The organism is Vibrio sp. H11 (genome assembly GCF_004804295.1).
GTDB classification, from domain to species: Bacteria; Pseudomonadota; Gammaproteobacteria; order Enterobacterales; family Vibrionaceae; genus Vibrio; species Vibrio ostreae.
Genome location: NZ_SSHN01000009.1, coordinates 57,672 through 115,342 on the forward strand (window position 1 = coordinate 57,672; position 57,671 = coordinate 115,342).

General features: G+C 47.9%; 48 protein-coding genes (2 of these 48 cut by a window edge). 15 read left to right on the forward strand and 33 right to left on the reverse strand.

All coding sequences use genetic code 11. The annotated features are described in order from the left end of the window. Window positions 1–26, forward strand: partial view of a Sir2 family NAD+-dependent deacetylase gene (gene cobB, locus E6C74_RS14455; RefSeq protein WP_136486432.1) — the end only. Its footprint begins 712 nt before the window's first position; 26 of the gene's 738 nt are visible here — the last part of the coding sequence; the start codon falls outside the window, past its left edge; its stop codon occupies window positions 24–26. Window positions 27–125: 99 nt separating this feature from the next. Here the strand turns inward: cobB and E6C74_RS14460 are convergent, their stop codons facing one another. The 5 genes from E6C74_RS14460 to potA form a co-directional block, all read right to left on the reverse strand. Continuing rightward, window positions 126–1,163 carry an extracellular solute-binding protein gene (locus E6C74_RS14460; protein WP_136486434.1) on the reverse strand — a complete coding sequence of 346 codons (1,038 nt, stop codon included), beginning with the start codon at window positions 1,161–1,163 and terminating at the stop codon, window positions 126–128. Window positions 1,164–1,287: 124 nt separating this feature from the next. After that, window positions 1,288–2,319 (reverse strand): extracellular solute-binding protein, encoded by a 1,032-nt coding sequence (locus E6C74_RS14465; RefSeq protein ID WP_136486436.1) that lies wholly within the window; start codon window positions 2,317–2,319, stop codon window positions 1,288–1,290. A gap of 88 nt (window positions 2,320–2,407) precedes the next feature. Beyond that, window positions 2,408–3,178 carry a spermidine/putrescine ABC transporter permease PotC gene (gene potC / locus E6C74_RS14470; protein WP_136486438.1) on the reverse strand — a complete coding sequence of 257 codons (771 nt, stop codon included), beginning with the start codon at window positions 3,176–3,178 and terminating at the stop codon, window positions 2,408–2,410. Continuing rightward, window positions 3,178–4,035: a spermidine/putrescine ABC transporter permease PotB gene (gene potB / locus E6C74_RS14475; protein ID WP_206208419.1), complete on the reverse strand. Its 858-nt coding sequence runs from the start codon at window positions 4,033–4,035 to the stop codon at window positions 3,178–3,180. Before potB ends, potC begins: the two co-directional genes overlap by 1 nt. Next, window positions 4,019–5,134, reverse strand: a complete 1,116-nt coding sequence (gene potA / locus E6C74_RS14480; RefSeq protein WP_136486442.1) for a spermidine/putrescine ABC transporter ATP-binding protein PotA — start codon at window positions 5,132–5,134, stop codon at window positions 4,019–4,021. The genes potB and potA overlap by 17 nt, the downstream gene beginning before the upstream one ends. 352 nt (window positions 5,135–5,486) lie before the next feature. On the opposite strand from potA, the gene E6C74_RS14485 reads away from it, so the two are divergent. The 3 genes from E6C74_RS14485 to E6C74_RS14495 are packed head-to-tail and all read left to right on the forward strand — an operon-like array spanning window position 5,487 to window position 7,733. Next, complete coding sequence (locus E6C74_RS14485) at window positions 5,487–6,284, forward strand: hypothetical protein (protein ID WP_136486444.1); 798 nt, start codon at window positions 5,487–5,489, stop codon at window positions 6,282–6,284. Beyond that, complete coding sequence (locus tag E6C74_RS14490; RefSeq protein WP_136486446.1) at window positions 6,277–7,071, forward strand: glucosaminidase domain-containing protein; 795 nt, start codon at window positions 6,277–6,279, stop codon at window positions 7,069–7,071. The genes E6C74_RS14485 and E6C74_RS14490 overlap by 8 nt, the downstream gene beginning before the upstream one ends. Next, the gene (locus E6C74_RS14495) at window positions 7,068–7,733 is read left to right on the forward strand and encodes a DUF2987 domain-containing protein (protein WP_136486448.1); all 666 of its coding nucleotides are present in this window, start codon (window positions 7,068–7,070) and stop codon (window positions 7,731–7,733) included. Before E6C74_RS14490 ends, E6C74_RS14495 begins: the two co-directional genes overlap by 4 nt. A gap of 170 nt (window positions 7,734–7,903) precedes the next feature. On the opposite strand, the gene ttcA is transcribed toward E6C74_RS14495, so the two are convergent. The 11 genes from ttcA to ccoN all read right to left on the reverse strand — a co-directional run bounded on the left by ttcA (window position 7,904) and on the right by ccoN (window position 17,973). Further along, complete coding sequence (gene ttcA / locus E6C74_RS14500; protein ID WP_136486450.1) at window positions 7,904–8,836, reverse strand: tRNA 2-thiocytidine(32) synthetase TtcA; 933 nt, start codon at window positions 8,834–8,836, stop codon at window positions 7,904–7,906. Between the two features lie 140 nt (window positions 8,837–8,976). Then, on the reverse strand, window positions 8,977–9,924 hold the full coding sequence (gene uspE / locus E6C74_RS14505) for a universal stress protein UspE (protein WP_136486452.1): 948 nt from the start codon (window positions 9,922–9,924) through the stop codon (window positions 8,977–8,979). A 135-nt stretch (window positions 9,925–10,059) separates the two neighbouring features. Then, entirely contained in the window at window positions 10,060–10,812 is a 753-nt protein-coding gene (locus tag E6C74_RS14510; RefSeq protein WP_136486454.1) for an FNR family transcription factor, read from the reverse strand. Window positions 10,813–10,902: 90 nt separating this feature from the next. Further along, window positions 10,903–11,577, reverse strand: a complete 675-nt coding sequence (locus E6C74_RS14515; protein ID WP_136486456.1) for a sulfite exporter TauE/SafE family protein — start codon at window positions 11,575–11,577, stop codon at window positions 10,903–10,905. Next, entirely contained in the window at window positions 11,574–11,813 is a 240-nt protein-coding gene (gene ccoS / locus E6C74_RS14520; protein ID WP_136486459.1) for a cbb3-type cytochrome oxidase assembly protein CcoS, read from the reverse strand. Before ccoS ends, E6C74_RS14515 begins: the two co-directional genes overlap by 4 nt. Further along, complete coding sequence (locus tag E6C74_RS14525) at window positions 11,814–14,186, reverse strand: heavy metal translocating P-type ATPase (RefSeq protein ID WP_136486461.1); 2,373 nt, start codon at window positions 14,184–14,186, stop codon at window positions 11,814–11,816. A 4-nt stretch (window positions 14,187–14,190) separates the two neighbouring features. Then, a complete protein-coding gene (locus E6C74_RS14530; protein WP_136486463.1) occupies window positions 14,191–14,670 on the reverse strand; it encodes a FixH family protein in 480 nt (159 codons plus the stop codon). 83 nt (window positions 14,671–14,753) lie between these two features. Further along, window positions 14,754–15,731, reverse strand: a complete 978-nt coding sequence (gene ccoP, locus E6C74_RS14535; protein ID WP_136486465.1) for a cytochrome-c oxidase, cbb3-type subunit III — start codon at window positions 15,729–15,731, stop codon at window positions 14,754–14,756. 7 nt (window positions 15,732–15,738) lie between these two features. Continuing rightward, window positions 15,739–15,903, reverse strand: a complete 165-nt coding sequence (locus tag E6C74_RS14540; RefSeq protein ID WP_136486467.1) for a cbb3-type cytochrome oxidase subunit 3 — start codon at window positions 15,901–15,903, stop codon at window positions 15,739–15,741. A 9-nt stretch (window positions 15,904–15,912) separates the two neighbouring features. Then, complete coding sequence (gene ccoO, locus E6C74_RS14545) at window positions 15,913–16,533, reverse strand: cytochrome-c oxidase, cbb3-type subunit II (RefSeq protein WP_136486469.1); 621 nt, start codon at window positions 16,531–16,533, stop codon at window positions 15,913–15,915. A 12-nt stretch (window positions 16,534–16,545) separates the two neighbouring features. Further along, a complete protein-coding gene (gene ccoN / locus E6C74_RS14550; RefSeq protein WP_136486471.1) occupies window positions 16,546–17,973 on the reverse strand; it encodes a cytochrome-c oxidase, cbb3-type subunit I in 1,428 nt (475 codons plus the stop codon). 259 nt (window positions 17,974–18,232) lie between these two features. Between ccoN and E6C74_RS14555 the strand changes: the two genes are divergently transcribed. From E6C74_RS14555 to E6C74_RS14570, 4 genes are all read left to right on the forward strand, one after another. After that, window positions 18,233–18,589: a hypothetical protein gene (locus E6C74_RS14555; RefSeq protein ID WP_136486473.1), complete on the forward strand. Its 357-nt coding sequence runs from the start codon at window positions 18,233–18,235 to the stop codon at window positions 18,587–18,589. Between the two features lie 104 nt (window positions 18,590–18,693). Beyond that, on the forward strand, window positions 18,694–19,884 hold the full coding sequence (locus E6C74_RS14560) for an FIST N-terminal domain-containing protein (RefSeq protein ID WP_136486475.1): 1,191 nt from the start codon (window positions 18,694–18,696) through the stop codon (window positions 19,882–19,884). 6 nt (window positions 19,885–19,890) lie between these two features. After that, complete coding sequence (locus E6C74_RS14565) at window positions 19,891–21,642, forward strand: ATP-binding protein (protein WP_136486476.1); 1,752 nt, start codon at window positions 19,891–19,893, stop codon at window positions 21,640–21,642. 1,479 nt (window positions 21,643–23,121) lie between these two features. Continuing rightward, window positions 23,122–23,361, forward strand: a complete 240-nt coding sequence (locus E6C74_RS14570) for a hypothetical protein (RefSeq protein WP_136486478.1) — start codon at window positions 23,122–23,124, stop codon at window positions 23,359–23,361. Window positions 23,362–23,445: 84 nt separating this feature from the next. Here E6C74_RS14570 and E6C74_RS14575 read toward each other — a convergent pair whose 3' ends face one another. Together E6C74_RS14575 and matP are read right to left on the reverse strand one after the other, a co-directional pair. Then, window positions 23,446–23,763, reverse strand: a complete 318-nt coding sequence (locus E6C74_RS14575; RefSeq protein ID WP_136486480.1) for a DUF3634 family protein — start codon at window positions 23,761–23,763, stop codon at window positions 23,446–23,448. 11 nt (window positions 23,764–23,774) lie between these two features. Further along, window positions 23,775–24,224: a macrodomain Ter protein MatP gene (gene matP, locus E6C74_RS14580; protein ID WP_136486482.1), complete on the reverse strand. Its 450-nt coding sequence runs from the start codon at window positions 24,222–24,224 to the stop codon at window positions 23,775–23,777. A 265-nt stretch (window positions 24,225–24,489) separates the two neighbouring features. Here matP and E6C74_RS14585 point away from each other — a divergent pair, with 265 nt between their 5' ends. Both E6C74_RS14585 and fabA read left to right on the forward strand, forming a co-directional pair. Further along, window positions 24,490–26,139 carry a Lon protease family protein gene (locus tag E6C74_RS14585; protein WP_136486484.1) on the forward strand — a complete coding sequence of 550 codons (1,650 nt, stop codon included), beginning with the start codon at window positions 24,490–24,492 and terminating at the stop codon, window positions 26,137–26,139. Between the two features lie 65 nt (window positions 26,140–26,204). Next, entirely contained in the window at window positions 26,205–26,723 is a 519-nt protein-coding gene (fabA, locus tag E6C74_RS14590) for a bifunctional 3-hydroxydecanoyl-ACP dehydratase/trans-2-decenoyl-ACP isomerase (protein ID WP_136486486.1), read from the forward strand. Between the two features lie 159 nt (window positions 26,724–26,882). On the opposite strand, the gene rmf is transcribed toward fabA, so the two are convergent. From rmf to E6C74_RS14660, 14 genes are all read right to left on the reverse strand, one after another. After that, window positions 26,883–27,056 carry a ribosome modulation factor gene (rmf, locus tag E6C74_RS14595; RefSeq protein WP_136486488.1) on the reverse strand — a complete coding sequence of 58 codons (174 nt, stop codon included), beginning with the start codon at window positions 27,054–27,056 and terminating at the stop codon, window positions 26,883–26,885. A 165-nt stretch (window positions 27,057–27,221) separates the two neighbouring features. Further along, a complete protein-coding gene (locus E6C74_RS14600) occupies window positions 27,222–28,940 on the reverse strand; it encodes a DUF3466 family protein (RefSeq protein WP_136486490.1) in 1,719 nt (572 codons plus the stop codon). Beyond that, window positions 28,940–30,856 carry an ABC transporter ATP-binding protein gene (locus E6C74_RS14605; protein ID WP_136486492.1) on the reverse strand — a complete coding sequence of 639 codons (1,917 nt, stop codon included), beginning with the start codon at window positions 30,854–30,856 and terminating at the stop codon, window positions 28,940–28,942. The genes E6C74_RS14600 and E6C74_RS14605 overlap by 1 nt, the downstream gene beginning before the upstream one ends. Then, window positions 30,834–31,076 (reverse strand): glutaredoxin family protein, encoded by a 243-nt coding sequence (locus E6C74_RS14610; RefSeq protein ID WP_206208420.1) that lies wholly within the window; start codon window positions 31,074–31,076, stop codon window positions 30,834–30,836. Before E6C74_RS14610 ends, E6C74_RS14605 begins: the two co-directional genes overlap by 23 nt. A 26-nt stretch (window positions 31,077–31,102) precedes the next feature. Beyond that, complete coding sequence (gene rlmKL / locus E6C74_RS14615; RefSeq protein WP_136486496.1) at window positions 31,103–33,226, reverse strand: bifunctional 23S rRNA (guanine(2069)-N(7))-methyltransferase RlmK/23S rRNA (guanine(2445)-N(2))-methyltransferase RlmL; 2,124 nt, start codon at window positions 33,224–33,226, stop codon at window positions 31,103–31,105. 529 nt (window positions 33,227–33,755) lie between these two features. After that, complete coding sequence (locus E6C74_RS14620) at window positions 33,756–34,301, reverse strand: cell division protein ZapC (RefSeq protein ID WP_136486498.1); 546 nt, start codon at window positions 34,299–34,301, stop codon at window positions 33,756–33,758. A gap of 209 nt (window positions 34,302–34,510) precedes the next feature. Further along, on the reverse strand, window positions 34,511–35,521 hold the full coding sequence (gene pyrD, locus E6C74_RS14625) for a quinone-dependent dihydroorotate dehydrogenase (RefSeq protein WP_136486500.1): 1,011 nt from the start codon (window positions 35,519–35,521) through the stop codon (window positions 34,511–34,513). Between the two features lie 73 nt (window positions 35,522–35,594). After that, a complete protein-coding gene (locus E6C74_RS14630) occupies window positions 35,595–40,436 on the reverse strand; it encodes an NAD-glutamate dehydrogenase (RefSeq protein WP_136486503.1) in 4,842 nt (1,613 codons plus the stop codon). Window positions 40,437–40,621: 185 nt separating this feature from the next. Next, a complete protein-coding gene (locus E6C74_RS14635; protein ID WP_136486505.1) occupies window positions 40,622–40,843 on the reverse strand; it encodes a DUF2835 domain-containing protein in 222 nt (73 codons plus the stop codon). Window positions 40,844–40,953: 110 nt separating this feature from the next. Further along, window positions 40,954–43,560: an aminopeptidase N gene (gene pepN / locus E6C74_RS14640; RefSeq protein WP_136486507.1), complete on the reverse strand. Its 2,607-nt coding sequence runs from the start codon at window positions 43,558–43,560 to the stop codon at window positions 40,954–40,956. Window positions 43,561–43,865: 305 nt separating this feature from the next. Further along, complete coding sequence (locus E6C74_RS14645; protein WP_136486666.1) at window positions 43,866–44,540, reverse strand: hypothetical protein; 675 nt, start codon at window positions 44,538–44,540, stop codon at window positions 43,866–43,868. 308 nt (window positions 44,541–44,848) lie between these two features. Further along, on the reverse strand, window positions 44,849–46,849 hold the full coding sequence (gene prc, locus E6C74_RS14650) for a carboxy terminal-processing peptidase (RefSeq protein WP_136486510.1): 2,001 nt from the start codon (window positions 46,847–46,849) through the stop codon (window positions 44,849–44,851). Between the two features lie 17 nt (window positions 46,850–46,866). After that, entirely contained in the window at window positions 46,867–47,490 is a 624-nt protein-coding gene (gene proQ, locus E6C74_RS14655; RefSeq protein WP_136486512.1) for an RNA chaperone ProQ, read from the reverse strand. A gap of 99 nt (window positions 47,491–47,589) precedes the next feature. Continuing rightward, window positions 47,590–48,063 carry a GAF domain-containing protein gene (locus tag E6C74_RS14660; RefSeq protein ID WP_136486514.1) on the reverse strand — a complete coding sequence of 158 codons (474 nt, stop codon included), beginning with the start codon at window positions 48,061–48,063 and terminating at the stop codon, window positions 47,590–47,592. A gap of 87 nt (window positions 48,064–48,150) precedes the next feature. Between E6C74_RS14660 and E6C74_RS14665 the strand changes: the two genes are divergently transcribed. From E6C74_RS14665 to rsmF, 4 genes are all read left to right on the forward strand, one after another. Then, window positions 48,151–49,947, forward strand: a complete 1,797-nt coding sequence (locus E6C74_RS14665) for an ABC transporter ATP-binding protein (protein ID WP_136486516.1) — start codon at window positions 48,151–48,153, stop codon at window positions 49,945–49,947. A 111-nt stretch (window positions 49,948–50,058) separates the two neighbouring features. Continuing rightward, entirely contained in the window at window positions 50,059–51,315 is a 1,257-nt protein-coding gene (locus E6C74_RS14670; RefSeq protein ID WP_136486518.1) for a paraquat-inducible protein A, read from the forward strand. Beyond that, window positions 51,308–53,944 (forward strand): MlaD family protein, encoded by a 2,637-nt coding sequence (locus E6C74_RS14675; protein WP_136486520.1) that lies wholly within the window; start codon window positions 51,308–51,310, stop codon window positions 53,942–53,944. Before E6C74_RS14670 ends, E6C74_RS14675 begins: the two co-directional genes overlap by 8 nt. 148 nt (window positions 53,945–54,092) lie before the next feature. Further along, on the forward strand, window positions 54,093–55,517 hold the full coding sequence (gene rsmF / locus E6C74_RS14680; RefSeq protein WP_136486522.1) for a 16S rRNA (cytosine(1407)-C(5))-methyltransferase RsmF: 1,425 nt from the start codon (window positions 54,093–54,095) through the stop codon (window positions 55,515–55,517). A 335-nt stretch (window positions 55,518–55,852) separates the two neighbouring features. Here the strand turns inward: rsmF and E6C74_RS14685 are convergent, their stop codons facing one another. Then, the gene (locus tag E6C74_RS14685) at window positions 55,853–56,689 is read right to left on the reverse strand and encodes a S1-like domain-containing RNA-binding protein (RefSeq protein ID WP_136486524.1); all 837 of its coding nucleotides are present in this window, start codon (window positions 56,687–56,689) and stop codon (window positions 55,853–55,855) included. A 102-nt stretch (window positions 56,690–56,791) separates the two neighbouring features. On the opposite strand from E6C74_RS14685, the gene E6C74_RS14690 reads away from it, so the two are divergent. Beyond that, window positions 56,792–57,671: the 5' portion of a hypothetical protein gene (locus tag E6C74_RS14690; protein ID WP_136486526.1), read on the forward strand. The gene runs 470 nt beyond the window's last position; only the first 880 of its 1,350 coding nucleotides appear in the window; it begins with the start codon at window positions 56,792–56,794; the stop codon falls past the right edge of the window.

The following is a 57,671-nucleotide window of genomic DNA, read 5'->3' on the forward strand; positions in this document are numbered from 1 at the left end:
AGGCGCCCGATTGCAAGCACGCCTGATAAGAGCATCGGGTGACAGATGTAAAAAAGCGGCTCAATCGAGCCGCTTTTGTTTGATAAGCATGAGCTGTCTGACGTGGCCAGACACATCGAAAAGGATCAGTTATTTACTTTTAGCTTCTGGAAGTACTCTTCGTACAGCGCAGCCGCTTCACCAACTTCGTCTTGCCATTCCCCACTTTCCATGACCGATTGTGGCGGGAAGATGTTCGGGTCGTTAGCAAACTCTTTTGGCAGCAGTGGGTAAGCCGCTTTTACCGGCGTCGGATAACCAATTTCCATTGCAATTTTCGCGGCATTATCAGGGCGAAGCAGGAAGTCGATCATCTTATGAGCGGCCTCAAGGTTTTTAGCACCGGATGGGATAGCCAGGCTGTCCATCCAGAAAATTGCCCCTTTTTCCGGCCAAATGATTTCAATCGGTGCGCCTTCTTCGCGAGCCATGTACGCAGAACCATTCCACAGCATACCCAGCGACACTTCGCCCGCCAGATAAGGGTTAGCCGGGAAATCTGAGTTAAATACCAATACGTTCGGCATCAGCTTCTGCAATTCGTGGAACGCCGCTTCAATCTCTTTTGGATTGGTGGTATTCGGTGAATAGCCCAACTTACTCAATGCGATGTGGAAAACTTCACGTGAATCGTCCATCATCATCAACTGGCCTTCCCACTTGCTATCCCACAGATCGCCCCAGTTTTTCACTGAAGATTTATCGAGCATATCGGTGTTAATACCGATACCGGTCGCGCCCCAGATATACGGAATAGAGTAGTGGTTATCCGGATCGAAAGATTTGTTCAGATAGTTAGGATCCAGGTCTGCAAAATGACTCAGTTTGGAGTGGTCGATCTCCTGCAGCATCCCTTCTTTACGCATTTTTGAAACAAAATAGGTCGAAGGTACTACCAGATCGTAACCCTCGCCCTGAGTTTTCAACTTAGCGTACATGCTTTCGTTGGACTCGTAGGTCGAGTAGATTACTTTAATACCGGTTTCCTTAGTGAAGTCTTCCAGAACTTCATTAGGAATATATTCAGACCAGTTGTAGAAATACAGTTCTTGGTCTTCAGCCATCACGTTACTTGTGAATAGAGTCGCAGCACATAAAGCGCCAGCATACAGTTTACTTTTCATGAGATTTCCATGTTTGCTGTAAGAGCCTAGCCAGGCAAGAGCATGTTTATGCATAAGCGACGATTATAACAGCTCAAACAAAAATAGGCAGCTTAAGCTGCCTATTTCATTCATTTTATTGGGATTATTGACCCGCTTTAAGCTTCATGAAGTAATCTTCATAACGTACAGTTTTGTCGCCAACAGCAGCTTGCCATTCAACACGGTCCAGATCTTCCTGAGACGGGAACAGGGGTGCGATGTCTTTAAACTTGTCGTTTGATGCTTTCACGCCAGTCAGGTAACCAGTGTCGCGAGAAATCTGCTCCGCGATTTCCGGACGCAGCAGGAAGTCGATCATCTTATGCGCGGCGTCGACGTTTTTCGCACCTGATGCGATAGCAAAGTTATCTACCCAACCAATACCGCCTTCTTTAGGGAATACCAGTTTAAGTGGCAGACCTTCTTTTTGCGCTGCCGCTGCAGAACCGTTCCACAGCATACCCAGACCTACTTCACCAGACAGGTAAGGTGCTGCCGGGTTGTCTGAGTTGAATACCAATACGTTTGGCATCAGCTTCTGTAGCTCAGCGTATGCTTCATCAATCTGCTTGTCGTCAGTGGTGTTACCAGAGTAACCCAGTTTACGCAGCGCGATGTGGAACACCTCACGGGTGTCATCCATCAGCATCAGTTGGCCAGCCAATTCAGGCTTCCACAGATCGCCCCAGCTTTGGAAATCATTCGGATCGTACATATCTGTATTGACAGCAAGGCCCGTAATTGCCACTACGTGCGGAATCGAGTAATCGTTGTTTGGATCATAAGGTTTGTTCAGATAGTTTGGATCCAGGTTACCCAGATTCGACAGTTTGGACTTGTCGATTTTCTGCAGCATGCCTTCATCACGCATTTTAGATACGAAATAAGTTGATGGAACAACCAGGTCGTAACCTTCATTGTGTGTTTTCAGCTTGGCGTACAAAGTTTCATTTGACTCATACGTTGAGTAGATCACTTTGATGCCGGTTTCTTTTGTAAATTGTTCCAGAATACCGCTGTTGATGTACGGTCCCCAGTTCATAAATACCAGTTCATTGTCTTCTGCCGCGACATTTGTTGAGATCAGCGACAGCGCACACATACTACCTGCCAAAAGAGTAGTCCATTTTTTCATTGACGTTAGCTCCAAACCAGACGTTGCCCAATTAAGGCGTTAGATGAAGATGAAGCAGGAGGAAAGCGCTCTTCCTGCTTCGGTGCTTTTACTTGACTTTTTCCCGGGTCAGAACCTGGGAAAGAATTACCAACGCAAGAGACACAATCAGCATGACCGTTGCAAGTGCGTTGACTTCTGGTGAGATACCGACTTTGACCATTGAATAGATCTTAAGTGGCAGGATCTCATAAGTTGGGCCGGTGACAAATGAACTGATAATCACGTCATCCAGTGACAGCGTGAAGCTCAGCAGCCAGCCAGCCGCAACGGCAGGTTTGGCCAAAGGCAGGATAATCTTTTTCAGAATTACCCATTCGCTGGCGCCCAGATCCTTGGCCGCTTCCAGCATCTTGACATCAAACCCGTTGAGGCGACTGTAAACAGTCACCACAACAAACGGTAAACAGAACGTAATGTGTGCAATCAGCAGGGTAAAGAACCCCAGATTCGCACCCAGTACCAAAAACAGCGCTAACAGCGCAATTGCCATCACGATATCCGGAGACATCATGACGACAAACAACATGCCGTTGACCATCCCTTTACCCTTGAACTGGTAACGGAATAGGGCGACTGCCGTCAAGCTGCCAATCAGCGTTGCTGCAGTGGCGGAAAACACGGCCACATTCAGCGAGTGCCAGGCGGCTTGCATCAAACTGTCGTTAGCGACTAATGCATGGTACCACTTGGTGGTAAAGCCTCCCCATTTAATGCCGAATTTATTGTCATTAAAAGAGTTAGCAATCAATACGATAATTGGTAAATACAGGAACAAGTACACCAAGCTCATAAAGCTAAATCTAACTGTCTTACCCATTAGTCTAGCTCCACTTTCTTATTCAACAATTTACCGGCACGGTAGTAAGCGTACAGCATGACCGCCATTGCCAGTGTCAGGGCGATACTGGTCGCCGCACCAAATGGCCAGTCACGAGCATTGAGCACCTGGCTCTTAATCACGTTACCAATCAGCAGGTTCTTCGCACCACCCAGCAGGTCGGCGATGTAAAACATACCCAGCGCAGGCAGCAGAACCAGCAGACAACCACCGATGATGCCAGGCATGGTCAGCGGCAGAATGACCTTGGTCAGGGTCTGCAGTTTATTTGCTCCCAGATCTCGCGCTGCTTCAATGTATGTGCCGTCGAGTTTCTCGATAGCGGAGTAAAGCGGCAAAATCATAAACGGCAGCAAAATGTAAACCAGGCCAATCATCACTGCGGTTTCGGTATACATAAGACGTAACGGAGCATCGATCAAACCAATGCCAATCAGCGCTTTGTTTAAAATGCCCTGGGTCCCAAGCACAATTTTCAGACCATAAGTACGAATTAACGAGTTGGTCCAGAATGGCACGATGACCAGAAACAACATAATTGGGCGCCAGTTCGGCGGCATCTTCGCAACAATGTACGCAAACGGGTAACCGATGATCAGACAAAGAATCGTTGCCACAATCGCCATATAAAACGAATGCAGCATCACTTTGCCATACAGGGGATCCAGCAAGCGGGCATAGTTATCTAACGTGAAAGTCATATCGATTAGATTGGCTTCATCACGAGTCAGAAAACTGGTACCGATAATCATCAGGTTAGGGATGAGTACAAACAGCACTAACCAGCCGACGATTAAGGTGATAATCGCGTTCTGAAGATTAAACTTTTTGCTCATCATTGAGTACCACCTCCCAGCTTTCAACCCAAGTGATCGCGACTTTCTGACCGATGGAGTGGTCCACGTCCGGATCGTCTTCGTTAAAGAATTCGCTTACCAGCACTCGCATGCCGGATTCGAGTTCGACCATGGATTCCAGCGTCATACCTTTGTAGGTACGATCGGTGATATGACCAACAATGCCGTTTGACTCCGATTCTTTGATTTCTTCGATACGCAAATCTTCCGGACGCAGCAGAACCTGTAGCTTAGTACCGTTATTGACCGGTTGATCGAAATAAACCACAGAGTCAACGCCTTCAATCTCAACGCGTACACGTTTGTCATCCAGGCGTTCCCGCATCACAGTGTTAAACACGTTAATTTCGCCGATAAAGCGAGCCACAAACAAGTTCTTCGGTTCTTCATAAATTTCACGCGGCGAGCCGTCTTGTTCGATGACACCATCACGCATCACGATGATACGATCAGACATCGACAGGGCTTCTTCCTGGTCGTGGGTCACGAAAATGAAGGTGATGCCCAGCTGACGTTGCAGTTGCTTCAGCTCGGTTTGCATCTGTTTGCGAAGTTTGTAGTCCAGTGCCGACAGTGATTCATCAAGCAGCAGAACTTTAGGCTTGTTCACCACAGCTCGGGCAATCGCGATACGTTGCTGCTGACCACCAGAAAGCTGATGAGGTTTACGCTGCGCCATTTCTGCCAGACGAACCATCTTCAGCGCTTCCATTACGCGCGGTTCAATGTCTGCAGAAGGCACTTTTTGCATGCGCAGACCAAAGGCGACGTTTTCAAATACCGTCATATGCGGGAACAGAGCGTAGCTCTGGAACACAGTGTTTACGTGTCTTTGCTCTGCAGGAACCGACGTGACATCTTGATTATCCAGTAGAATTTGCCCAGCATCTGCTGTTTCAAAACCTGCGATTATCCGAAGTACGGTTGTTTTACCACATCCTGACGGGCCCAGAATCGTCAGGAATTCACCGTGATTCACATCAAGATTGAACTCACTGATGATCTCTTTGCCATCAAAACTCTTGCTTATACCAGATAGACGGATAACTGGTGTATCTACTGAATGTCGTTCGTTCAACGTCTGTTTTTCTCCCTATTAAAACCAAGGATTGCTCATTGAGAAATGCTCTATATGCATAGGCTCATAATCGCCGAATCATAATCATCAAAACTACGAAATCAAAGTGTTTTCTTATTCTGAAACAGAAAAAATTTTGCACCTAAAAGTAAAGATTAATTACCATAGGCTTTGCGTTAACTTCGAATGCTTTCAAACGGTTAATTATCAACCATAATGTACAGAAAGCAACACACATTTGTTACTCAGAGTTTAGACTCTGTAGCATTTCAGTATAATGACCAAAAAATGTATCTGACTTGCTGATTTATTATGTTGACTCGTGTTTCAGCAAGCCAATCTAGGGCCAATTATGAACAATGATATCGAAAGAGATTTCAATTTAGGGGGAACGGTTGAGCAAGCTCTGTCGGGCCAGTATCAACTGAAAATCGGTGATGTACTCAAGGAAGCCTGGAGCCACACCATCAAGCATTTTCTTTCTTTTTCACCTGCGATTGTCATGCTGATTGTGGCTCAACTTGCCATATTTTTCATCGCACTTAAGCTACAAATTGGTGATCTTTCGATTATTAGCGATGTTTTCACCGGGCAAGCCGAGTTCCCGGAAGGGCTGGGGCAGGCTATTTTTATCGCGAATTTCAGTTACGAAGTTGTCAGCGCGCCGATCTATGCAGGGGTGTCACTGATGGCGATGAGTCATGCTGCTGGTTTGGCGACGAAAACACGTCATATCAGTAAAGGGCTGCAGTTTACTGTACCTGTTATTATTGCCACGCTGTGTGGATTGATGCTGCAGGGTATTGCCAGTGCGTTGTTTCCAATCCTGTCTATGTATATTTCTCTTGCTTTTAGCAACTCCGTGCTGCTGATTTGTGAGAAGCACATATCTCCGCTTCAATCGCTGTGGTTGTCACTGCGTGCGGTAAACAAAAAGCTGTTACAACTGGCGGTGATTTATGCGCTGATGATGATGATGTTTATCGCTGCCGTGTTGTTCTACGGTATTGGCCTTGTCTTTGTGTTACCATTTTTCTTCCATGTTAAAGGTATTATTTACCGTAACATGTTTGGTATCCGTTTAAAGATCGTTGCCTCTAATCATAGCGACGATGACCAGAACCAGAATCCACAGGTGTTTGATGCGTAAGATTCTTGCTTTATTGACCGTTGTTCTCATCGCCAGTTGCAGCGTTTATTACGTCAAGCAACATGAGAGCGACACCGTCGAGATGTCGGTAAATTCGGGACAGGCCGTCAGTGATGCGCCGGATTTTAGTGCAATCAGTAATGTGACAGAGAAAAAGCAGTCGTTTTTCTCTTATCTTAAACCGGGTATTGAACTGGAAAATGCCCGAATAGTGAAAGAACGAAAAACTCTGAAACGTATCCAGACCCACTTCGATCAGAATAATGTCACCACCAAAGATAAGCAGGATGCGAAGCACTTGGCATCACTATATAAAGTGGACATGAATGACAACAAAGTCACTGCGAAGTGGCTGAGTGTCATGCAACGCCGGGTGGATGTGTTACCACCTGCGTTGGTGCTGACCCAGGCGGCGAATGAATCTGCCTGGGGGACATCACGCTTTGCAGTGGAAGGTAATAACTATTTTGGTCAATGGTGTTACTCTAAAGGCTGCGGATTAGTGCCTTTGGCTCGTCAGGAAGGCATGACCCACGAAGTCGCTAAGTTCAGATCGGTGCAGGAATCGATTCACCGCTACTTTATGAACGTCAACCGCAACGCGGCATATTATGAGCTGCGTAAAATTCGTCAGCAGCTGCGTCAGCAAGAGCAGGATTTGCTCAGCACAGATACCGCTGAGGCTTTAACCCAAGGCTTGCTGAAGTACTCTGAACGCGGAGCGGATTATGTGACCGATTTGCAGACCATGATTCGCCACAATGAGACTTACTGGCAAAGCGAATGATCAAAAAATCCATATCTACTATTCTCCTGGCCGGGATCTGCAGCAGTATCCCGGTTACGAGCTGGGCTCAGGAATATATGTTCACTTATTCCAAGCTCTTTTCACAAATGAAAAATAACGTCGAAGATGATCACAAAGATGTCAAAGTGGGATTTTTCTTCGTCAATGCGGATAACAAAACGCTCTGTCGCATAGACAAGGCCTGGATGGAGAAAGAAGCGCACTATGAAGAACTTCATCCTTCCGCGATTAATGAATTGATTGTTCCGTTGGATAACAACTTACGCCAGGCGAATCCTTTGGTGTTTGTCGACACACCCAATGACCAACGTTGTGATTTTTCGATGGTTGTCATGACCAAACAGCCGCTCCAGGGCCGTGTCAATTACAGTGAAATTGAATCTTTGCTGCCGCAAATGCAGAGCATGTTGGAAGACTTAGGTGGTATGTTTGCCAGTTGGTTTACGCCAGATGTTAGCGGATTAACGCTCGAGTTTGCCAATCACCTCGACAGTGAAATCCAACTGAGTAATGGTGGCGTGGTGCCGATTGTTAACGGTAAAGCGCAGGTCGGACTTGAGCAGATTGGGGAAGAAGGGTGGATGGAATTGCCGCAAATGACCCAGCGGGTATTACCGTACTTACCTAAAGCTCAAAAGTGAAGCCACAAAGTGGTTACTGTTGAGGTCAGTCTGAATGAGTACATGTCAGGTCAAGTGAACTGAACTCGGCTTATCATCAGGTTGATTTATAAAATTTTTCGACAAAAAAGGCTGCATTCGCAGCCTTTTCCATTCATCAGAATGCTAAATCTGATGTTCCGTTTACGGAATCAGATATTAGTGACATCCAGCTTCAGGCTTGGATCAAATTCCATCACTAAATCTTCATCTTCAACCTGTTGTACCGGCATGTCTTCTTTATCAAAGCCGATATCTCCGCCATTGATAACGCCAGATTCACTGTTGATCGATTTGAAGTCAAACAGATCGAAGTCCGCCAGGTGGCTAGGCACTACGTTTTGCATTGCGCGGAACATGGTTTCAATACGACCCGGGAACTGTTTGTCCCAGCCGTTTAACATTTGCTTAATGTTCTGACGCTGCATGTTTGGCTGAGAGCCGCACAGGTTACATGGGATAATCGGGTAGCCACGTAGTTCAGAATATTTAATGATGTCTTTTTCACGGCAATAGGCCAGTGGACGAATGACAACGTGCTCGCCGTTGTCAGACACCAGTTTTGGTGGCATGCCTTTCATCTTGCCGCCGTAAAACATATTCAGAAACAGGGTTTCGAGGATATCATCGCGGTGGTGGCCCAAAGCGATTTTGGTTGCACCCAGCTCTTTTGCGGTGCGGTATAAAATACCGCGGCGCAGACGTGAGCACAGAGCACAAGTCGTTTTCCCTTCCGGTACTTTGTCTTGAACAATCGAGTAGGTGTCTTCTTCAACAATCTTGTACTCAACACCCAGTTCCTGCAGATATTCCGGCAGAATATGCTCAGGGAAGCCTGGTTGTTTTTGGTCGAGGTTAACAGCAATCAGCTCGAAAGAGACCGGCGCACTTTTTTGTAAGCTCATCAGAATATCCAGCATGGTAAAACTGTCTTTACCTCCGGATAAACACACCATGATGCGGTCACCATCTTCAATCATGTTGAAGTCAGCAATCGCCTGACCTGTATTGCGACGAATGCGCTTTTGCAATTTGTTGAAATTGTATTGTTGAGCTTTGGTCAACTCTTGGGTTTGCTCTGTCATCAGCTTGCGGTCTTAATCTTCAAAACAAAATGAAGTGCGTATGATACGGATAAATTTGTCAGATGCTAGTGCTATCGGAACCTGAAAGCAAAAATCCTCAGGTTTCCCTGAGGATTTCGGATTATGCAGCGAGATGTAGATTAACTGGCGTGGGTAGGATCCAACGGGCTGATATAACCGCGCGGTTTCAAGGCCAGAACGTCACAGTTAATTTTGTCGATCACTTGTTCCGCCGTGTTGCCGATAAATACCGCTGATAAGCCGGTGCGACCGGTCGTACCCAGAATCACCATCGCGGCATGCAGTTCTTCTGCTGCCTTGGGAATGACATCTTCCGGTAAGCCTTGTTCGACAATCGTGTGCTCTTCATCAATACCATGTTTCTGGCGCAGAGCCTTCATCGACGTGAGATGATGGCCGCGTACGGCATCGGTATATGTCGTCGGGTCAAACTCCGGCAGTTCAATGGTGATGTTTGCTGGCGTAAGCGGATAAGCATTCACCAGATAAGGCGTCGCACCAAGCCGTGAGGTCAGGTTCAGCAACTGCTCAACCATGATATCGTTCAAATCGAGATGAGCCTCGACTTCTGAACCAACATGTACCGATGCGATGATATTAGCATCCAGAGGCCACTCAGCATTTTTCACCAACAACACGGGAGTCGGGCACTTGCGCAGCAGATGCCAGTCGGTGGGCGTGAAGATAACTGACTCCAACGCATCGTGTTTACGGGTACCTTTGATCAGAATATCGTGTTCGCCAGCAAAGACTTCGCCAATAATCGCTTCATAAGGGCGGTTATGCCACACCACTTTGACTTCAAAGATTACCGAATCGTTAACATAAGGTTGAGCGACTTTGTGCATCCACTGTTCGCGCTGATGAATCACACCTCTGCGCATAGCATCCCGTTCATCTATTGAAAGCATCGACGTCATGTCATAGGAAAAGTCATAGATAGACAGGAAGAAGGTAACACGGCTTTGCGACTTACTTTTTGCGGCGAGTTGCATAGCGCGGGCAAGAGCAGGCTGTTCATCGTGATTGATGTCAGCGACAACTAAGATCTTGTTATAGATACTCATAACAAAACTCCTTATTGAGTGAGGAGACTTCTTAGATTTACTTTAGCGCACTTGAACAGAGAGGTTGAAGAAATTTAGACAGGAAAGTTGGAGAAGTATGATGTAGCTCATTAAAGAGCTACATCATTGATTTTATTACTTAGAATCTGAAGATACGCCGGCCAGTTCTTTCAGGGCATCATGATTCAGAATAGTGATGTATTTACCTTTCACACTCAGGATCTCTGATTTCTGGAAGCGACCCAGCAGGCGACTGATCGTTTCGACCGTCAGGCCAAGGTAGTTACCAATATCACCACGTGTCATCGTCAGACGAAACTCACGCGGGCTGAAGCCACGTTGCGAGAAACGAGTCGACAGGTTGTATAGGAAGGCTGCCAGACGCTCTTCAGCGTTTTTCTTCGATAGCAGCAGGATCATCTCCTGGTCACCTTTGATTTCATTACTCATCAGGCGCATGATTTGTTGACGCAGTTTCGGCATTTTACCTGACAGGTCATCAAGAATCTCGTAAGGGATCTCACACACCATGGATGTTTCCAGCGCCTGAGCGAAGCTAGGGTGAGAATCTTCAGTAATCGCGTCAAAACCGACTAAATCACCAGCCAGGTGGAATGCAGTGATCTGCTCATCACCTTGCTCTGTAATGGTGTAGCTTTTGATTGTACCTGAACGAATCGCGTACAAAGAACGCAAATCGTCGCCAGCCTTAAACAGTTCCTGACCTTTTTGAATGGGCTTCTTACGCTCGATGATCTGGTCAAGCTGATCCAACTCTGCTTCATTCAGAGTAAATGGGATGCAAAGCTGACTAATACTGCAGTCTTGACAGTGAATGGCACAACCACCGGATTGAACGCGTTTTGCAGCATGCTTTTCAGAAATCATAACAACCTTCACTATTTGATATACATCAATATTTTAGCATCCCTCAATCGCAAAGGATAGATAAAATAAACGTATAGCTAAATCAATCACCTAAATTAAGGTAATCAGCATATTTATGGCACCGTAGCCGGTATAAAAACCATAAGTGATAATAAATACTGCCGCTATATGACGAAATATTTTAGACTGTTGCAACTGTTTTATTTTTGTTGCACCAAATCCGACCAATAACATCGCGGGCAAAGTACCTAATCCAAAGGCCCCCATGATTAATGCGCCCTGCAAAAATCCACCAGAAACCGCGGCCCAGGTCAAAATGGAATAAACTAAACCACACGGCAGCCAACCCCAGATAAAACCGAAGGGTAGAGCGTACCAGCTTTTTTTGAGTGGTAACAGCGCTGTGCCGGCCGGAGAAATGTGTTTCCATACAGATTGTCCAAGCCGTTCCAGTTTCAGAATACCAAACCACCAACGCCCGACATACAGACCAAGACCGATCATAAGCAGTGCCGCCAACAGGCGAAGCCATACCAAAACATGATTCAGAGCTGCCAGGGTAGATAAGGATGCGACGAGACCGCCGATGATGGCACCAAACAGCATATAACTCAGGATTCGGCCTGCATTATATAACAGTAACGGAGTGGCCTGTCTGCCGGCCTGATTGAGAGTCAGTAGGGAAGCGATGCCACCACACATCCCCATACAGTGACCGGCACCGAGTAACCCGATCACAAATGCACCGATAAAGTCCGGCGTCATTTTTTATCCTCATCTTGTCCCTGTTTTGCGCAGGCGGATGTCTTTTTCTGGTGAGAAAGTGGTGGCGAGGCATTAACTGTAGAAGAATGTGTTTCTTGTTCATCTTCAAATAAAATATTGTGTCCCTGGCGTTCTAAATCTTCAAATTGTTCACTTTTAACCGCCCAAAGAAATATTGCCACTGCCACACAAACCAGCACAATGGCGATAGGAATTAATATATACAAACTTTCCATTTACTTACCTGAATCTTTTAATAAGCGCAGCGAATTGGATACTACTATAATCGAACTGGCAGACATACCCACAACCGCGATATAAGGTGCGACCAACCCCGCAACCGCTAAGGGCAGAATTAACAGATTGTAACCTAACGACCAGGCCAGGTTTTCGCGAATGACACGCCGGGTCTGTATGGCCAGTTTGCGCGCTTCAAGTAACTTATCCAGTTTGTCGCCCAGTAACACCATGTCTGCAGACGCTTTGGCGACATCAGTCCCTCCTCCCATCGCTACAGAGATGTGCGCGCCGGCCAGAGTCGGCGCATCGTTGATGCCATCTCCGACCATCATGGTGATATCATGCAGATTTATCTGATTCAGGCTGGCCAGTTTATCTTCAGGTTTCGCCCCCGATATCACCTGATCAATCCCTAGTTGATCGGCAACAAGTGCCGCATTAGCCTGAGAATCACCGGTTAACAGAGTGATTTTGATGCCTGCCTGATGGAGTTGCTCGATAAACGGACCGGCCTCTTTACGAATCGGATCCTGGTAATAGAAGGTAGCGGCATGTTCACCGTTAATCGCCAGATAAACCGCATTTACGTCCTGGTGATTGTCAGTGCCGAGGACAAAACGGGCGTTACCAATGGCGACTGGCTGGCCATCAAACAGACCTTGCAGTCCTGAGCCAATGACATTACCGACGCCAGTGACAGTAACGTTCTCATCGCGGTAAGGATGGAATGCTGTGGCCAGCGGATGATTCGCGTGTTGCTCTAGCGCGGCCGCAATCGCCAGGCATTGCTGTTGTGACCAGTCCGAATACACGCGGGTATCACGCAGCTCAATTTTACCCCGAGTCAGGGTGCCGGTTTTATCGACGACCAGATGATTGACCTTACACAGGGTTTCAAATACATGGCTTTTACGCAGTAAAAGACCAAAGCCTCCCATGCGGGAAGTCGCGCAGGTCAAGGCGGTGGGTGTCGCCAGTGACAGGGCACACGGACAGGTCGCTACCAGAACCGATAACATGATCCAAAACGCATCCTCGGGATGAGTCTGATGCCAGAATAACCAGGTTGCCGCCGCAATCAGTAAAATAATCGCAACGAAATAGCGCGCGACGATGTCGGCGAGCTCCGCAATTCTGGGTTTCGATGACTGCGCGGCGTCCTGCAAGCGCACAATATTCGAGATCACGGAATCATTTTTTGTCGCGGTCACTTCCAGTTCAAACGCCTCTTCACCATTGAGCGTGCCGGCAAAGACCGAATCACCAGGCTGTTTTACCACCGGGAGTGATTCACCGGTCAACATGGACTCGTCAACGTGGATGCGGCTGGTGAGGATTTTTCCGTCAGCCGGGATATGCTCACCGGGTAAAACCCGAATTTGCTCGCCGGGTTGCAGCGTTTTTACCGGAACCTGTTCCCCATCAAGCCGATTGGCGATAGCCGGTATCAGTTTAAGCAGATTCCCGCTCGCGGCCGCGGCTTTACGCCGCGCACGCATTTCCAGAAAGCGGCCAACCAACAGAAAGAAGGTAAACATGGAGATGGACTCAAAGAATACTTCTCCTTGCCGGGTGACCGTAGCGATGAGACTGGCCACATAAGCAAATATCAACGCGATCGAGACAGGGACATCCATGCCCAGAGTACGGCCACGAAGACTGCGCCAGGCATTGAGATAAAATGGCAAGGCAGAGTAAAGCAGCACAGGAGTGGCAAAAATCAGACTGACCCAACGAAAGTAGTTTTTGAATTCCGGGTCGAGATCGCCAAACGCTTCAAGATAAAGCGCAACAGCCAGCATCATGACCTGCATGGTTGCCAGTCCGGCAATACCAAGACGATAAAGATACTGTTTCATCGTGGCGTGATAAAACGCCTCCTGTTGATCGGCCTCAAACGGGGCGGCTTTATAACCCAACTGGTGAATCCGGTTCAGAATACGGCTGAGCTTAGTTTTTGAGTCATCCCAGCACAGCAGAGCCCGATTAGTGGTGGTATTGACCCGAATCGTCGTCACACCGGTTTCGCTGTTAAGTTGCTTTTCAATCAACCAGGCGCAGGCAGCGCAAGAGACACCATCTAGTGACAATGTCACTTCTTTATGATCGCCATCATCACGTACGAATTCTGCCTGAACATCGCTGTTGTCGTAATGGATCAGTGCCTGCAATTGCTCCGGTACCAAATCCACTTTTTCGGCCGGCGCGGTGCGGAACTGGTAATACGAAACCAGGCCGCTGGTAACAATCGTTTCGGCCACGGTCTGACATCCGGGGCAACACATGTCACGTTGCTCACCAAGAATCTCGACTTTAAAGTCCGTGCCCGCCGGGACATCTTCACCGCAGTGATAACACGAATGACTCATAGCATTAATTCATTAACTGGGTAGGAGATGCGGAAGGGAACGTCACTCGTCCCTGGACCAGCCACTCGCTGTTATGCGGTGTTAATTCAATAAACCACGGTCCCTGTAGTTCACTGTCACGTTTAATACGATAGCGACCCTTCGCATCTGAAGTCAGCAGTATTGAAAAATCACGGTCTGGCAGGGTTCGGTGGGCAAACATCGCTTGCAATGCCGGGAAATGTTCCAGCTGACCTTTATTCAGCTCGATGATAATATCGTTGCCGTCGGAGTATACCGACGCATTAAGACCCAGTTGTTTGGCAACCTGAATCTTGCTGAGATCGACATTAATGCCTTTGCCTTTTTTATAGTAATCCTCAGTGACCAGGGATACGGAGTTATTGGAAAAAATGATAATAGTAATGACAGTCCAGATAACAACCGTAAGAGGAAGGATAATCAGAAACCACGGCCAGAATTGTTTATACCAAGGCTTTACCATAAAAAAGTTCTCTACAACGTAAGGGAAAGTAATAACTTAAGAGAAAGACAGCCCCTTGAAAAGGGGCTGTGATGTGTTGTTACTTATTGGTCGGAATTACTCAGGCTCCAGACATAAGCAGCAACTAACTGCACCTTATCTTCACCTAAGATATCCAACCAGGCTGGCATAACACCAGAACGACCATTCATGACCGTTTCTGTCACTGCTGCACGCGAGTCTCCAAATAACCAATCCTGGTCAGTTAGGTCCGGAGCGCCGACAGCCGGGTTACCTTTACCGTCTGTACCATGACAAGCTGCACAGACCACGAAGCGTGCTTTACCAGCTTCAGCTTCACGAGCATTCACAGAACGACCAGAAAGGCTCAGAGCATAGCTCACCACTTCCTGTACACCTTGTTCGCCCAATGCATCTTTCCAAGCTGGCATCTGACCGATACGGCCATGACGAATCGTAGTCACGATCGCAGCAGGCTCACCGCCATACAACCACGCATTGTCAGTCAGGTTAGGGAAGCCGGTTTGACCGCGCGCGTCGGAAGCATGACACTGGGAGCAGTTCTGTAGGAACAGACGCTGGCCAACTTTGAGCGCATCCGGATCAGCGGCAATATCTGGAATCGGACGTAATTCAGAGCCGCCTTCCTGATAAGCCAAACGTTTAAACGCTTCACCAAAGTACGCATCGGCGTCATCGAGCTCTTTTGCATACTGCACCAGCGTTTTGCTTTCCTGGGCCGCCGCAATCGACGCTTTAGACTCTTCAAGAGTGCGAACGCGCTGATCTGAACTCTGCCAGCCCAAAACACCTTTGAAGCTACCCAAACCCGGATAGAGAGTCAGGTATATCGCCGCAAATATGAATGTGCTGATAAACAGATAAGTCCACCATTTTGGTAGTGGGTTGTTGATTTCGCGAATACCGTCGTACTCGTGCCCCATATCAACGCCTTCTTCCACGCCCATTTTGTCTTTAAGACACCAAAAGAGCAGGAAAGCACAGCCAAACAGGGTTCCGAGTGTGATGACAGTAATCCAAAGACTCCAGAATGTAGTCATTACTTAGTCACTCCTTGTTTTTTTGCAGGGGCTGCTGTTCATCAGCAAAAATCAGATTGGCTGCTTCATCAAAGCGAGCCTTACGTTTTTTTCCGTAAGCCCACCAAACAACGCCGATAAAGCAGACAAATAGCACTATGGTCCAAATACTGTGAATAGTACCGATATCCATAATTACCCCTTATTTCATTGCGTGACCAAGAGACTGAAGGTAAGCGATGATGGCATCCATCTCCGATTTACCCTCGACATCTTTTGCCGCATTCGCGATTTGTTCGTCTGTGTATGGCACACCAAACTGATTACGGAAGACTTCCATTTTCTTCTGGGTGTATTGTCCATCCAGTAGGTTGTCTGCCAACCACGGGAAGCCCGGCATGTTAGACTGAGATACCAGTTCACGCGGATCCATCAGGTGCACGCGGTGCCACTCATCCGAGTAACGACCGCCCACACGCGCCAAATCCGGACCAGTACGCTTAGAGCCCCATAAGAACGGATGCTCCCACACACTTTCACCCGCCACCGAGTAGTGACCATAACGCTCTGTCTCAGAGCGGAAAGGACGAATCATCTGACTATGACAAACGTTACAACCTTCGCGAATATAGATATCGCGACCTTCAAGCTGCAGGGCAGTATATGGCTTGAGATTTTCTACCGGCTCAGTGGTTTGCTTTTGGAAGATCAACGGTGTGATCTCAACTAAGGCGCCCCAACTAATAGCGAATACGATGAAAATAGCCAGCAAGCCCACATTGCGCTCAATAATTTCATGGCGATTATTAGAATTAGAACTCATTCTTCAATCTCCTTAAGCCGGTTGCTGGATAGCTTTCAAGCTATGTTTCGGTGCAGAAATCGTCTTATACGCGTTGTACGCCATCAGGAACATGCCTGACAGGAAGATAAAGCCACCAATAAAGCGTATGGTATAGAACGGGTAAGAGGCCTGAACTGACTCGACAAAGCTGTAAGTCAGTGTACCGTCGGAGTTAACGGCACGCCACATCAGGCCTTGCATTACACCAGAGATCCACATCGCGACGATGTACAACACGGTACCGATCGTTGCCAGCCAGAAGTGAGCATTGACCAGACCCATAGAGTACATACGTTCCTGGCCGAACAGGCGAGGAATCAGGTGATAAACCGAACCGATCGAAACCATCGCAACCCAGCCCAACGCGCCAGAGTGAACGTGACCAATCGTCCAGTCAGTGTAGTGAGACAGAGCATTGACCGTCTTAATTGACATCATCGGGCCTTCGAAGGTCGACATGCCGTAGAAAGACAGTGATACAATCAGGAATCGCAGAATAGGGTCATAACGTAACTTATGCCATGCTCCGGACAGCGTCATGATACCGTTGATCATGCCGCCCCATGAAGGTGCGAACAGAACAAGCGACATCACCATACCCAGAGACTGAGTCCAATCTGGCAGTGCCGTGTAGTGTAGATGGTGAGGGCCTGCCCAGATGTACAGCGAGATCAGGGCCCAGAAGTGAACGATTGACAAACGGTAAGAGTAAACGGGACGCTCAGCTTGTTTCGGAACGAAGTAATACATCATTCCAAGGAAACCCGCTGTAAGAAGGAATCCTACCGCATTGTGGCCGTACCACCACTGAACCATTGCATCGACAGCACCGGAATAAATCGAGTACGATTTACCCATGGACACCGGAATAGCCATACTATTCACGATATGCAGAACGGCAACAGTAATAATAAACGCACCGAAGAACCAGTTTGCTACGTAAATATGAGAGGTCTTACGCTTGACCAGTGTGCCAAAGAACACCACCGCGTAAGAGACCCATACGAGCGCAATCGCGATATCGATAGGCCATTCAAGTTCCGCATATTCTTTACCTGAGGTATAACCCAAAGGCAGAGTAATTGCGGCAGACACAATGATTGCTTGCCATCCCCAAAACGTAAACGGGACAAGCGCGCCACCAAAAAGACGAGTTTGACAGGTGCGCTGAACAACATAATAAGATGTTGCGAACAGTGCACTGGTACCAAACGCGAAAATAACCGCATTAGTATGCAGAGGACGTAAGCGACTGTACGTCAACCACGGCGTATCAAAGTTTAGCTGTGGCCATACTAATTGAGCGGCGATCAAAACACCCACACCCATGCCGACAATGCCCCAAAGAATGGTAACCAGGGTAAACTGACGGACGACTGTATAGTTGTAGTTTTGCTCAAGCTGCTGTTCTTGGCTCATTTTGCATGCTTCCAATGTCTAATTAACTACACTTTACTTCCAACACGACATATGTCGTAATGCGCCCCAAGTTAACAATAAAAATTAAAGCATTTTCATGACCTTAATCACTATTGTTGGCTTTAAAAAAAGGTGCATTTTCAAGCAATAACTATACTGCAATTAACAATTCAATGACAGCGCAGTAACCTTACTATCCGTCTGGATTTGGCCTTTTATTTCAAAACTTTGAAGTTTGTTGCACGAGGAACTCACGAATATGGCAGCTGAAAAGCTCACTAAGCTCAGACTGACTCAAATCGTCATCACATTAGCTATTTTGACCGTGGCTTTTTTTTGGCGAACGATCACATTTCAGGATGTATCTACCCAAAAATGCATTGCGACGCCACAATGTTCACTTTTTGTTGATGGAAGACAAATAACTGTTACAAAAAGTGAAACGGAGCAGGGTGTGTATATTATTCAATCGATCCCGTCCGATTGGAGTGTGACATCGGATCAAAAAATCATCCGCGAGGGCGAAAATATTGAGTTAAAATTTTATGACAACAATTCCAATACAACTGGTGTAATTAATATTAATGATTCTGTAACGATAGAAATCAGCGATTAATTAGTTATAGGATAGAAAAGATATTTCTTTCCATTAGGGTATTTAATTTAATATCATCGCAAGTTGATGTATAAAGAATAAATAACCCTATAACGTATTCGTTCATGCGATTAAAAACAGCATTTACTCATATTTCTAACCCTGCCTTAGCAGTTCAGTACCTGAAAGAGGCATTATTCAGCCCAGAACTTTCAAGTTTAGTCTGTTATTATACTGACGAATATCCGGCTGACATCCTGACGACAGAGTTTGGCAAAGCATTTGCAGATGTTCCTCTTGTTGGTTGCTCATCTTGTAAGGGAGTGATGACAGAGCACGGTTTCCATGCCGGACCGGTGATCGCTTTGATGGCTATTTACGACGGTCCCAACAGCGCATACGGAAGTGCGCTGTTGTCGCTGGACAACGCGTTAACCGATTACAAAACCGTCACGGCAGAGGCCATCAATCAGGCGCTGAAGTCGGCAAACCGGATAGGTGAAATCCCCAGTTTAGTGATTTTACATGCTACTCCCGGCAATGAAGAACTTTGTATTCAGGCAATTGATGAAACATTTGGTACACCTGTTCCAATCATCGGTGGCAGCCCGGCAGACAGTTATATTCAGCGGCAGTGGTCAGCGATAACTGAACGCGGCACAGTAAAAAATGGCTTATCGCTTCAACTGATGTTTCCTTCCAAGCCCAATACCACCGGATTCAGTGCTGGCTATTCACCGACGGAATTTACCGGTACCGTCACTCGCGCTACCGGCCGCTATATTCACGAAATAGACGGAGAACCCGCAGAGCAGATTTATAAAGAATGGGTCAGTGATCATTCAAGCGTGCAAATATCCGAGCACTACTTGTTTAAACATGTCACACGTTTTCCACTTGGACGAATAGCCGGTTACGTACATAATCGTCCTTACTATAAATTATCCCACCCGGTGCGTATGACGCCCGATGGTGCGATGGAGATGTTCGCGACCATCTCACAGGGAGAGGAAGTGACACTCATGACCGGCTCCAGAGAACAGTTAATTCAGCGCGCATCGCGTGTCGTTGATCAAGCGAACACACAAAACTACCAATCGTCTCAATTACTAGGTTCAATCATTATTTACTGTGCTGGCTCCATGTTGCGTTTAGGCGACGACATTGTGGGTGTACAGGAAAAAATCAAAGCTCAGATGAACGGACAACCCTTCATCTGTCCGTTTACTTACGGAGAACAAGGTCGCTTTACCGGTGGTGAGACAGCTCATGGTAATCTGATGATTTCATCCGTCATTTTTTACGAGTCCGAGTAATCGAACATGGAACAAGAGATCATCGAACAGTTTAATGAAGCATTACTAGAACTGAAACGAAGTAAAGAACGAGAGCAACGCTTAGCGGAAGAAAACCGGGTTATTCTCGCGGCACTGTCAGCGTTCAGTCATGCCGACAACAAGTATCAGATTTTCGAGGAATTGAAAAAGGTACTCAGTCGTTATATTGAGTTCGATGATTTCATTGTGATTTCGAAGCCCAAACATCGTCAGGTATACCTGACGTTTCTTGCGTCTAATCTTGCCTTCCAGGGCAAGGAATGGCTCAATGGCGACAAGTTTCAGCGTGTCCTTGATGGTGAAAGCATTATTTTGTTTGAACCGGGCAAACTTGATGAATTCCAAAATCTGAACGCCTTCCTTAAGGACCAGATTCAGTCGGCATTGATCGCCGGAATCCGGGCACAAACCAGTGACTCTGTTTTGCTGCTACTGGGGAATAGGAAAGGGCAGTTCAGCCTCGAAACCCGCTCAACTTTACTGCGTTTCCGGCCGCTTCTCGAACGAGCCATCAACGATATTGAGCATAAAGAAGAGCTGCAAAAGCTGGTTGATTTAAGAACCCAAGAACTGCAAATTGCTCAACAACAAGCGGAACAGGCTAACCAGTCCAAATCAAAATTCCTGGCCATGATGAGCCATGAACTGCGAACACCACTTAACGCCGTGTTAGGCCTTATCGATATTTTACGAGAAAATTCAGAGATCTACCAATTGGAAATGCTAGAGCAGATGGAAAATTCTGCCGAGCTTTTGCTGGTGATCATTAACGATATTCTTGATTTTAGTCGCATCGAGTCCGGTCACTTCTCGTTACACTGTCACTGGATTAACCTACGTAAGAAATTGCACCAGGCTCTGGAACATCATCATCAGGTCGCAACTGCAAAAGGCATTCAGTTCAACCTCCAGGCAACCATCCATGATGGCTACGAATACTGGGTGGATGAAGTTCGTTTAACGCAAATATTGTTTAACGTTGTGGGTAACGCGATCAAGTTCACCCAACACGGCAGTGTTGATGTACGTTTGGTCACGACTCGGGATGGGCTCGAGATTAATATCGAGGATACTGGTATCGGCATCGACAGCCAGCGTATTGATAATCTGTTCTCGCCATTTATTCAGGCCGACGATTCTATTACACGTAACTTCGGTGGCACCGGGCTTGGATTAGCGATTACCAAACATCTGGTCGAGTTGATGCAGGGAAAAATCAAAGTCGAGAGCGAGCTTGGTCAAGGCTCTAAGTTTTCTATCATTCTGCCATTAAAATCACGCTCAAGTGATCAGGTTACAACAGTGCTAGTGCCAGACAATGAGCTATCAACCAAAGCTGTTGTAGCAAACGTCGGACAACATATCTTGGTCGTTGAAGATACCAAAACCAACCAGATGGTCATCAAACTGTTGCTAAATCGCATGGGTTACAACGTCACGATTGCGGAAAATGGCCAGCAAGCGATAGATATCGTCACAAGGGAACCGGCGTTTGATCTGATCTTCATGGACATTTCTATGCCAGTGATGGATGGAATTGAGGCGACTCGTATGTTGCGGGCTAAGCAGATATCAGCACCAATCATCGCTTTAACTGCACATTCGATGCATAGTGACCATGAGGTTTGCCTTAGCGCTGGCATGAATGACATCATTATCAAACCAATTCGCAGTAAAGAATTACAGCGAATCACAGATCGATATCTGCAGTCACGTAATGTCATCAATCCAGTTTAACTCAATGAGAATGAGTCGATCACAGATTTAATTAATTACCGTATTGCTAAAAGTTAGAGACTTTTATCAATATGGTAATTATATACTTTATGGTAAATTGGTTATGTTCAATAGAAATCATGCAGATAAGAGGAAAGGGAAGCTACATCAGTGCCGTACCTATATCCACACATACTTAATTTAACATAATACATATAATGCGCACTATGATTGTAAGGGCAACGTTGCTAGTTCTTGCTTGATCTTCGGTAAATTTTAGCCAAATTACCGCTAGTTCGCGGTGAACTACGCACCTGATATTACTTAATCAATTAATGCTGCTAACGATTCAAAATCAGGGTTACATCCGTATTCATTACTCTGAATACTACGATGAGATGCGCCGCTGTGCTTTCTGTGTTTTTAACTCGTGACTCTTTGTTCAAATTCATAACGACAACCCGTGGCTCGTTGTCTAGCGACCAGGACTTTTGTCTGATCGTTTGTCATGATCACTCATGATGTCCTCGACGTTGAATCTTCTACTTTTGACTTAATGGGTATCTGCCAATCCGACATCAACTCGGTCGCTAAGTTTACGATTTGCGCTAATCTTCCATTCAATTCTTAATTCGTTCCATCGTGTACAACAGTCTTCAAAACATTGGCCCAGAGTGACCGGTTGCTGCGTTGCTCTAATAACCAACAACGGGTTGTTTTGAATAGATTGAAGTCTTATCTTTTTGTTGGTCTTAGTCATTCTGCTACATAAAGCCTGAACTATTGTGGTTGGCTGATTTTTTCTGTCGGTATCGCTGATAGATCCTAGCGTCATATGCCTGGACGGATTCTTGTTTGTGTCAGATTAGCCTGGCTTGTTATTTGGCGTGAGAGACCGCTGTGAATATCACATCTGATTTTAAATGCCGAAGTGTTGGCATTCATCTTTCTTAACTTCAGATCTACTCTGATAGCGGAGAAGCAGCAGCCTTAGCTACCAAACAACACCGAAATTAACAATATATATAAAAGTTACAGTGTCATGATTACAGATAAAGCCATCTTCTTTATCCGGATCTTAAACTGGCAACTTCCCTACTTTATTCGCTTGGTTATGGCCAAGTCAGTGACGTTGAGACCGTGTCTCGTACCAATGAAGTTCGGACGGTTTGGCTTGTGGATTCACGGATTGAAACACCTCCTAAACTAAGCAATTTACAACGATGATATTGGGCAGTTGTGTGAGGCGTATTGAGACTAGATGTGTTGTTGTTTTAGATTCGACCTTAAAAATAGTTATAGTGCATCAGATATGGCTATTTAGGTCATATTCATGCTTTTCCAGATAAACCTCTGATAAGCGATTTCATACCATTTGCTATCAATTTGGACAAATCAAAAGTATTCACCCTAAGAGCCTTGCAATCATAGTTGGTTATACTTTTGATATATAATGAATTTTGCTATCATAGCCAGCCACATAGATGATATGAAATTACCATGGCAATAACTATCCGCGATATAGATAACCACCAACTGATGTTATCGCAACTCAAAGAGCTGACTGAGCTCCCTACTATGTCAAAAAGCCTGATTCAGGGCGGCTACCTGGCTTTGCAGTATCACCAACTTTACCAACAGCAACAAGAAGAGAATCAACAGCTGCGCGCAGAGCTAGAAACCTTACGTGCCAAAGTCGATGGTTTTGTCGATGCATTTGAAGCCTTGAAACGACGTTAGGCTAAGCTTTCGTCACCCAAAGAAAAACGGCTGAACACAGAAGTGCTCAGCCGTTTAGCATAAATATGTGACCTGGTAACTTAATCAGCGCCCTTTCTTGGTATTGCCGTTACTGCTCTTAAAGCCTTGATGCGGAAAGACATTACGAATGCGCTGCTGAATTTTTTTCGGAACCTGATTCGAGAAGACCAGTTTCATTCCCGTGCGTTGTTGGTAGACTTTCAATTCCCCATCAAAGGGGGTCACCTCACCGATTTCACTGACATTATGTTTAAATGCCGGCGGAAAATGGCCTTTCACATTTTGAATGGCACCATCTTTAAATTTCACTTTAAGTACCGGTCGGTCAACCGCAACCAGCCAGAAAATCACAATCGCAGCTACTAAAATCACATACAGCATATTGCTTACTCCTAGTCAGACAGCAACTTACTCAGGTCTTCTTTCAAGTTAGATACAGTGCGGCTGGCCTTTTCGCTGCGCGATGCTTCACTCAGCAGATATTCAATCGCGTCCGATAAAGTACAGCCTAAGTCATTAGCGCGAACCGACAATTTTTCCCACACACGGTAGTCCAGATCGATCGACTTTTTGCGCGTGTGTAGCTGCTCAGCATTGAAATGGCGTTTACGCTTGGCACGAATAGCCTGCTTGAGTTTATTCTCAAGCTCGGGAGCCATATGCTGTTCAATCCACTCGAGCACCAGAGTTGGCTCATGTTCGATGGACTTCAAGTTCTGAACGGCGGCATCCGCTTCACTGCGATCGATATGGCATGTGATTGCTTCGCCATCTTTCCACTTTTTAATGAGATACTGCCACTTCCAACCACATTCAAGGTTTTCAAGTTGTTGATATTTCATGCCAGGCAATTCCGGTTAACGTTAGGGTGACAGCGTAACCCAGAAGTGACTTAACTTTCAATTCAATCCGCAAAAAACACGACTGGGATCATTAAACTTTCAGTCAGTTACCTTAGATTAAAACGGTGCTGTATGCTGAAGAGTATAGCGTGAGTTCGCTGGCTATTGAGACAAATCGAAAATATCCACTCTGTGTTCATCTTAGCTATTCGTGCATCCGGTTTTTCTATATAATTTGGCTCTTTTTCATCATTTCGACGATTCAATGACACAAGATATCTGGCGTCTGGCGACGCCTCAGTATGACCAGTTCAGCGCTGACTTTTCTCAATACCCGAGCCTGCCATCTGTTTCTCTGTTTGAAACCCAGAGCAGACTTTCTCTCGCACTTGAACGATTCATACATATCAAGGGTTTTAGTCGCATTCTGCTGGTGAACGGGCCTGACAACTCGATTTACCGGACATTAATCAAAGAGCAGCTAGAGCATGCTAATCCGGCCCTGCCGATCATCACTACCGAAACGCTCGACATCAGTGCCATATTCGGTCAGGTGAAAGCGCAACGTGGCGAAATCATCAGTCAAATTCCGGGGTTACTGGATAAAGCCAATCATGGCTATCTGATTGTTTCAGCGAATTTATTGCTGGCAAACCCTCTGGCGTGGCCAATGCTTAAGTCTGCCGTTCTTGGCGACCCGATCTCTCCGATCAACTGCGATCCTAAGTCACCATTGCACACCACGATCAGTAAAAATTACAACATCAAACTAATCGTACTTGGCGATCGCACCCAACTCGGTGACATCGATTATCTTGATGCTGATATTCACTCAGGCCTGTGTCTGTTTAGTGAACTAGAGATGGACATTAAAATCGATACTGATTCAATTCAGAATTACCTCGGCTATCTGCGTTGGATTACTAAGCGTTACACACTGCCTGAGCTGGACAGCGGCGCCATTATCGCGCTGATGACGGCCGGCGCACGTTATACCGAAGATCAGCACTATGCCCCGCTATGCGTGATGTGGCATCGTTCACTGCTGGAAGAAGCGGCCCTGCTGAGCCAGGGACAATTGATTAACAAAGCGCACATTGAACAAGCGCTTGACCAACGCTACTACCGTGAATCTTATCTGCCGCAGCGCGCACTGGATGATATTCTCGATGGCCAGGTCATTATCGAAACTCAGGGCGAACAGATTGGCCAGGTGAACGGCCTGACCGTGATTGAAGTGGCCGGCCACCCAGTTTCGTACGGTGAACCGGCGCGCATCTCCTGTGTTATCCACTTTGGTGATGGCGATATTTCTGACGTGGAACGTAAAGTGGAGCTTGGTGGTAACCTGCACGCCAAAGGCATGATGATTATGCAGGCGTTCGTCAGCAGCGCGCTGGATCTGGATATGCCATTGCCATTCTCCGCTTCGGTCGTATTCGAGCAGTCTTACAGTGAAGTCGATGGCGACAGCGCATCTCTGGCAGAACTATGTTCACTGGTCAGTGCCCTTTCTGAATACCCGATTGACCAACAGATTGCGGTAACTGGCGCAGTCGACCAATTTGGCCGTGTGCAGGCCGTTGGCGGCCTTAACGAAAAAATTGAAGGCTTCTATCGAGTATGCAAGCATAATGGCTTTACAGGTAAACAAGGTGTCATTCTGCCCAAAAGTAATCTAAAACATCTTGCACTTCATCAATCTGTCGTCGAAAGTATTAAGAATGGCGAGTTCAACATCTGGCCAGTATCCAATGTGGATGAAGCGATACCTGTCCTGATGAAGAAGCCGTTCCGTGGTGATGATGAAGAAAGTGTCATCAGCCGAATAGCGGAACGAATTGATAACTTTGAAAAACACGTTCAGCCACAAGGATTTGTGGAACGCGTCAAAAACTGGTTTGTTTCGAACTGATCGGAGTTGTTTGGCGTACACGTGTTCACTAACATGCACCCTATCAAAAATTGGAGTAATTGATAATGCAGAACAAACGTGACTCTTATAATCGTGATGACCTTCTAGCCTCTAGCCGTGGCGAGCTGTTCGGTCCTGGATACCCTCAACTTCCTGCGCCTAACATGCTGATGATGGATCGCGTGACTAAGATGTCTGAAACAGAAGGCGATTTTGGTAAAGGCCTTATCTTAGCTGAGCTGGACATCACTCCTGATCTTTGGTTCTTTGACTGTCACTTCCCAGGCGATCCGGTCATGCCTGGCTGTCTTGGCCTGGATGCGATGTGGCAACTTGTTGGTTTCTTCCTTGGCTGGGTTGGCGGCAAAGGTAAAGGTCGTGCACTGGGTGTTGGCGAAGTGAAATTCACTGGTCAAATCCTGCCTACAGCGAAGAAAGTGACTTATGAAATCCATATGAAGCGTGTTGTTAACCGCAAACTGGTTATGGGCCTGGCTGATGGTCGTGTTCTGGTTGACGGCAAAGAAATTTATGTGGCTAAAGACCTGAAAGTTGGCCTGTTTACAGACACTTCAGCGTTTTAAGCACCTGATTTTATCAAAACCGCTCAAATGAGCGGTTTTTTTATAGCCAGCACACTTAGTTATAGTGCATTAGATTATACGTATTGAAGTCAAACCCACTCGTTGTGCAGACAAATAAAAAGCCCCTTTCGGGGCTTAACTTCCTGAGTATGTGGAAAATTATTTATAGAGACCTAAAGTTTTATCTTCTCTAGCTTCTCGCCAACCACCTAGCCAATTAGATCGGGCATCCATCTGCTGATACGGGCATTCTTCTTGTGAACGGCCGTTAAGACCCGCTTTGTACCCTTGAGATTGAGCTCGTTCCAGGCGATCACGCTTCTGTCTCTTCATAGTGCAGTCCTCATACAGTAACTTGTGTCTAACTTACAACTATTAAAATAGTGTGGCATTTACATGACCACACCAATAAGAATTGCTCAAAAAACGCACTTTCTCAAGGTAAAAAAAAGCACAAGTCCAGATCTGTGAACTTGTGCCTCGTTTGACAAATTTTTGCTATTTTCTACGGAACCCAAGCAAGCCCAGAACCGCCAGCATCCACACCCCGAAGCTACCACCACTGCGTTCTGTGGTCATCTCGTCTGTGCCACGCGCGCTGATGTCTGCGCTGGTTGCACCAGGGATTGGCATCAGCTTCACCGCAACCGTGGTCTCAGTACCGTCACAGCTCGCGTTATACGCCGTGGTTGAGTAGCCACCATCACACTTAATCGCTGTTGCAGCAATCACGCCCGCATCGTTAATATCAGATGCATCGATAATGCGATACTGGTTGTTGTCACTTGAGTACGTGCCGCCGTTGGTCAGGTTGTCCAACCACCACCCTTGATCGTTAAACACCGCGCGACGGGTTTCATCGGTACCTGTTCCATCATAAGGGTAGATAAACGCGCGCTTACGACGTGGTTTACCATTTGATTCACGCACAGATTCCGCGTCAACCTGGCCGACAATCTCATTGTAGTTATTGATGCCGCCCGCCTTACCGCCAGCGCCATCAAAGAAGATACCACCGCTCAAATAAGTTGCCCTTGGCGATGCCACATCATCCACCACAAACACGCGATTTGAGGCCGCACCGTTGTAAATACGGCTGCCACTGCGTTTAGCTTCACCGATCGCAACCCGGTTGCTGTTGACCGCGGTAGCAACAGTGTTACTGTAAATGTACTCACCGCTTGCATAGCCGCTTTCACGGATAGTGGCGTTAGAGATGGGGGTTGAGGTCCAGTTGCCGGCCGTCATTACATCACTGCTACTGCTAACCGAATACACTACCGCGTTCATGTAGTTACTTGAATCGCTTTCATAAGTGTTGTAACCGACGCCATAAATATTACCGTCACTGGCCTGAACAAAATCGCGCATACTACCCTGCGCCAGACGGTTATTACGCTCATCACGTACACCGGTTCCCCAGCCAAGCTGAACAGAATTACCAGAAGCGTCCCAAACTGCAGCTTTAGAGGTGTAATAATTGCCTTCAGAGTTGTTAGCACTGGTCGCGATACTACCCACTGTATAGGTGCCGTCGGTCCTCCATGCTCGTGTCTGGAAAGTATCGGTAAACGTATCGTTGGTCGTGCCCACAAAGCCCGTCACCTGATTACGACGATACGTTGTCACGTCACCAGTGGTAGCAGCAATCCCCACCGGCTCACCTGCGTCAGTCAGGCTGTTAACCACCACGTTTTGGGTCTCGTCCACCGGCGTCCCCGTGGTCGAGCTGCCAGTAAAGGCGATCGAATTTGGTGTTGTGTTACCGCTCAGTTCTTTGTACCACTGATTCCAGCGTACTGAAGCCCAGGCTTCACACGTTGCATAGCGCAGCTGGTTATCACAATAGCTTTCGAAATCGTCCCGGCTCTGGATATAGATGAATGCGCTATCCATACCAAACGGCGCTTCTTCACGATAACTCAGACCATCCACCGCTTGACCAGAGTTGATTTCTGCCGCACGAGTCTCGCCGGCCAGCGTGAAGTCGTCTGCCGTACAATTGGTCGCAGCCGAGTCAAAACAACCTAATGCGGCCTCTGAACCACCGGTCGCCGTTCCGGGCTGAATGGCAACACCAAAGCTGCTTTGATAGTCAAAGGTGGTACTTGGTTCGACTTCCACCACCTGATATAGCGCAGCAGAGGCTGTGCCGGAAGACAGAATCGCGGCGGTAATCAGTGTCAGTTTAAACTTGTTACTTATCATCGGTTTCATTAACTTTCCTGTTGCATTGCCTCGAGCTCTTCCCAGCGCTCGAAAGCAACTTCAAGCTCCTGCTCAGTCGCAGCTAACTTGTCTAAAATGGGTTGTGTCTCTTCGACAGGCCGACCGAAAAACTCCGGGTTATTGACCTGCTGTTGCAGAGCTTCAATCTCCGCTTCTAATTCTTCGAGTTTGACAGGCAACGTTTCCAGTTCGCGCTGCAGTTTATAGGATAACTTCTTCGACTTCGGCTTTGCAGCCGCCGTTTTGGGAGTTTCCTCAACCACTTTCTCTGTCTTGACGGTTTTTTCAACACTGCGCGTCTGGCGTACTTGCTGACGTTGTTGCTGAGCGTCATGGTAGCCGCCAACAAACTCTTCTATCACACCGTCGCCTTCGAAAATCCAACTGGAGGTCACGGTATTGTCAACAAACTCACGATCGTGACTGACCAACAATAACGTACCCTGATAATTGGCAAGCAATTCTTCTAAAAGTTCCAGAGTTTCGATATCTAAATCGTTGGTTGGTTCATCAAGCACCAATAAGTTGTTTGATTTAAGGAAAATCCGCGCCAGTAACAGGCGGTTTTTCTCACCACCTGACAATGCTTTGACCGGGGTACGTGCGCGTTTAGGCGCAAACAGGAAGTCTTGCAGGTAACTCAGAGCGTGGCGTGGACGCCCGCCGACCATCACTTCCTGTTTACCGTCTGCCAGGTTATCAATCACCGATTTTTCCGGATCGAGCATTTCACGATACTGGTCGAAGTAAGCCACTTCCAGCTTGGTACCGCAATGGAGGCGGCCGCTGTCCGGTTGCAGTTCTCCCAGCAGCAGTTTCAGCAGCGTACTCTTACCACAGCCGTTTGGCCCCACCAGCGCGATACGATCACCGCGCATAATGTTAAAGCTGAAATCACTGACAATCGCTTTACCATCGATGGCATATTGCAGGTGTTCCGCTTCGAACACAATTTTGCCTGAACGCGCGGCATCATCGATTTGCAGATTAACTTTACCCTGCACTTCGCGACGTTCACCACGTTCTTCACGCAGCTTTTTCAGTGCCCGAACCCGGCCTTCGTTACGGGTACGACGCGCTTTAATGCCCTGACGAATCCACACTTCTTCCTGAGCCAGTTTTTTATCGAACTCCGCATTTTGCATCTCTTCGATTCGCAGTTGCTCTTCTTTATCCACCAGATACTTGTCATAGTTACCCGGGAAAGAATTCAACTGGCCGCGGTCCAGATCGACAATGCGGGTCGCCATAGACTTGATAAACGCGCGGTCGTGGGAAATAAAGATAATCGAACCACGAAAATCTTTCAGGAAGCCTTCCAGCCATTCGATGGTGGTCACGTCCAGATGGTTGGTAGGTTCATCAAGCAACAGCACATCCGGATCGCACACCAGCGCGCGAGCCAGCGCGGCTTTACGCTGCCAGCCACCGGACAATTCAGTCAGCTTAGTGTGGCCATCCAGATTAAGTGCATTGAGCACGTTGTTGATGCGGTCTTCAAAGCGCCAGGCACCTGAGTGCTCCAACTGCTCTTGAATGCGCGCCAATCGGTTGATATTCGATTCGGTTGGCTCGACCGCCACCAGATCCAGCAGATCCTGATAGATCTTGAGCTGATGTCCCACTTCTGCCAGGCCACCAGCCACGTAATCATACACATTGCCCTGTTGGTCGCGCGGCGGATCCTGCTCGAGACGTGACACGACGACATCCTGGGTGACCTGCATTTTGCCGTCATCCATTTGGACTTCGCCGGCTAACACTTTCATCAGCGTAGACTTGCCTGCCCCGTTACGGCCTACCAGACAGACGCGCTCATTTTCCTGCAGCGCAAAATCTGCATGATCAAGCAAAGGGTGATCGCCAAATGCGAGTAAACCGTTATGAATGGTAATTAATGCCATTATCTTCTAACCATTGAGTTAATTCGTTGAGATCAAAAGGCCAATTCAGCTCTGAATGTTGATATGCGAGGACAGGAATAGTGACCCCGTAACGAGAAAACAGAGCGTCGTCGAACGCAATGTCGACGACCTCTACATGATGAGCTGCATTAGCCTGCGTTATTAATTGATATGCCATTTCACAAAGGTGGCAGCCTTCCGTACTGTACAGTGTAATCATATCCATTGTGCCAACCTTCTGAGCTGTTATTGCTGATGAGTCACCAGCCAGCAGTTGTGAATGTGTTTGTTGCGTTCAAAGTCCAGCGGCAGTGTCTGAGAAGAGATGTTATTCGCTTCCAGCCCCAATGCTGCCAGCTGTTCCAGATCCATCTTAAAATGGCGCTTGTTGTTGGAGAACACAATGGTTCCGTTCGGACGCAGAATGCGCTTCAGGTGTGTCATCAACTGGATATGGTCGCGCTGAACATCAAAACTCTGCTCCATACGCTTGGAGTTAGAGAATGTCGGCGGGTCAATAAAGATCAAATCGTACTGACCAGTTGCTTTCTCCAGCCATTGCAGGCAGTCAGCCTGAACATATTGATGCTGACGCCCTACCTGGCCATTTAATGCCATGTTCTCTTTTGCCCAGTCCAGGTAAGTTTTCGACATATCGACCGTCGTCGTCGATTTCGCACCACCTACAGCAGCATGCACTGTGGCAGAACCGGTATAAGCAAACAGGTTAAGGAAGTCCTGACCTTTGGCCATCTGGCCCAAACGACGGCGAGTCAGTTTGTGATCCAGGAACAGACCCGTATCGAGATAGTCGTACAGGTTAACAATCAGCTGTACGCCATATTCGTGCGCATGCATCTTCTCGGCCTGCTGACCCAGTTTCTGATACTGATTCGTGCCTTTTTTCTTCTCACGAACTTTCAGCACCACACTATTGGCGTCAACGCCGGTAACCTGAATCGCTGCACGAATAATATCGGTCAGACGACGTTTGGCTTTCTCTTCCGGAATATTCTTCGGCGCCGCGTACTCCTGAATTACCAGGTGATCAAGATAGACATCAATCGCCACGTTGTATTCCGGCAGGTCCGCATCGTAAATACGGTAACAATCCAGCCCTTCGCGTTTGGCCCACTTACCAATTTTACCGATGTTCTTCTTCAGGCGATTAGCAAAATCCGGCGCAATCAGGCTCTGTTGTTGCTCGCCCTGTTGTTGAGACGCTTCACGTGCAGAAATACTGTAGTTCTTCTGATGACATGGCAGTGCACCGTTATTCATCTTGAACTGTTTCTCAGCCCGCATACGCAAGCAGCTTAGCAACTCATCGGAACTGGAGAAAATCGATGCCTGACAGCCGCCAAACTCCGCTTTCAGTTGGGCACCAAAGGCAGTATACAGCGCAATCAGGCCCGGATGAGTACCAAGTCGCTCACCATATGGCGGGTTACACACAATCACGCCTTGCTCGAAACCGGCCGGACGTTTAACCGTCGCAGCATCGCCTTCCGCAAATTCAATCAGCTCACTGACACCAGCGCGACGTGCGTTGTCTTTAGCAACCTGTACAACACGCGGGTCGTTATCGAAACCAAAAAACTTAGCGTCAACTTTCTTGACGCCTTTACGTGCCTGAACGTTAGCTTCGGACTTAATGGTCGCCCAAAGCTCCGCATCAAAATCTTCCAGTGCTTCAAAGCCCCATTTTTCACGCTTTACACCGGGTGCAATATTGGCGGCCATCATTGCCGCTTCAATCAGCAAGGTACCAGAGCCGCACATCGGGTCGAGCATTGACATGGTCGCATCCCAACCGCTACGCAAAATAATGGCAGCAGCCAGAGTTTCACGCAGCGGTGCTTTACCCGACTCCGGGCGATAGCCACGTACATGCAGGCCGCTACCAACCATATCGATCCCCAACAGGGCTTTGTCTTTGTGCAGGCGAACGTGCAGACGAAGATCAGGTTGATCTTTACTGATCGACGGACGAGGCAGATTTTTCTTCTCGAAACAATCAACGACCGCGTCTTTGACTTTCATCGCACCGTATTGGCTGTTACGAATCTCGCGGTTGGTACCATTGAAATCAACCACGAATTTCTTCGAACTGTGGAAATGGTTAACCCAGTTGATTGCAGTCGCCGATAGGTAAAGATCCATATCGTCCTGACAAGTGAACTCTGCAACCACACGTACGAATCGAGAAGCGAGGCGGCTCCATAAGCAACAACGGTAAATTTGCTCCTTTGTCGCCTTAAATTTCACCCCTGCCTGGACTGGCTTGGCGTCGGATATGCCTAAATTTGTTAATTCTTCGACTAACAGGTTTTCAAGACCGTTCGAAGTCACCGCTAGATACTGATTCATAGTGCTCTTTAACTGGTAAAAATGGTTTCAGATTATAACTGACATTAAAGGTCATGCCTAAATCTAAACGAATCATTTCTTTAAAAACCTGCCTAGTTGGCGAATAGAGCAGCAATAACTCCTTTCGTTATCCAACAACCACTCTGCCTTCCAATCGAGCATTATTTGACCTGGTTATCAGCCTTAAAGCGATAGTGAGTATTTATTCACATCTAATTTGGTCTATACCAAACGATAAGCATGACTGTAATTTAGCTACAAAAGCAGGGAAAACCGGAATAAACTGGTGAATTTACACTCGGCATCAGGCAGAAAAGACGTCACTTCAGCCTTGCAGACGGGAAACTAATTAGTGAAAAGTTTGAACTTGAGCCCAATTTTTTGGCAGCACTAAGTCAAGATAAGTGAACGAAGACGGGTCAAAGCAGGAATTTCAGGCAAAAAAAATCGGCCTGAAGCCGATGGGAAATATAAAAAGAAACGAAATAAAGTAGGGAAACGTTTGTGATGCGGAGCTAAGGGTAGCTGATTAACCAACCAGAGCCATGGTCGGTTCCGCAACAAAAATATGGTTGGCGTTGGCCATGCGGTCATGCATGACTTTAATCACCTGACCGAATTCAAGCTGTTTACTTCCATTCAGTACAAAGGCATCTAAATCAGCTAAAGCACACAAGCTGGCACTCTCTCCGACTTCCAGAACAATGAAATAGCCCTGATTATAACCGTTAACCAGGCTGACGATGTCCCCTTCCTCAGGTACAGACTCATCGCCCTGGTAATCAAAGAACCAACTCTTAGGCTGAACCGGTTTATGAAAACGCTTGGCCGCCACACAATACAGGGCGAGTTCAGCTTTACGTGGTTCGCTTAAATCAAGGCCGCTGATGCGTTCCTTGTATGTTTGATAGTCTGATGCGTCATCAACACTAAAGTGATTATCGGTGAACCCGCAGTCCACCAGCAGGTTGCGACTGAGATTGGTACGGAATACCATCTCCTCGCCCAGGTCCAGCATCAAATAGCCTTCGCTATCTGAATAGTACCAACTCCATTTGTCACTTGGTTTAAGCATTGTTCCGATTCTCAATTTATTAATTTTCAAACGATTAGGTAAAACGCTTAATTACCTTTGCCAACGAATTACTCTAATTCTAAGAACGCAACAGTAAAAAAAAAGAGGAAATGATTATCTCATTCCCTCTCTCGTCACCTTGTCACTTCTGACAAAATGATCTTGCATGTCAGTATCTTGCTAAGATTGGTTGTGCCAGCTTGACTTGCTCACAGATTCTTAACGATGTTGCTGACCAGTTTCGGACCGTGATAAATAAAACCACTGTAGACCTGAACCAGTTTTGCACCCGCCATCAGTTTCTCTTTAGCGGCAACAAAAGAATCAATACCACCCACACCAATGATCGGAATCTCATCACCCAGTTCTTTATACAGACACTTGATCACTTCCGTACTGCGCGATTGCAGCGGACGACCACTCAGGCCCCCTGCTTCATTGGCATTCTTCATCCCTTCCACTACGGAACGATCTAAGGTGGTGTTAGTTGCAATCACACCATCAATCTTATTCTTCAACAGTGACTGACAGATTTGCTTAAGCTCTTCATCGGTGGAATCCGGTGCGATCTTCAGTGCCAGCGGAACATATTTGCTGTGCTGAGTCGCCAGTTGTGCCTGACGCACTTTCAATGCCGCCAGCAGTTCATCCAGTGCTTCACCATATTGCAGTGTACGCAGTCCCGGTGTGTTCGGGGATGAAATGTTAACGGCAATATAACCTGCGTGCGGGTAAACCTTATCCATACAGATCAGGTAGTCGTCTACCCCTTTCTCGATTGGCGTGTCTTTGTTCTTACCGATGTTGATACCGATGATGCCGTCGAAGTTGGATTTCTTTACATTCTCAACCAGGTGATCCACACCTTCGTTGTTGAAACCCATACGGTTGATGATGCCCTCTGCCGGGATCAAACGGAACAGACGAGGTTTGTCATTACCAGGTTGAGCGCGCGGAGTGACCGTGCCTACTTCAACAAAGCCAAAACCCATTGCGCCAAACGCATCGATACATTCACCGTTTTTATCCAGACCAGCTGCAAGGCCTACCGGGTTTTTGAAGGTCAGTCCCATGCATTCGACAGGACGGTCAGGAAGGTGTTGACGATAGAAGAGATCGAGAGGTGTACCAGTGAAACGTTTGAAATTTTGAATGGCGAGTTCATGCGCCTTTTCAGCATCCAGTTGAAAAAAGCCAGCTCTGGCTAAGCGGTAAAGCATTGTGCCTCCGAAAGAAAAAAGCCCCGATTAAACGGGGCGTTATTATTGACGTATTTGTCTGACAATTCAATTGTTATTCGGTTGCCTGACAGTTTAAGTTGAGCAGCATCAATTCCCGCATCGCTACAGAGAACTTAGCAAACTCATGCACAGTACCGACTTTGAACTCATTAAGTATGTTTTCCCAGCGGTGCAACGACATCTCGTTCGCTTCGATCCAGCCGTCCAGCAGGGTCATCACATCATTACACTCGGTATCACAGCCACAATTAAGTACCTGAGCCGTGAGCTGGCGTTGTTGCCAGTCAAGATCTTCGCGGAACGCCGCACGGGCAAGGGCCTGCCAGTTATTGTCGACCGCCTGACCATTGATCTGTTTCAGGAACCAATGCAGTGAGAGTCGATCGCCAAGGTTGAAGTAAAGTTTGGCTGTTTGCTCAACACTTTTACCACTTTCACGGGATACTGTAGATATATCCAGTACTGAGTAGAGGCTCGACAGGCGGGCAACATAATGGGCCAGTTCAGACTCTACGCCCTGTTTCACCCAAGCTTCTGCCATTGCACTGTGTTCAGCCACTTCATCAGCCACCAGCAATTGGTCCAGTTGTTTGGCGATGGCTTTTACATCGGCCTGATAACTGTCAATCAACATCTGCACGGAAGGCTTCGCGGTCCGGTTACGCAGGAACCAGCGCGACAAGCGACGCAGGGTGCGGCGTACATGGAACATCACATCATACTGTGCTTCACTGCTCGCTTTGTTATCCAGCTTGCGCGCTTTATCCAACACAGAATCGAGTTGGTAAATTTCACGTGCGGCTGCATACGCATTAGCAATATCAACGACGTTAGCCCCTGTCTCTTCCTGCAAACGGGTAATGAAGTTACAGCCCATCTCATTGACCATCTGGTTGGCCAGAGCAGTCGCAATGATCTCTTTACGCAGCGGATGGTTGTTCATCTGCTGAGAAAAGTCACGGCGTAACGCAGATGGGAAGTAACGAACCAGCTGAGTGGCATGAAATGCATCATTGGCGATGTCGTCACACGCCAGTTCGTCTTTCAGCACCATCTTACCGTACGCAACCAGCACGGCCAGTTCCGGACGAGTCAAGCCCTGACCCTGTTTTTCACGCTCAAGCAGAGTTTCATCATCCGGAATATATTCCAGGCCGCGATCCAGGTGACCGGCTTTTTCCATATGATGGATAAAGCGAATCTGCTCTTTTACTGCGGCAACACCTTGCTGCTCTGTCACAGAAATCGACTCAGACTGGGTGTAGGCGTCTTCAATTACAATCTCACCCACTTCCTGTTCCATCGATTCCAGGATCTGGTTACGCTGCTTGATAGTCAGATCGCCATTCGCTACTAAGCCGTTAAGGAAGATCTTGATATTGACTTCGTTATCCGAACAGTCCACGCCACCGACGTTATCAACAAAGTCGGTGTTAACCCGGCCGCCGTTCAGCGCATATTCCACCCGGCCTAGCTGGGTCATACCCAGGTTACCGCCTTCACCAACAATCCTGGCTCGCAATTCGCCGCCATCAATGCGCAGCGCATCATTGGCACGGTCGCCAACATCAGTATTGGTTTCCCGTGATGATTTCACATACGTACCGATACCGCCGTTCCAGAGCAGATCAACTTCCATTTTCAGGATCATCTTGATCAGCTCATTTGGCGCGGCGCTGGCTTTTTTCGTACCGAGCATTTTCTGAATTTCTGGTGTCAGGCTAATCGACTTCGCTTTACGCGAGAAGATACCGCCGCCTTTAGAAATCAGCTCAGCGTTGTAGTCTTCCCAACTGGATCGCGGCAGATTAAACAGGCGCTGACGCTCATGCCAGCTTGATGCTGAATCCGGATCCGGATCAATAAAGATATGCAAGTGGTTAAACGCAGCCTGCAATCGGATATGTTGTGACAACAGCATGCCGTTACCAAATACGTCACCGGCCATATCGCCGATACCCACAGCGGTGAAGTCTGTGGTTTGGCAATCGATACCCAGTTCACGGAAGTGGCGTTTGACTGATTCCCAGCCACCTTTCGCGGTTATCCCCATCGCTTTGTGGTCGTAACCGTTTGAGCCGCCCGAAGCAAATGCATCACCAAGCCAGAAGTTATATTCTTCCGATACCGAGTTCGCCAAATCAGAGAAGGTCGCTGTACCTTTATCAGCGGCGACAACAAGATACGGGTCGTCTTCATCGTGGCGCACCACATTCTTCGGTGCGATCAGATCGCCTTCGATAATGTTGTCAGTGACATCCAGTAAGGCGCGAATAAAGCGTTTGTAACAGCGCTGACCTTCCGCGAAGATCTCATCACGGGTCGTCATCAGGTACTGTTTCTTACACACGAAACCGCCTTTTGCTCCCACCGGCACAATCACGGTATTTTTAACCTGCTGAGCTTTCACCAGACCAAGAATTTCGGTACGGAAGTCTTCCTGACGATCAGACCAACGCAGACCACCACGCGCCACTTTACCGCCACGCAGGTGGACACCTTCAATGTCCGGTGCATAAACAAAGATTTCAAACGCAGGTACCGGGGCAGGAATATCCGGGATCTCGCTTGGTTTCATTTTCAAAGCCAGCCACGGTTTCGGCTGTTTGTGCTCGTCGGTCTGAAAATAGTTGGTACGCAGCGTGGCACTGATCATCTCCATATAACGACGCAGAATACGATCATCATCCAGGCTTTCGACGTTATCGAGTTGTTTGGTCAGTCTGGTCATTAAATCGGCCTGACCTTTAGCGGCGCCTTTGAACTTCGGATCAAAGCGGCGCAGGAACAGATCCACCAGCCCCTTGGCCAGTTCCGGATAATGATTGAGTGTTTCTTCAATGTACTGCTGACTGAACGGGAAACCGACCTGACGCATATAACGTGCGTAAGCGCGCAGAATCGACACTTCACGACCGGTCAGTGACGCACCAAGAACCAGACGGTTGAAACCGTCATTTTCCAGGTTACCATTCCAGATCGCCGCAAACGCCTGTTGGAAACGATCGCGCGCTTCACGCAGATCAACCTGCTTGTCGCTCTTATGCAGCATAGAGAAATCAAGGATCCAGTAGGTCAGACCGTTTGATTTAACGACCTCATACGGTGACTCCCCGATCACGCGCAACCCCAGATTTTCCAGCATCGGCATCACATCCGACAGATGGATAGGTTCATCGCGATGGTACAGTTTCATGCGTACCGCTTTAGAATCCTTGCTCTCTTCCTGCGGTCGATAGAACAACATACCGAGCTTGTTATCTTCATCCAGAGATTCCAGCGTCTCAATATCCGCCACCGCTGAGCCGGGCATCATGTCTTCTTTATACGAGCGCGGGAACGCATGCAGGTATTGCTTCGACAGAGGCAGACCTTTACTTTCGCCCAGATTCGCCACGATCGCTTCGGACAAGCGATCATCCCAACTCGTAGATGCTTCCATTAAGTTTTGCTCTATTTTCTTCACATCAACGTTCATGTTGTTGTTGTCCACACGAACAATGTAATGAGTACGGGCCAGCGGGCTTTCTGAGAAATAAGTGGTGAACTCCACTTCTTGCTGACAACCGAAATAATGTTTGAGAATGCGCTGCGTATGGCGACGCAGTTCGGTGTTGTAACGCTCTTTGGTCACATACACCATGCAACTGAAGAAACGGCCAAACGGATCTTTACGCACAAACAGACGGATCAGGTCGCGATCCTGCATCTGGACCACGCCCATGCCCACTTCAAGCAGCTCTTCTTCACGCGCCTGCAGCAGTTCATCACGCGGGTAATTTTCCAGAATATTATGCAGCGCTTTGTAAGCGTAGGAACCCACCCGATAACCACTGGCTACCAGTATCCGCTCGACCTTTTCGCGGATCAGAGGAATACTCTCGACTGCCTGGTTGTACACGGCTGAGGTGTAAAGGCCGGTAAAACGGTGTTCGCCAATCACTTTGCCTTTGTCATCAAACTTTTTAATGCCGATATAGTCGGTATAGGCCGGACGGTGAATACGTGACTGTTTGTTGCCTTTGGTCAGAATGAGCAGAAACGGCTTTTTCGCTTCCAGACGTGCCGAATCCGGGAAATTCGACAACTTCACGCAGCGCACCCGACTGGCCAGAGAGAACAGGCCAAGGCCCGCTTCTTCGGTCGGACGTAGCTCGGTATCACCTTCTACATTGACCAGGTCATACTCTTTGTACCCCATGAAGGTAAAGTTGTGATTACCCAACCAACGCAGAAATTTGAGCGTTTCTTCATAACGATCAGCGTCAACCGGAATACGATCTTTCTGCTGCTCGAGAGAATGGATGACCTGTTCCAGTTTCGTCGCCATGGGTTTCCAGTCCTGAACCACCAAAGCGGTGTCATTCAGAATGGCCAGAATCTCATCCTTGAGTGCATTCATTTCTTCCTTGCTGCTCAGCCGGTCCACCTCAATGTGAAACAACGACTGCAGTGGCCCTTCGCCCTGATTGATGTTGTCAATCGAACCATCTGCTTTGCGGGCAATTTGAGTCGGGCCATTGAGCATCAGGTGAGCCGTCAGTTCCAACCGGCTTAACGCCATCTTAATCGAATCAACCAGAAACGGGCTGTCCGGCACCACAATCTCAACGATGGTATGCGTGGACTGCCAGCCCTGCTTACTGACGGTTGGGTTAAACACCCGAACCGAGCGCTGCGAAGGCAATTGTTCACTGATGTGATGCCACAGGCTGACTACAGCACCATAAAGGTCGGATTCATTACGTTCAATCAGATCGTCCTGAGCGACGTTACTGAAGAGATGTTGGGCGAGTTGGGTGACGAGGGGTTGATGAGCAAGCTCAAGTTTGTCTTGAATCAGTTGATACACTTTTTCAAGCAGAACCGGCATTAAACTTTCACGCGCGGTCATAGGCGACTCCAGATATTAGAATTATATGCTTGTAAGGTATGCAGTAAGCATAGTGCTTACACTTGGTGATGCATGGACTATTGTAAAAGTTTTATTGATAAAACGTTAATGGTTTTAGGGCCAGAGCGCGGTGAAATGTTTGAGAATGTGACTGATGTACCTGTTTAAATAACTACAAAAATCCTTTATGGCAGAACTTCTAGCTTTACGAACTTGTTATTGTGGTCAGTTGTCAGACGGAATCGACCTTTTACTCCAATCTGACTCAGAAATGGTCGGAAACGACTGGCCGGTAATTGCAGACGCAACCCCTGTTCTGTCACAACCAGTACCTGGCTGGCGGCGCCGCTGTAATGGGAAAGAAATGCCTGATAGGAAATATTGAGTGAAAAAAAATAGTGCTTCACGTTCAGAGCTCTACGGATACCAATGGATTAATAAACTAAGCAACAAAAACAAGTGGCACCGCAGTGCCACTTTTCATCTCAACCGGCGGCAAACAGAGCCGGATTAACGCTTACTGTTCCAGCGCCTTGGTCACTTTCTCGTACAGATCACGCGCCAGGTTATCCATCGCTTTCAGCCCTTCCAGCTCGGCTTTGATTAATGCCTGACGTTCTTCATCATAACGACGGAACTTCAGCAGCGGATCGATAAGACGCGAAGCGACTTGAGGATTACTGCTGTTCATTTCACGCAGAATCTCACCGGCAAAGCGGTAACCTTCGCCGCTCTTAGCATGGAAACGGACCGGGTTCATGTTCAGGAAAGAGCCAATCAGGCTGCGAATCCGGTTCGGGTTTTTCATGCTGAACGCTTCATGACTCATAGTGGCTTTAATCACGTCAAGCGCGTTTTCTGCCGGGTTACAACCTTGCAGCGCAAACCATTTATCCATCACCAGACCATCGTGTTTCCATTTAGCGCTGTAATCCGCCATCAGAGTTTCACGACACGTCAGGCCGGCACTGTTGGCGGCTGCCATCGCGGCCATGGTGTCGGTCATGTTGTTGGCTTGCTGATATTGCGCTTCGGCCAGGGTATTACCCTGCTCAGTAAAGGCCAGATACGCCAGACACGTATTGCGCAGTGCACGGCGACCAATCGCGGCATGCTCAATCGAGTACTCGTCTTGTTTGAGCACATGATAGGTCGCGCTGAACTCATCCTGCATTTCTGTTGCCAGAATCACTTTCAGTGCTTTCAGTACGTTCGCAATCGCATCCACGTCAACACGCTTGTACCAACCCGACACTTCATTATGGCTTGGCAGGGACAGCATTTCCGCAACAAACGCCGGCTCAAGTTCATCACTGAGCAGAACGCCACGAAATGCATCCACAACTGACTCAGGCAGAGTGACGTTGTCACCATTTTGCACACGCTCGATGTTGTCGCGGATATATTTCGCCAGCAGCATCTGACCGGCATCCCAGCGGGCAAACTCATTGCTGGCGTGAACCATCAGGAAGGTCAGTTCGTCATCACTGTATTGGTAATTCAGTTTCACCGGTGCGGAAAACTCACGCAGTAAAGATGGAATCGGCTGCTCTTGCACATTTTCAAACACAAAGGTCTGTTTGGCCTGTTTCACATCCAGGACATGTCCAACCCGCTCGCCATTACATTGTAACGGAATGACCCGGCCATTTTTTGCATACAGTTCAACGTCAAATGGAATATGCAGCGGCTGCTTCTCCTTTTGATCCTGTGTTGGCTCAGTGACCTGCTCTACCGTCAGGGTGTAAGTCTGCGCCGTGGCGTCATACTCACTGCTAACCGTCAGTTCCGGTGTTCCGGACTGGCTGTACCACAAACGGAACTGCTTAAGATCCACGCCAGACGCGTCTTCCATCGCCGCGACGAAATCTTCACAGGTGGCTGCGGTACCGTCATGACGTTCAAAGTACAGTTTCATCCCTTTCTGGAAGCCTTGCTCGCCCAGCAAGGTGTGCATCATACGAATCACTTCGCTGCCCTTTTCATAAACGGTCAGGGTGTAGAAGTTGTTCATTTCAATCACTTGATCCGGACGAATCGGATGTGACATCGGGCTGGCGTCTTCCGCAAACTGCGGCCCACGAATAATACGGACATTATTAATGCGGTTTACTGCCCGTGAGCCCAGATCAGACGAAAACTCCTGATCGCGGAATACCGTCAGACCTTCTTTAAGGCTGAGCTGGAACCAGTCACGACAGGTTACGCGGTTACCAGTCCAGTTATGGAAATATTCATGACCGATAACCGCTTCAATCCCCAGATAATCGGTATCGGTTGCGGTTTGCTCATTCGCCAGTACGTATTTAGAGTTAAACACGTTCAGGCCTTTGTTCTCCATCGCGCCCATGTTAAAGAAATCAACCGCGACCACCATATAGATATCTAGGTCATACTCGAGATCGAAACGCTCTTCATCCCATTTCATCGCGTTGATGAGTGACACCATCGCGTGATTAGCACGATCCAGGTTACCTTTGTCGACAAAGATTTCCAACGCTACGTGACGACCGGATTGAGTGATGTACTGGTCGCGCAGCACGTCAAAATCACCAGCAACAAGCGCAAACAGGTAAGCAGGTTTGGGATGCGGATCTTGCCACGTCACCCAATGACGGCCATTATCACTGCTACCCTCAGCAATTTTATTACCATTGCTGAGCAGGAACGGATACTGGGCCTGGTCTGCTATCACTGTGGTGGTGTATTTCGCCAGCACATCCGGACGGTCGAGATAATACGTAATACGACGGAAACCTTCGGCTTCACACTGAGTACAGAAAGCACCTCCGGATTTGTACAAACCCTCCAGTGCGCTGTTCGCTTCGGGATTGATCAGCGTAACAATCGTCAATTCACATTGGGCCGGTAGCGAGCGAATTTCTAAACCTGCTTCCAGCAAGGTGTAATCCTGCCAGTCAGCGCCATTAACTTGCAGCGCTTTTAATTCCAGTCCTTCTCCATCAAGTGTCAGCGTCGTAGTCTGACCCATTTGTTTGACTTGAGACACCGCGCTCACTGTGGTTGCAGTATCATGCAGATCAAACGTCAATGCGATATCAGTAATGGTATGAGAAGGCTCTTTATAATCGGTACGATATTTGGCCTGTGGATTTTGAGCCATGGTCGGAATCCTTTTGACGTAATAAGATGTGACTAATTGAGGGGCCAGAACGCGGGTTAAGCAATGCACTATCCACCCTGAAAACAATCGTCGCTGCCCATAACGATATCGATCTTAGGCCTGTCAGCGCCAATAACAACCCCCACAATGCAAAAACGAGGTATTTTCACCAAATACCTCGCTCTCTTCAGGCTAATCCCTGCCCGGATGCTTTATTTTTAGTCAATCCGCTTTGTTGCAGTCCAAGTAAGCACACGCCGCTTAACCGCATCACCATCGGCAAGCTAAGTGCCTCGTATCCCACATTATCTGACCCTGTCCAGTACGGCGAAGACAGACCCGTTTTCCACTTCCAGCGTCAGTTGGTCATGGTTAAGGGTAAACTGTGTATCGTGTTCTCCATCTTCAAACATCAACACAAGATGATCGCCTTCCGTATAGAACACACCCTGATGGAGAGCTTCTCCCCCTTTGCCGCCACTGGCCCGAAACAGAAAGACGAAATCCGGTTGGAGAATTAAATCAATACTTTGCAGGTCTCCGGCAGACAAATCATTACCAGATAACGAAGTACTCGACCAGATTCCCGCCAGAGAGTTAGACAAGGCTTTTGTAAATAGCACCCCATTCAGATGAAGCAGATTATGGCTGCTTTTATACTGGTAAACTTGCGGCTCGTCAGAGTTAAGACCGAGAATAATGGTATCGTTACTGGCCGAATACAGGCCTTCCCAGTGGTCGACACTGTAGTCTTTCTTCTGGATATCAATCGAAAAGGTGTAGTCAGATTCAAAATTGAGCCGAATAGCCAAGTAGTTCTCTTTTGATTCCTGTGGATTAGGATTAATCAGATACCAGTCACCCAGCAAAAACGGCTGGTCAAACTGAGTTAAATCCCGGTTGTCTGAATCTCGCACGCTAAAGGCTGAGCCAGAAAACAACAAGCTCAGACAAGCGATCATTATCGCTAACCATTTCATCACGCTTCCCCTCACTTAAAAATATACTTTTCTTTAAGCTTAGGATCGCTACAGTAATAACGCGAAATTATTTGATGCAAATCACAATTACAACCAGATTCAATACTTTACCGACCGTTTTATTGAGCAGGTAACCAATTTGATTTTGTCTTAGTTGAAATTCGTCAACTCTATCCATCAAACCCTAGTGGTTCTTTGGTAAATGCAAATTCCGACATATGAAAACTCTGCCATTTGCCGTCACCTGGCTTTTTGACAATAAAAAAGCGGACTCGAAAGCCCGCTTTTCATTTTATTGTCACCGTCAATTAAGACTGCTTAATCATATCTACCATGATGGAGACAGATTCATCCAGATACGCATCTGGTGCTTCATAATCCTTCGGCACATCTTCGAGTTTCTTGTATTCAGGTTTACCCAGCGCTTTCTGGCGAACGTTAATGCGATCCAGACGTTCCTGATCCGCTTGCTCACTTTCCTGCTTACGTACTTTTTCATTCAAAGACAAACTATTATCGTCTTTTTCAGCTTTGTACTTAGCGATATCTTGCTGAATAAAACCAAACTCGCGATCGGTCGCGATACGCTTCTGGTGCTGTACATTGAGCGCTTCAATCTGCTTATGGAAATCATGTAACGGGCTGTATTTAGCCTGATCAATGCTATCCCATGGCAGCGCGTTATCTTCCACGCTCTCACCGGTATCTGCAGCGTCGATAGCCGTCGGGAACGCAATGTCCGGGATCACGCCTTTGTTCTGAGTACTTCCGCCATCGATACGGTAGAACTTCTGAATGGTATACTGGACGTAGCCCAATTCTTTATCGAACAAATCATAGATATGATTGAGCGAACGATGCTGTTGTACCGTGCCTTTACCATAAGAGTTTTCGCCCAGGATAATCGCACGACCGTAATCCTGCATCGCCGCGGCAAAAATCTCAGAAGCCGAAGCACTGTAACGGTTTATCAATACCGTCATCGGACCGCTGTAGCTGATTTTGCCATCGGTATCGCTGTTCACATTTACCCGACCATAGCTGTCACGAACCTGTACAACCGGGCCACTGGTGATAAACAGACCAGATAATGCCGTTGCTTCGGTCAGTGCGCCGCCGCCGTTATTACGTAAATCGACGATGATGCCGTCAACATTTTTCTCTTTCAGCTCAGCGATCAACTTATCCGTATCCTGAGACAGACCAACGTAGAAACTCGGAACTTCAAGCACACCGATTTTCTCACCGTCTTTGTCGATGATCTTCGATTTCACCGCACGGTCTTCAAGACGAATTTTATCACGAACAATTGTGACAACGTGACTTTTCGCTTCCTTACCTTCCGGCAAGATCTGCAGCTTCACCTTGGTACCTTTCGGCCCTTTGATAAGCTCCACCACATCGTCCAGGCGCCAACCGATGACGTCAACCATCTCCTCGCCATCCTGACCGACACCGATAATGCGGTCACCTTCTCCCAACTGTTTACTGTTAGAAGCAGGCCCACCAGCCACGAGCGAGCGAATCACCGTGTAGTCATCGGTCATCTGCAGCACAGCACCAATGCCCTCCAGAGAAAGATTCATCTCTGACTGGAACTGCTCTGCATTGCGTGGTGACAAATAACTGGTGTGCGGATCAACCTGGCGGGCAAACGCATTCATGTACAACTGAAACACGTCTTCACTATGGGTCTGGGTCAGACGCTTAATCGCGTTGTTATAACGTTTTTCCAGCGTCTCTTTGATCTCAGGCCAGGTCTTGCCTGCCAGTTTCAGATTGAGTGCGTCGTACTTGACGCGCTTACGCCACAAATCGTTGATTTCTGCCAGATCTTTCGGCCAGGCCTCTTTCGAGCGATCGAGCTCAATGGTCTCATCACCATCAAACTTGATTTCGTTATCGAGCAGAGACAGTGCGTACTGAAAACGTGCAAAACGTTTCTCCATCGATAAGTTATACAAGTCAAACGCGATCTGGTTATCGCCCGCTTTCAGTTGATCATCAAGTTCGACGGACCAGGTTTTGAACGAATCAATATCCGCTTGAGTAAACAAGTTGCGATTGTAGTCCAACATCTCAAGATAACGTTCAAAAATTGCTTTAGAGAACTGATCGTCGAGAGTGAAATGCTTGTAGTGAGAACGAGTAAATCTGGATGTGACTCGTTTGCTCGCCGTTTCATGCTGAACTTCTGGAGCAAGAAGAGGAAGGTCTTCTTTATGGAGTTTGGCTTCGAGAGCCTGAGCTGAAGACGCTGCCAGCCAGAGGCCAGCAGCGATCAGAGTTAATTTTGAACGGCATTTCATGCGTAGGAGATTCTCCTTTATGCGCGCAGGTGCTCCGCTTTCACAACCATTTGCAGGCCGTTGCCGAGTTGAACACGCACATCTTCCTTATTGATTTCAACAATGGTCGCAGCCATGTTGCCTTTACCCATGTTCACGTTCACTTCTTTACCGACATTCAGTTCATCAGCATTCAGAGCACGTGTCTCTACTGGTTTTTTGTCTGCTTTTGGTGCTTTAGACTGAGGTCGACGTGCCTGAGGCTTCTTCGCCTTAGGTTTTGCTTTCGCATCATCACGCGCCTGTTTAGCCTGCTCTTTACGACGAGCTTCTACACGAGCCTTGCTCTCAGCTAACGCAGCTTTCGCGTGTTCTACATGTTGCTCTTCTAGTTCACCACATGCATTACCATCGAGATCGACACGAACCGCACCAGCTTTAACGCCGTGCAGGTAACGCCAAGATGACGTGTACTGTCTTAACGCTGCACGAAGTTGAGTTTTGCTTACTTTAGGGTCATCGCTGAGACGATCAGCAAGATCTTGAAAAATACCAATTTTAAGAGGCTGTGCCTCACCTTCTAAAGTAAAGCATTTAGGGAAACATTCAGCAATGTACGCAATTACTTCTTTGCTGTTTTTTAACTTTTCAGTGTTTTCCATGAGGATTCCTGGTTATTGCGGCTGGTCCGCGAAGCATTAAATTCAAATATTTCGGTATTATAGTGACCTGAATACGAAAAACCACAGGCAACAACTAAATTATGCCTTGTTCGCGTGTGAATTAAGCAGCTTTTCTACTTCAGTCATCAAAAACGTGAGTCCTTCTTCATCAGTTTCAGAAAAACGACCAATACTTGGGCTATCAATATCAAGCACGCCGGCGACTTTACCATCAATAGAGAATGGAATTACAATCTCTGAGTTGCTCGCCGCGTCACAAGCAATGTGACCTTCAAAGGCGTGAACATCGTAAACACGTTGTACAGTGTTAGTTTCAACGGCAGTTCCGCACACACCACGGCCAACAGGAATGCGAACACAAGCTGGCTTACCCTGGAAGGGACCTAGTACCAGTTCATCGCCATGCATAAGATAGAAGCCTACCCAGTTAAGGTCTTCCAGTTCCATGTTTAGCAAAGCACTTAAATTCGACAAGTTGGCGATAAGGTCTGGTTCTGATTCCAGTAACGCGACAGCTTGCTTGGTTAAGCGGTGGTAATGTTCTATTTTCATAATAACTTCCGGTGGAAAAATAAAGACTTCATTTAAGGTTCTACGTAGAATCACATCACAGATTAAATAGGATGCATTCTCACTACAATGACGTATACCAGTGACACTATTAGCCGTTCTTGGCTCATAACTCAAGTGAAAAGACATAAGTCTAAGTTGTTGTACGCAAATGCGATTGCGATTGTCGCAACTTTAATCAGCGTACCCATTCCTTTGCTTATGCCCTTAATGGTGGATGAAGTTCTGCTGAACCAACCATCGACCGGTATTGAGCTGATGAACCAACTCTTGCCAGACGGCTGGCAGACGGCCACCGGTTACATCATGTTTACCCTGCTGCTGGTGGTGCTGATGCGCGCGGCCAGTCAACTGCTCAATATACTGCAAAACCGCCAGTTCACCCTGGTTTCCAAGACCATCACGTTCCACATGCGCAGCAAGATGATCGATAAGTTGGGGCGGATCAGCATAAAACAATATGAAACCAAGGGCAGCGGCGGTATAAACGCACATTTAATCACCGATATTGAAACGATCGATCAATTTATCGGCACTACGCTGAGTAAATTCCTGATCAGCCTGCTCACAGTATTGGGTACTGCGATTGTCCTTTTATGGCTCGAATGGCGTCTGGGCCTGTTTATACTGCTGGTTAACCCAATAGTCATTTACTTCTCCCGTATGCTGGGCAACAAGGTCAAACACCTTAAACGACGTGAGAACCAGGCGTTTGAGCGCTTTCAAAACCGTTTAGTTGAAACGCTGGATGGTATTTACCAGCTACGTGCGGCCAATAAAGAGCGGGAATTTCTGGCCCAGCTCACCAAACAGGCCGATGATGTTAGGCGTCATGCCGACAAATATGCCTGGCAGTCAGAAGCGGCCGGTCGCCTCTCCTTCTTACTGTTTCTGCTCGGCTTTGAACTGTTCCGTGCCGTCGCGATGCTGATGGTGGTGTTCAGCGACCTGACAATAGGCCAGATATTTGCGGTGTTTGGCTACCTGTGGTTTATGCTCGGCCCGGTTCAAGAGCTGCTCGGCGTCCAGTTTTCCTGGTACAGCGCTAAAGCGGCCTTAAAACGCATTAACGATTTACTTGAACTCGAAGAAGAACATCGCCCGCCAAGCAAGGTCAACCCTTTCAGCGAAGAGCGGGAAGTTGAGGTGACCATCTCGCACGTCGATTTTACCTACGATGGTGAACACAAAGTACTCGACGATTTATCCCTGACAATCCCTGCCGGTAAAAAAGTTGCTCTGGTGGGAGCCAGCGGCGGTGGAAAATCGACCCTGATCCAGTTGCTGATCGGTGTCTACCGGCAAAATTCAGGCGAAATTCGTTATAATGGCGAAACCTGTGATGACATCAGCTTTGATGTTATCCGGGAACAAATTGCGGTCGTGATTCAACAACCTGTACTTTTTAATGATACTTTGAGGCATAATCTCACGCTGGGCAGCGATTATGATGAGTTGTCGCTGTGGCGCGCACTGGATATCGCTCAGATGCAGGACGTGATCAGCAAACTGAATCACGGTCTCGATACTCAGATTGGCCGTAATGGTATTCGTCTCTCTGGCGGTCAGCGTCAGCGTCTCGCGATCGCTCGTATGGTTCTGAGTGACCCAAAATTCGTCATTCTTGATGAAGCCACCTCTGCCCTGGACACCGCAACCGAAGCGGCTCTGCATAAAGCTTTAACCGAGTTTTTGAAAGGCCGGACAACCCTGATTGTCGCTCATCGTCTGTCAGCGGTTAAGCAAGCGGATCTTATCTACGTTCTGGAGGACGGACATGTCACTCAGTCCGGCACCCATGGAGAACTGGTTGAACAAGAAGGTTTGTATCAGACGCTATATGGTTCTATTCAATCACACGCTTAATCAAAGCGCCGTTCTTGCAGCTCAGCAACAGCCTGATGTTCAAGACATTACATCACGTGACGCCGTCACTATCGTTTGCAGTGAGCGATGCTCATCGTCGGGAAGCAGCCGATGAAAATCAGGTCACTGACCCAGCATAATACCGACAGCCGGACTATCCGGCTGTGTCAGGGCTGCGAGTTACCGGTTGACGTGGTGGATATCCAACATGGCCGCAGTGCCTATTGTCCGCGCTGTGGTACTCAACTTTATCGTGGCGGCAGTCCGTCTTTATCAGGCAATCTGGCGATTGCCATCACCTGTTTACTGCTGTTTATCCCGTCCCAGTTGTTTGACTTTATCAGCATCCGCCTGGTTGGCGTAATGATTCCGGCTTCATTGCCGGCAGGCATTGTCGCCATGTTTGAAGAAGGTTATGGCGTGTTGGCTGTGCTGGTGCTGTTTTGCAGCACTCTGGCACCACTACTGGTCTGCAGTTCGGTGGTCACCGCTCACCTCGCCCTGCACAAGCGCTGGTTTCAACTGCTGCGCTATTCGCTGGCCATGATCCACCATCTGAAATCATGGTCTATGATTGATGTTTTCCTGATTAGCATCGCGGTCTCCTGCTTCAAGCTAAAAGACTTTTCTGACATCTTCGTCGGCCCAGCTTTATATAGCCTGGTATTACTGCAGCTGTTTACGGTATTGCTGATCAGTCGCATTAGTGTGCGTCGTTATTGGGAAGCCTGGCAGCCGGAAATTGAATACCCGCTGCATAATAAACAGATACACTGCCATAACTGCCATCTGTCCCAGTGTGAATCGAGTCACTGTGTACGCTGTCACCATGCACTGCACCACCGTCGCCCGCGTTCAATTGAGCGTACCTGGGCTTATGTGATTGCGGCCGCGGTGGCGATTATTCCGGCCAATATCATTCCGATTTCGATATTACTGACCAATGGTCAGCGCCTGGAAGACACGATATTTTCCGGCGTCGCCTCGCTGATTAACAGCGGCATGATAGGCATTGCGGTGATCATTTTCGTTGCCAGTATTGTGGTACCAGTGGCAAAAATTGTCGGATTGATTTATCTGCTGCTGGCCATCCGCTTTAAGCGCCAGGTGTTTCATCGCCAGCGTATGACCATCTATTACGCTATCAAGTGGATAGGTAAATGGTCCGTGATGGACCTGTTTGTGATTTCAATCATGCTGACCCTGGTGGACCGCGGACAGCTGTTGAATTTTACCCCCGGTTACGGCGCTGTGGCATTTGGTATGGTTGTGGTACTGACCATGCTGGCTGCAGAGAGCCTGGATCCGCGCTTAATTTGGGATAATTACCCAAGCGCCGTTTCTAACAATGAGTCTAAAGATGAGTAAAGAACAGTCGACCCAACCCTCATACTCACCAGATATTCGTCGTAATAAAGGAATATCACCGTTATGGATTCTGCCCATACTGACCATGATTCTGGCTGGCTGGCTGGTGGTGAAAGCCATTCATGATGCCGGTGACCAAATACAAATTTACTTCGCCGATGCCCAGGGGCTGGTATCCGGGCGAACCACGATTCGTTATCAGGGTCTGGAAGTCGGTATGGTGCGTGACATCAAGCTTTCGGCCGATTTATCCAACATCTACGTCGAAGCTGATATCTATCCGGAAGCAACCCGCCTGCTCTCTTCTGAAACCCGTTTCTGGCTGGTAAAACCAACCGCGAGTTTATCCGGTGTCTCCGGACTCGATGCGCTGGTTTCCGGTAACTATATCGCCATTCAACCCGGCAGTGACGTCGAGGGTGATAATGATCATCCGAGTGAGTACCGTGCGCTGGACTCAGCCCCGTCCGATTTACTGGCCGACAGCGGCCTGACCATATCTCTGAAAGCGGCGGATTTGGGCGGTATATCGGTTGGCTCACAGATCGTCTACAAAAAAATTCCAATTGGCGAGGTCTACAGTTACCAGTTAGACGAACAATCCAAATCGGTCATCATTCAGGCTTCAATTCAAGAGCAGTACCGCCACATCATCACCTCCGAGAGCCGATTCTGGAACGTCAGTGGTGTCGGGGCCAAAATTGGTTTCAACGGCGTGGATGTGCATTTGGAAAGTCTCAGTGCACTGATCGGTGGCTCGATCGCGGTGGATTCACCAGACGACGGTGAGCCCGTTGAGCAGAATACCCAATTCAGGCTCTACAAAGATTTGCAGACTGCAGGGCGCGGGATCCCTGTGACCATCAATCTGCCTGACAACAACAACATCAACCCGTCCGGTTCACCAATCATGTACCGCGGAATTGAAATTGGCCAGATCACCAACCTGCAGCTTAAAGATGATCACATTGTCGCGTCCGCCGCGATTCAACCGGCCTTCAGCGATCTGCTGACCAGCGGCAGTCACTTCATCCTGGAAGAGGCGAAAGTATCCCTTTCCGGCGTCAAAAACCTCGCCAATCTGGTAAAAGGCAACTACCTGACTCTGGTGCCGGGTGAAGGCACCAGAGCCCGTAAGTTTACCGCCATCCACCAGGTCGAATTTGACCAGAAGCAGTCGAAATCGATTTCTGTTTCCCTGTATGCCGACAGCTCATTTGGCCTTGATACCAATACCCAGATTCTCTATCGCGGCGTACCTGTGGGAACAGTTACCGATGTTGAGCTAACCGAAGATGAAGTCAAATTCACCCTGCTGATCGACGAACAGTATGCGCACCTGATTCGATCGCGCAGCCGCTTCTACGTCACCGGTTCAGCCAATGCCGAGCTGACCGAATCCGGTCTGAGTGTCTCAATTCCTCCGGCCAAACAGCTGCTGACCGGCTCAATCAGCTTCGTCAGCGAAGGCAGTGAAAAAATTGAGCACAGCTATCGTCTGTATCAAAGCCGTTCTCTGGCTGAAATCGCCAAATATAATCAGTCTGGCTCACAAAAACTGACGCTGTTTGCGCGGGAACTACCACCCATCAGCGCGGGGAGTCCGCTACTGTACCGCAATATGAAGGTCGGTGCGGTCTCTGACTTTAAACTGACCCAGGACGGGGTGCAAATTGAAGCAACGATCGAAAACCAGTACAAACATCTGCTGACAGCCCAAACCGTATTCTGGAACCGTTCTGGGGTTGAGATGGATGCCTCTCTGTCCGGCATTAAACTTAAAGCAGCACCACTGCAGACCCTCATCAAAGGTGGCATTGCCTTCGACAATATTAAGGGCGTAGAGAATAAAGTGGGCAAATTGTGGAAGCTCTATCCCGATTACCAACAGGCACAGAAATATGGCGAAGAGATTGAACTGACCGCCAGAGGCGACACAGGTATTTCCGTTGGCACAGCACTTAAGTACAACGGCGTCCAGGTGGGTGAAATCACCCAAGTGACTCCGGACTTTGCCTCAGATGATATTGTGCTTAAAGCGCGTATTCAGCCAGACTACGCGCCGTATATCGCGCGCAGCGGCTCAGTGTTCTGGGTTGCACAGGCCAAATTCGGCCTGAAAGGAGTGTCCAATCTGCAAAACCTGCTGACTAAATCGATTGAGGTTAAGCCTGGCCAGGGTGCGGCAAGCAAACGCTTTGCGCTGGCCGCGATCCCTTACCAGCCACCAGGTCTTATCCTTACTCTGCAAAGTGAAAGCCGCGGTTCAGTTGATGCCGGTACACCGGTGTTGTACCGGGAAATGGAAGTTGGCCGGGTAACCGAAGTTAAATTGGGCAACCTTGCCGATCGGGTTATCTCAACGATTGAAATTGATGCCCAGTACGCCTATCTGGTGCGGGAAAACAGCGTGTTCTGGAATACTTCCGGACTAGACGTCTCCATCGGCCTGACCGGGGCCGACATCAAAGCAGGTACTGTGGACAGCCTGTTACGTGGTGGTATTACCTTCTCCACGCCGGAGCAAAAACAATTAGCGCCTGCCGCAGGCAAAGGACACACATTCTACCTCTATCCGCAGGCACAAAAAGAATGGACCAGCTGGCGCCCAGCCATCCCAAGGCCTTAACCAGTTAAAGAGTTCGATGACAAAAGGCAGCGCTGAGCTGCCTTTTTGTTTCCCTGCCACCTGCCCTAAAGCAATCCACACCGAAGCTCGCATCAGACATCGCGTTAGGTATATAATTCGGCTCCAAATTCCAGACTGAGACCCTGTTTTGCACTCGAATATCGCATTACCTGAAGAATTTCTCGCCACCATCGCTGAGATCCTGCCCCCGACTCTGAACATGGAGGACTTTGTTGCAGCCTGCCAACGCCCGCTGCGCAAAAGTATCCGGGTTAACACGCTGAAAATCAGCGTGGACTCCTTTGTGCAACGAGCACAGGAGAAAGGCTGGTCACTGGAGCCGGTTCCCTGGTGTGATACCGGATTCTGGATCGAGGCCGACGAAAGCGTGGTTCCGCTGGGTAATACCGCAGAGCACATGGCCGGCTTGTTCTACATTCAGGAGGCCAGCTCAATGATGCCGGTTTCAGCGCTGTTCACGGACGCTCAGGACGAGTTTAATGCGGTGCTGGATATGGCCGCTGCGCCGGGTTCCAAAACTACACAGATTGCCGCACTGATGAATAATCAGGGCGTATTGGTTGCCAATGAATTTTCCGCCAGCCGGGTCAAGGTGCTACACGCCAATATCGAGCGATGCGGTATTCGCAACGCCGCGTTGAGTAATTTCGACGGCCGCGTGTTTGGTGGCTGGCTGCCAGAGCAGTTCGATGCTGTATTGATCGATGCCCCCTGCTCAGGTGAAGGCACCATACGCAAAGATGCCGATGCGATGAAAAACTGGAGCAAAGCCTCAGTGTTGTCGATCGCAGAGACCCAAAAAGACCTGATAGAGAGTGCGTTTCAGGCGCTGAAACCGGGCGGCGTGCTGGTTTATTCCACCTGCACCCTGAGCACAGAAGAGAACCAGCAAGTGTGCTGGCATCTCAAAAACACCTATGGTGATGCTGTTCAGTTTGAGCGTCTTGATAACCTCTTTAGCGAGGCCGACAAAGCCATCACTGCTGAAGGATTCTTACATATTTTCCCGCAGGTGTATGACTGTGAAGGCTTCTTTGTGGCTCGAATCAGAAAACTGGCCGCAGTTGAAGCACCGGCCGTTCAAAAACGCCTGGGTAAATTTCCATTTGAGAAAGCAAGTCACAAAGTCACTGCCGACATCACTCGTCAACTGCAAGAGGCACTGGGTATCACCTTACCGGTTGCGAGCAGTGTCTGGCTGCGTGACAACGATGTGTGGTTATTCCCGGATGCCCTGGAGCCTATGCTGGGTGAACTGAGATTTTCCCGTATGGGGATCAAAATCGCCGAAACGCATAAAAAAGGCTATCGCTGGCAGCATCAGGTTGCCACCACGCTGGCAACCGGCAATGAAACCCAGTCAGTACAACTGACCACGGCAGAAGCCCGTGAATGGTATATGGGCCGTGATGTTCGCCCGGAGAGTCAAAGTGGTCAAGGCGAAGTGATTGTCTGTTACGGTAACGATGTGATTGGCTTAGGAAAATGGGTTGGTAACCGAGTCAAAAATGGTCTGCCACGAGAGCTGGTCAGAGATAAAAACTTATTCTGACCGGTAAACATCAGCACAATATTCTGCACTATTCGCGCGAAAAACTGAGTCTGTACTACACTTAACGTAAAGTAGTCCTGACGTTTGTTCAGCAGTTTCAGACTCGATAAATAGCGCAGGCTCTGCGGAGCCATTCCCCTGGGCCCAAACGCCTTACGTTTCGGGCCTATTTTTTTTGTGTTCTGCTGCGTGCACAGACTGACTGATTAAACTGACCTGCTGACTAAGCGAGCCTTATTATCACAATAAAGCACTGATGCCATAAAAAACGGCCGCCATACAGGCAGCCGTTGATGCATTTTGATATCCCAGAGCATTCACTGTGGCCGAAACCATCAGTCAGCCAGACGGATCCCGTCCTGCTCAATCACGATCTTGCCCTGCTTAAACAGGCCGCCGATGGTTTTCTTGAAGGTGCCTTTACTGGTGCGGAAGGTAGCGAAAATCGCTTCCGGGGTAGATTTATCACTCAGTGGCAGGAAGCCACCTTTCTTTTCAAGGGTTTCAAGAATTTTGCTGCTCAGGTCATCCATTTTCGCGACGCCGATTTTCTGCAGCGCCAGATCGATCTTGCCATCTTCACGGATATTCTTGATGTAACCTTTCAGGCGCTTACCGATAAACAGCTTGCCGAACACATCTGACGGGAAAACCATTCCCCAATGTGCGCCGTTTACAATCGCTTTGTAACCCAGCTCTGAACGCTCAGCGATGATCAGATCAACCTGCTCGTTACGCTGATAGTTGGCCGGCGTTTTATCCAGCCACTTATTAAACTTGGTCGTACCAACAATGCGACCAGAGGCTTTATCTGTGTAGACATACACCAGAACGTTTTGCCCGGCAGTAAAGCGCTTACGCTGTTCACTGAAAGGAATCAGCAGACCTTTGTCTTTAATTCCCCAGTCCGCAAACGCTCCGGTGCTGTTCACACCTTCAATTTTCATCAGGCCCCATTCACCCACCTGGGCGATTGGTGTTTCTGTCGTCGCTGCCAGCTGGTTCTCTGAATCAAAGTAGAGGAACACATCAACAAAGTGCCCCACCTCTAGGCCTTCCGGCACAAAGCGGTTTGGCAATAAAGTCGTACCAAATTCACCAGCATCAAGAAAGACACCAAAATCGGCAATTTTTACAACTTCTAGACTATTAGTCTGACCAACGTTAATCATTTAAAACTGTCTCACATCAAATTTGCAGAGATTATACGTGATCTCTGATATGCTTTCCCCCATTGAACAGAGAAAATTGAGCAATTTTTTCAGGAGTTTTCATTGATCACTGTCGATAAACAAGATGCCGTTACCCTTAAGATCTCTTCCGAGATGTCGGACAGCAAGAAGCTCGATCTGGATATGTATCTGTTTATTCCCGGCGAATTAGGTTTAACGCCGGAAGTGATGTCCGAGGGAGAGTTTTTCTACAGTTCCATTCATCAAAAACGGTCTTACTACAGTAATAAAATTCTGTTACCGCTGGTGCACAGCCGTCTGGCGCAACGCGGCCGTCTCTCTTCTACCCAGTACCGAGTCAGTCTGAGTTTGTTCGCCTATCAGTATGTTATTGCGCTGGACAAAGCGGTCAACCAGCTCAATGAATCAAGTGACAATGTCACTTCTGATGAAGTGGATACGGTGATTGAGTTGTCGCTCGATATTCTCAAACGTTTACGCCGTAATATTCCTTACGAAGAAACCATCAAACGCTATTACGCCAATATTGATAACTACTTGTCCTGGTATACCGAGCAGAAGTTTCTCTCTATGGTGGCCAAATTAAGCCGCAATTCTGAATACAAGACGATTAAAGATCGCCTGATCACTCTGGTCGAGAAAGAACAGGCTCACCGGGCACTTAATCACTACAACTCGGAAAAAGCCGACACCGACATTACCCGCTTAAGCAATAAAATGCGTCTGCTGCGACGCCTGATTGAACATCCGATTATTCTGCGGGAAAAAGTCACCTCACTGGGTAAAAATATGAAGCGTGCGGTAAAAGGCATCGCCACTGGTTTAGTCATGGTCGTGGTGACCATCACGGCAATTACGGCGCGGGATTACTGGGGCGAAATCACCGCTTCATTCATCATCGCCATGTCGTTCATTTATGCCTTGCGTGAAATTTTTAAAGACGATTTACGTGACATCCTAT

Coding starts and splice junctions, on each gene's coding strand:
- pyrD (WP_136486500.1), bottom strand. CDS start 35,521: ATGCTTTACCGCTTAGCCAGAGCTGGCTTTTTTCAACTGGATGCTGAA.
- E6C74_RS14585 (WP_136486484.1), top strand. CDS start 24,490: ATGACACAAGATATCTGGCGTCTGGCGACGCCTCAGTATGACCAGTTC.
- potC (WP_136486438.1), bottom strand. CDS start 3,178: ATGGGTAAGACAGTTAGATTTAGCTTTATGAGCTTGGTGTACTTGTTC.
- pepN (WP_136486507.1), bottom strand. CDS start 43,560: ATGGCTCAAAATCCACAGGCCAAATATCGTACCGATTATAAAGAGCCT.
- E6C74_RS14570 (WP_136486478.1), top strand. CDS start 23,122: ATGGCAATAACTATCCGCGATATAGATAACCACCAACTGATGTTATCG.
- E6C74_RS14610 (WP_206208420.1), bottom strand. CDS start 31,076: ATGATTACACTGTACAGTACGGAAGGCTGCCACCTTTGTGAAATGGCA.
- ttcA (WP_136486450.1), bottom strand. CDS start 8,836: ATGACAGAGCAAACCCAAGAGTTGACCAAAGCTCAACAATACAATTTC.
- E6C74_RS14510 (WP_136486454.1), bottom strand. CDS start 10,812: ATGATTTCTGAAAAGCATGCTGCAAAACGCGTTCAATCCGGTGGTTGT.
- ccoN (WP_136486471.1), bottom strand. CDS start 17,973: ATGAGCCAAGAACAGCAGCTTGAGCAAAACTACAACTATACAGTCGTC.
- E6C74_RS14530 (WP_136486463.1), bottom strand. CDS start 14,670: ATGGTAAAGCCTTGGTATAAACAATTCTGGCCGTGGTTTCTGATTATC.
- E6C74_RS14460 (WP_136486434.1), bottom strand. CDS start 1,163: ATGAAAAGTAAACTGTATGCTGGCGCTTTATGTGCTGCGACTCTATTC.
- E6C74_RS14620 (WP_136486498.1), bottom strand. CDS start 34,301: ATGCTTAAACCAAGTGACAAATGGAGTTGGTACTATTCAGATAGCGAA.
- E6C74_RS14675 (WP_136486520.1), top strand. CDS start 51,308: ATGAGTAAAGAACAGTCGACCCAACCCTCATACTCACCAGATATTCGT.
- E6C74_RS14660 (WP_136486514.1), bottom strand. CDS start 48,063: ATGAAAATAGAACATTACCACCGCTTAACCAAGCAAGCTGTCGCGTTA.
- ccoS (WP_136486459.1), bottom strand. CDS start 11,813: ATGGAAAGTTTGTATATATTAATTCCTATCGCCATTGTGCTGGTTTGT.
- uspE (WP_136486452.1), bottom strand. CDS start 9,924: ATGAGTATCTATAACAAGATCTTAGTTGTCGCTGACATCAATCACGAT.
- E6C74_RS14465 (WP_136486436.1), bottom strand. CDS start 2,319: ATGAAAAAATGGACTACTCTTTTGGCAGGTAGTATGTGTGCGCTGTCG.
- matP (WP_136486482.1), bottom strand. CDS start 24,224: ATGAAATATCAACAACTTGAAAACCTTGAATGTGGTTGGAAGTGGCAG.
- E6C74_RS14605 (WP_136486492.1), bottom strand. CDS start 30,856: ATGGCATTAATTACCATTCATAACGGTTTACTCGCATTTGGCGATCAC.
- E6C74_RS14560 (WP_136486475.1), top strand. CDS start 18,694: ATGCGATTAAAAACAGCATTTACTCATATTTCTAACCCTGCCTTAGCA.
- E6C74_RS14670 (WP_136486518.1), top strand. CDS start 50,059: ATGAAAATCAGGTCACTGACCCAGCATAATACCGACAGCCGGACTATC.
- E6C74_RS14485 (WP_136486444.1), top strand. CDS start 5,487: ATGAACAATGATATCGAAAGAGATTTCAATTTAGGGGGAACGGTTGAG.
- E6C74_RS14495 (WP_136486448.1), top strand. CDS start 7,068: ATGATCAAAAAATCCATATCTACTATTCTCCTGGCCGGGATCTGCAGC.
- rlmKL (WP_136486496.1), bottom strand. CDS start 33,226: ATGAATCAGTATCTAGCGGTGACTTCGAACGGTCTTGAAAACCTGTTA.
- E6C74_RS14540 (WP_136486467.1), bottom strand. CDS start 15,903: ATGGATATCGGTACTATTCACAGTATTTGGACCATAGTGCTATTTGTC.
- proQ (WP_136486512.1), bottom strand. CDS start 47,490: ATGGAAAACACTGAAAAGTTAAAAAACAGCAAAGAAGTAATTGCGTAC.
- rmf (WP_136486488.1), bottom strand. CDS start 27,056: ATGAAGAGACAGAAGCGTGATCGCCTGGAACGAGCTCAATCTCAAGGG.
- E6C74_RS14600 (WP_136486490.1), bottom strand. CDS start 28,940: ATGAAACCGATGATAAGTAACAAGTTTAAACTGACACTGATTACCGCC.
- E6C74_RS14665 (WP_136486516.1), top strand. CDS start 48,151: ATGACGTATACCAGTGACACTATTAGCCGTTCTTGGCTCATAACTCAA.
- potB (WP_206208419.1), bottom strand. CDS start 4,035: ATGAGCAAAAAGTTTAATCTTCAGAACGCGATTATCACCTTAATCGTC.
- prc (WP_136486510.1), bottom strand. CDS start 46,849: ATGAAATGCCGTTCAAAATTAACTCTGATCGCTGCTGGCCTCTGGCTG.
- E6C74_RS14525 (WP_136486461.1), bottom strand. CDS start 14,186: ATGAGTCATTCGTGTTATCACTGCGGTGAAGATGTCCCGGCGGGCACG.
- ccoO (WP_136486469.1), bottom strand. CDS start 16,533: ATGAGTTCTAATTCTAATAATCGCCATGAAATTATTGAGCGCAATGTG.
- E6C74_RS14685 (WP_136486524.1), bottom strand. CDS start 56,689: ATGATTAACGTTGGTCAGACTAATAGTCTAGAAGTTGTAAAAATTGCC.
- E6C74_RS14565 (WP_136486476.1), top strand. CDS start 19,891: ATGGAACAAGAGATCATCGAACAGTTTAATGAAGCATTACTAGAACTG.
- E6C74_RS14515 (WP_136486456.1), bottom strand. CDS start 11,577: ATGACGCCGGACTTTATCGGTGCATTTGTGATCGGGTTACTCGGTGCC.
- ccoP (WP_136486465.1), bottom strand. CDS start 15,731: ATGACTACATTCTGGAGTCTTTGGATTACTGTCATCACACTCGGAACC.
- E6C74_RS14490 (WP_136486446.1), top strand. CDS start 6,277: ATGCGTAAGATTCTTGCTTTATTGACCGTTGTTCTCATCGCCAGTTGC.
- E6C74_RS14555 (WP_136486473.1), top strand. CDS start 18,233: ATGGCAGCTGAAAAGCTCACTAAGCTCAGACTGACTCAAATCGTCATC.
- E6C74_RS14645 (WP_136486666.1), bottom strand. CDS start 44,540: ATGAAATGGTTAGCGATAATGATCGCTTGTCTGAGCTTGTTGTTTTCT.
- fabA (WP_136486486.1), top strand. CDS start 26,205: ATGCAGAACAAACGTGACTCTTATAATCGTGATGACCTTCTAGCCTCT.
- E6C74_RS14630 (WP_136486503.1), bottom strand. CDS start 40,436: ATGACCGCGCGTGAAAGTTTAATGCCGGTTCTGCTTGAAAAAGTGTAT.
- E6C74_RS14575 (WP_136486480.1), bottom strand. CDS start 23,763: ATGCTGTATGTGATTTTAGTAGCTGCGATTGTGATTTTCTGGCTGGTT.